Source organism: Ruixingdingia sedimenti (genome assembly GCF_031432425.1).
Classification (GTDB): Bacteria; Pseudomonadota; Alphaproteobacteria; order Rhodobacterales; family Rhodobacteraceae; genus Ruixingdingia; species Ruixingdingia sedimenti.
The window spans coordinates 1-52,101 of sequence record NZ_JAVKPH010000023.1; the positions used below are offsets into that span (position 1 = coordinate 1).

Genomic DNA, 52,101 nt, shown 5'->3' on the forward strand with positions numbered 1-52,101 from the left:
ACGGACGCAGGTCTTCGGGTGGGACAACGAGTCACGCGGCCATCTTGGCGCAGCCGAAGCCGTTGATCAGACGTTCCTTAGAAGCAGGCAGCATCGGACGCACGCATGAGTGAAAAGCTACAGCCAGTCATTCCGGGTTTCAACAAGTCGCTGCGGGTTGAAAGTCGCGCGGATCGTTTGACCGGGGCCCCGGGGGCGGTGCTGCCGCAGGAGGTGCTTGAACGAAGCGGCGTCGTCTCTTGGATGACGTTGCGTCTCAGCGACCCGCGCAGCAAGGTCGTCGTGACCCATGATCTCGCCTCACTCATCCGGACCTCGGTGCTTTTGGAGGCACAGGGCTGGCGCGACCACGACGATGCCGATGCTCTGCGCCATGATCCGGCTTTCCGTCTGGTCACCAGTTCGGCAGCCGGACTGTCACAATCGGAGGGGCCCGGTCGTGTCGCGAATGCTGTGGAAATTCCCTAGGGTCCAGACTCATTGAATTTCACAGCCAGAACAAGACGGTTGCGGCGAGCATGATCGCGGAGAAGAAGGTTTCCGGGCAGCGGTCGTATCGGGTGGCGACGCGCCGCCAATCCTTCAGACGGCCGAACATGATCTCGATGCGGTTGCGCCGTTTGTAGCGCCGCTTGTCTTATTTGACGGCCTTCCTGCGGGACTTTCGACCGGGGATGCAGACCTTTATCCCCCTGTCTTTCAATGCTTCTCTGAACCAATCAGCGTCGTAGCCCCTGTCAGCCAGCAGCCAACCCGCCTTCGGCAGACTGCCCAGAAGAGCCGCGGCGCCTGTGTAGTCGCTGACCTGGCCGGCCGACATGAAGAACCCGATCGGCCGCCCCGTGGCATCGGCGACGGCGTGCAGCTTGGTGTTCATACCGCCCTTGGTTCGGCCGATCAGACGGCCCCTTTGGTCGCCGGGTCCCCCTTTTTCGACCGCAGGCTGGTCGCCGTGCGGTGCGCCTTCAGGTAGGTCGCGTCGATCATCACCGTCTTCGGAGCGGTGGCCTCGGAGGCCAGTCCGTCCATCATCCGCGCAAAGATGCCCTTGTCGCTCCACCGTTTCCAACGGTTGTAGAGGGTCTTCGGCGGACCATATGCCCTGGGTGCATCACGCCAACGCAAGCCATTACGATTGATAAAGATTATCCCGCTCAGCACCCGTCGGTCATCAACGCGCGGCTTGCCGTGGCTCTTGGGGAAGAAGGGCTGGAGCCGCGCCATCTGCGCGTCTGTCAGCCAGAAAAGGTTGCTCATTCATCGGTCTCCTCGCGGAGCCTGAATCACGCCGCGAGCGGATGATCAATGGGTCCTGACCCTACGGATAAGGTCGGCTTGGGAAAGCTCCAGACCTGTCGAGTTCAGGCTCTCGAAGATACGCTGCGGGTTATCCTTGCCGCGCTCCAGCGCGATGTCGACGAAGATCAGCTTCGTCAGCCCCTTTTGCACGATGTCGAAATTGGCTTCGTCGATGTGACTCTCGAAGAAGCGAAAGTTCTCAACCAGGCGTGAGTATCCACTGACCTTCACGGCCTCGTTCGGATCCATGATCTGAGCGAGCGCAACTTTGTTGTTGTCCGTTGGCTTGAGCTTCAGCTTCTCGGCATCCTCGGCGAACTCGTTGATCAGGAACGTCTTGTAGATTCGCTGGGCCTGCTGCTCCCGTCCGGCAGCGATGGCATGACGATACAGGGCGATGAAGATCAGGGTCAGCGTGGTCAGCCGCTGCTGCCCGTCGATGATTGTCAGCTCACGAAGCCCTGAGACGGTGTAAACATCGTCATGCACGTAAACGATGCTGCCTATGAAGTGCCCAGACAGGCCTTCGTCCGCGCCGACGGGGAGGATGTCATTGAACAGCTGCTGACACTGAACCCGCGTCCAGTCATAGTTGCGCTGGTACACAGGGATGGCGAACGCCGTCTCGCTGCTGGCCAGAAAGCGGTCGACGCGGGTCTCGGCAGCCTTCATGCAAGTTCTCCGAATTGCTCATGATTATCCGTAACTACGCCAGACAAACGGTCATGTCATCAGACTTGACCTTCTGCGCGCACTAACTGCGGCGCCGATGCAGGCCGCAAGATCTTACGGCGGGGCACCCGTCATCCTCACATCGCTTGATCGGTCGGCGCTACCGGACCTCGAACCAGCGCATGGCAGTTTGCAGGAGATGGTCGTAATCGCCCGCCGTGGCTTCAGTCATGAATTTCGCGATTTCTTCCTCCGAATGCCCGGCTTCGCGCGCGGCTTGGCAGCAACGACCAAGAACCACGAACGCGTTGCCGTCGTGGCCGGAAATTATGACAATAACGTCTGGATGCTTAGGAATCATTCTTCACGGCTCCTCGGGGTGTTCAACGTGACAACAGGCGTGGCTTGCAGGCACAGTCCAGTTACTTGTCAGTGGGTTGTGTGGAGTGAGCGCGTTGGACGAGCGAACCAAGAGGGCATCTCGACCGACCGGCGGGCCTCTCAATAGTCGGTCTCGATGTACGCCCCCGCACAGTCGTAAGCGACGGCGGCGGCGGTCGCGCCTGTGTTGAGAAACAGCCGCGGTGACAGGAACTGCGTAGCGGCTGGCAGGTCGGCAGTGATCTCCTGTTCGAAGACGGCGCCGGAGACTTCGTCTACGACGCGCACCCATACGGATGATCCATTCGGCGGCGCGGCAATGAACAGGGTCAGCACGCCGCCCGTGGCGATGGGGAAACTCGTCCCCATGTCGGTCAGAGTCGGCGAGCCGGTGCCGTCGTTCGCGACAAGCTGCCAGCGGGTGTGCGTGCCGCGCTGGAAGCCGTTACCCTACCTGCACCGGGAAAGCGAAGATTTCAGGTGGTGACCGGCCAAGGATCACCAAACCACGACGCCGAACGAGGGCCTGATGCAAGGTGCACAACTGTGCCCATCGCGGCCTGGGACGGACACGGCCTTGACGTGCCATCATGCCAGCGCAGCGAATCCCCTGCGGCTCTTTGACCTTGTGAATCCGTGACCCGGGCCGGGTGCTGCCCTGCGGTCGAGGCGTCTGGCGCTTCCCGCGGGGATACTTCCCGGCCCGGCTTTCACCAGGACGCCCGCGCCTGGTCGCGTAGGACGGCATAGTCGCCGAGCATGCGGACCAGCATCGCCCCTTCCGGCAACGCTTCCACCTCCCTGGCCGCGCGGTGCTGTTCGGCGGCGGTATAATCGACCACCGGCGGACATGCCCCCGACCCACCCCGGTCAGAACCGCCCGCCGCGCAACCGGTCAGCCAGAGCATCGCGATCAGCGGGGCGACGGCTGGCGGCTTCCAGCATCCGGCGGTGGATGACATCACTTTTCTCCCGTGTTTCCAAGCGCTCAGCGGCGCGGCCGGCCTTCTCCCCGGCCCGTCGCAGGCTCAGCATGAACAAGAGGATCGCAGCAGCGACGAGGAGGATCCCCGCAGCCCTCCGCCCCCATGCCGATCCGGCCAGTGCGGCACCCAGCGCGGCGATCACCGCCGCCCCCGCTTCCAGTCATCGATGCGGGCATGGATGGTGACGGCGACGCCGGCGAGGGCCACGGCGATCAGCAGCCACCGCAGGGTGTCGAGATAGGGCACCAGCGGCAGGATGGCCCCCTGCGCCTCGGCGAGCACCTCCTGTGCGACCTCGACGCCGGCAGCCCCCAGCGTTGCCACCCCGGCAGCGCCACTCCCCTTCAGGGTGCGGCTGTCGGCCAGCGCCTCGCGCGCGGGCGGGGCTTCCGCAGCAAAGGCGGTCGCCCGCAGCGGGAAGGGCTCGCCCCAGACCCGCGCCGGCCCGAGGTCGATATGCATGAAGCCCGAGCGGGGGTAGTACCCGAAGCCGAGGAATCCCACTGCCCGCGCCGCCGCCTCGAAGGCCGCAGGATCGTGGTTTGCCATGGCGATATCAAACGCCGTGCCCTGCATGTGCTTCGAGGCCTTTGCCCCGCCGACGGCGCGGTTGTGCTCGGGGCTGCGGTAGGCCGAGCGGACGATCAGCGGCTTGCCGAGGCGGTCGCGGAGCGCCTGCAGCCTGTCCATGGCCTCGGGGACGAGCTTCAGCTGTCCGGTGCCGCGACAGGCGATCTCGGCGGGGGAGAAGTTCGGCCAGCGCCAGAGCTGCGGCGGCAGGTCGCGGAAGTGGCGATAATTGCGGATCGGGTCGGACATCGGGAAGCTCCTTTGACAGGGATGAACGGGGGGTGGAGAAACGGGGACAACCCGCAGCGGCCTGGCTGCAGGCCCGGGTGGTCTCGGGGGGATCAATCGGTCGGATCGAGCGAAGGTCAGGCCGCCCCTGCCGGCCGGTGCGGCTCAGCCGCCGTTGCCGAAGATCCTGAGCTTCAGGGCAATGCCGGCGAGCAGCGCGAGGATGACGCCGGTGGTGATCAGATGGACGGTGGTCTGCACGGCGGTGCGGCGGATGAAGCGGATGCAGTCGAGCAGCGCGCGCAGATCGCGGACATCCATCGCGGCCTCCCGGCCGTCGAGCCCGACATCGGCAAGGGCACGCTTTGCGCCAGCCTCGGCAGCCCGCGCGAGCAGGTCCTCGAACTCGGCATCGGGCATGCGGACATGGCCGCCTTCGGTTGACGCATGCTCGGATCGGCGCGGGCTCATGCCGAGAGGATCCCGACTTCGGTGGGCAGCGTGGCCGAGGTCCAGACACTGTCGTCGACCGGGTTCAGCTCCCATGTGGAATAGACGGCCGTCGGCGCGAGGCTGGGCACGGTCACCGGGGTGGCATCATGATCGACCCCACCGATGCGCAGGAAGCCGGCCGTGGCGTCAGGCCCGTCGGTGCCCGCCTGTGCGACCTGCTTCACATGCAGGCCGGCGATGGCCGAGACCGAGGTTGGACCGGTGGGCCCGGTCAGCGAGAAGGAGAGCCGCTGGCCTGCCGCATCGCTCGAGACCCGGGTGGAGATGTCACCATCCTTCAGCGCATCCAGGCTGCCGGCCATCTGGCTGTAGCTGGCGAGGACATGCGGCGTGCGGCGCACGAAGCGCCGGCCGATGGTCGAGACGCCATCGAGCACCGCGAGATGGGCATAATACCAGGTGCGGGAGGCGCTGGTGCCATGCAGGCCGGTATTGGCGAAGACGATCTGCACCGGCTTGCCCTTGCCCGCGGTATTGGCCGCAGTGGCGGTGCTCTGCAGCACGCCATCGACATGGAAATCGATGGTGATGGACGCGCCGACCGCCACGCGCACGTCGATCCACTGCGGCTGACCGTTGGCGGCAATGTAGCTGGAAGCACCCTGCACGCTGGTGTCGCCGCGGGCCACGGCATGATAGCGATCGGTGCTGGCCACCGGCTGGATCTGGGCGATGCGCGAGAGGCTGGCATCGTAGACATCGAGGAAGTTGGCGCCGGCCTCGGAGATGCTCTCGCTGTCGGCATTGGGCGGCACATAGCGGAACCCCAGCCAGAGATCGCCCGCGGGGGCCGGGAAGGCGATCGAGAACGGGGCGACCAGTGTGCGCGATCCGCTGAAGCGGATGCCGTTGACGTCGAGGTTCGGATCGAAGCCGGCGGCGACGGTGCTGATCATTCCGGTGATGCCGGAGACGTCGGTCGGCTGATGGCCGAGATGCAGGATATGGCTCATGGCAGCTCCAGTTCGATGTAGAGGGTGGATTGTGCGGCGGTGAGGCCTGCGCCGCCGCCGTGATCGAGCCAGGCCTCGGCCTCCCCGAGGCTGAGCCCCCTGTCCCAGCCGATCTCGAGCCAGGCCGAGACCTCGAAGAGGCGCAGATCGGGGTGCTCGTAGCCCAGAGGCAACACGCCGGGGGGCACGGGATAGCTGAACTGCGAGGGGAGAGACCGCAGCGTGCCACCGTCACCGGAGTTGCGGCCCTGGATCTGCGGATGGAAGCCGGGGCTTGCGGCGGCGGTCCAGGTGGCGGGGCCGCTGACCGGATCGTCGCGCCAGATGCCGTTCCGGCCGATCCAGAGGCGGGCGGTGGCGGGATCGAGCACGAACATCAGCACATCGCCCGCGCCGAAGCCGGGCAGGCCGGTCAGTTGCTGGGTGGCGGTGGCATTGTTGGAGGACCAGAGGGTGCCATTGCCGCGCCAGCCGATCGAGCCGAGCGTGATCGGGTTGAGGCCGGCATTGTAATCCTCGCGCTGTGCGGCGGAGACGATGCCGATATAGCCATCGAAACTGGCCGCCCCACCGGGAGCGCAGAGGACTTCCCAATAGCGCCGCCCGTCCGAGGGCAGGATGGCCTTCGCAGTCGGCACCCAGCGAAGGTAGTTGGCGCCGCCCGAGGTGTTGAGGGCGGTCTGATTGCCCTCCGACAGCGTGTAGCCCGCGGGGCAGCGGGTCACGTCGAGCTGCCAGGCGGTGCCGATGTCCACCGGCGGCGCGGCAGAACCGCCCTGCGCCAGGATCGCGGCGCGCAGCATCAGGAGGCTCATGCGACGGCTCCTGCCAGTGCGCCCTGGATGACCCAGGCATCGGCGCCGCGCTTGACCAGCGCCACGCCGGACCAGGGACCGTCGAGGGCGACGGAGCCGGCGGTGATGCCATTGAGGGAGACCCCGGCGGCGGCCTCGACGGTGGCGATCCCGGTGCCGATCTGCGTGACGTTGATCAGCGTGCCGGTCTCGAAGGGCACGCTCGCCTCGTCGGGGATGGTCACGGTGACGGCGGAGGAACCGGTGGTCTCGAGGATGCAGCCCTGATCGACGGGTTCCAGCACATGGCTGGGGACGGTGAGGGTGCGGATGCGGACCACGCCGGGGCGCGGCACCTCGACCCATGATCCGGCCGTGAAGCGGACATGCCTTGCCTCGTCCTCGACCCAGACCTGCCAGCCTTCCTGCGGGGTCAGATGGACCCATGCCGCTGCCCCGGCCGGCGACTGGTCCCAGAGCGCCAGCGCATTGGCATTGGCTCCGGCCGCAGCGGGCACGATGGCGATCTGGCCCGCGCTGCCGGTGGCGGGCAGCGCGGCACTGCGGGAGGTGACGCGGGCCTGCACCAGCGCCGAGACCAGGCGCAGGTCCTCGCTGAGGCTCATGCCCCAATCGCGCTGGCCGGGATCGTAGAAGGCGCGCAGCCCCAGTCCCGGCATGATCCGTTCCGGCATGCTCGTCCTCGTTGGTGGTGGGTCAATTGATCCGGGCGCGACACCGCAAGGCGCCGGGGTCCGGGGTTCCAGTGATCATGTCGACACCGCGGAGGGCGCGGCTATCCGGCAGGCGGGGCTCAGCTGCCCCAGAGGAAACCCCAGCCGCGATCCCAGCCGGCGGCGAAGGGGGCGGTGAGGCGGAACCGGCGGGCATCAAAGTCGGTGATCCAGCTGCCCTCGACGAGGCGGCGAGACCGGACGGCGAGGTCGATCTCGGCGGTGCGCTCCGGGGCGCCGAGTTCGGGGATGTCCTCGGGCGCCAGCAGCCAGCCGGTGCCGGAGCCGGCGTCGATCACGAGGCCGGGCGGCAGGACAGGCACGTCGGTATCGGGATCGATCCAGCGGATCTCGATCGCATAGCCGACGCCCGGCTCCGGCCCGATCGAGGCCGCGGTGTGATCGGCGATCACCGGGCTGGTCTGGGTCAGCCGGTCGCGATGGGTCCAGCTCAGGGCGAGAGGGCCGGTGACCAGCGCATCGACATCGGGGCTGTAGCTGCCATTGCCTTGCACGCGCCCCGGCGGCAGGGGGCGGAGGGCGCGGCGGTCGAGGGTGACGCTATCCTCAGGGGACAAGGAGAAGATCAGGGTACCCTGGCCAGTCTGGGGAAGGAGTCGGACGGCCAGTGTCTCGCCCGCCGCCCAAGCATCTTCGGTCAGCCGGGCAGATTCGTCAAAGAAGATCACCGGCGTCCCGGAGGGGTGGGCGCGCGGGACGGTGTCGAGACAGCCGCGGCCGAGAGTGATCGTCGTCGGCGTGATCCCGTCCACCCGCACCAACTCGCCGCCGATGCCGGCCAGGGTGCCGATCGCCACCTCGCCGATGTCGCGCCAGCCGGTGACGGCAACCGTCCGCGCCTCGGGATGGTCCGACAGCTCTGCAGCCAGCAGCACTGTCGGCGCGAAGGCCACCGCCCCCTCCTGGACCGGGCCGGTGCCGGGATCGATCCAGAGCTCCGCCGCCAGCGCATCGGCACTCGGCCGCTCGCCGGTGGCGATGAGGGCACCCGCGTCCGGGTCCTCGGCGAGACGCCGGTCGGCCTCGCTGTGGCCCAGCTCGCGGACGAGCAGCCAGTAGGGGGCCTCCGCGACCATGCGGCGCGAAAGCGCGCGCGGCGGGGCGGCGATGCCGGTGCCGGTCGGCATGCGGCCGCCGGCGATGGCGGTGGCGCCCAAGGCAAAGACATCCTCGGCGAGCTTGAGGCGGATGCCGTTGTCGCGGCCATCGCCCTGACCGATCTCGGAGATCCGCATCACCACGTCCTCGAGGCCGAGCCGGGCCGAGCGCAGCCGGATCACATCGCCCGGTCCGAGACCGGCGCCCGCGCGGGTGACCACGATCTCGCCGGTCAGGAGCGGCGCCGACAAGGCACGCAGATCGCGTTCGGCGACGCGCAGGGCGAGGCCCTGATAGCGAATCCCCGGATAGTCGAGCGTGGTGGCCAGCACCTCGCCCATGGCCTGGACCCGGGCGGTGTCGGTGACAGAGACCGCGCCGGTGTCGTCGGTCCAGGCATCGGTGAAGCGGATTGTGACGCTGTTGACGAGGTCCGACGGCGCGCGGCGGCCCAGCCGGCCCCAATCCACGACATTGGTCTCGTCGAAGAGGGGTAGGCTGGCCACCACGTAATCGGCGCGGATCAGCTTCAGCTCCCACAGGCCGGTGCGGCGGTCGATGAAGAGCGTGGCATCGACATGGTCGAGCACGCTGGCGATGAACTCCTCGATGGACGAGTCCTGCTGCCAGATCAGCGACAGGCCGAAGCCTTCCGCATGGAGGGTATCGGCAGCGGCGGTGAAGCTGGCGCCGATCTCGACGCTGGAATAGCCAAGGCCCCAGTCGCGGTTGGTGAGGCAGTCGCGGATGATATGGGCCGGGTTCATGTCCGGGCCGTTGCCGAAGGCGCCGCGCAGCGAGGCGACCAGTGCCTCGGGGTTGCCGGGCGGGATGACCGGCACGCCGTCCACGGGGGTGTTGTCGATCCGCGCGGTATGGCTGGTGTCGGCCAGCGCGATGTTGAAGCCGAAGATGTCGCAGGGCGGCAGGCTGCGGATGATCGCCAGCGCCGCATCGACGGAAGCTGCCGGCGAGGGTTCGCCGTCGGTGACGAAGATGACGATGCGGCGCTTCGTCCCGCTGCCGGCGAAGAAGGCGCCGGCCCCGCTGAAGGCGGCATCAAAACTCGTGCCGCCCGAGGTGGTGTTGGAGAGCCCGAGCATCCAGGTCTCGAGGGCGGCGTAATCCTCCGGCCCCATGTCGCGCCGTTCGATCGAGCCTGCCACGCCTGCATTCCAGAGCTGGATGCGGATGTCGTTCGGCCGGTCGGGATCGGTGCCGGCGGCGATCTCGCGGATGAGTGCTGTCACGCCGGCCTTTTGCGCCGCCATACGGGTTCCCGACATCGAGCCCGAGACATCGAGGGTGATATGGATGGCGGCATCGGAGATATTGGCCTCGGGCGTGATGGCGGCCTTCACGGGATACCATTGCGGGGCGCCCGCCTCGCCGGTCAGCACCCGGGTGACGCGCACCGCCCATGGCTTCAGATAGGGATTGACGCCGAGATAGACCTGCCGCAGCACCAGGCTGCAGAGCCCGCGAAAGCCGGGAACGTCACCGCCCATGCGGGCCGCCAGATAGTCGTTCGGCCCCTGGTCTGGTCCGCCCATCAGCACATCGACATCGCCGCGGATGCCGCCTTCGCGGCTTTCGCCGCCGAAGAGGTCGGGTTTGTCGATGCGGATGCGGCCACCGCCGGCGCCCATGTTGCTGGCGCCGGTCGTGGCCTCGACCACCTCGACCGATTGGGCGGCGAAGCTCAGGGCTTCGGGCAGGACGGTCCAGCGGGTGATGTTGGTCGCAGCATCATGGGTGACCGCCCGCAACGTGATGGTCTGGCTCGTGCCATCGGCCAGCACCAGTCGGTAGTCCTGCCCGAGGCGCACCCCCGCCCGGGTGCCGGGAAAGGTGATCGTGGCGCCGGCATCGCCTGCCAGGGCCGCGGTGGCGGCCATGCCCGCGACCGTGCCGATGCGGGTCTCGACGGCTGCGCCGCCGCCCGAGGTCGCGCCGCCGGTGGTGACCGACCAGGCGGTGCGGCGGTCGACGAGGATCTCGCGGATCGCATCCACGGGGCCGTGGCAAAGGGCGAGATGCATCCCCAGCGAATAGCGATAGCCGACGGTTTGCGCCTTGCTGCTACCGCCCATCGCTGGTCTCCATGCTCGGCATTGCCTGTGCGGTCACCTGTGCTTCCGCCTCCCGCGTCCTGGCCTGCGTCGTCTCCCGCGCCTCGGCCTGCGTGATCACCGGCTCCACCAGCGCATCGCCGGTGGCGCGCAAGGCGTCCGCGTCGATGCCCCGGTCGAGGAAGTCCTGCCAGTCGAGCCCGTGGCGGCGGAACCATGGCCGCACGCCGGCAAGGCAGTAGCGCGCGGCGCGCAGGTCCTGGATGGTGACGCGGGTCACTTCTTGCCGCCTTTCTTCCTGATCGGGTCCACCTTGAGATCACCGGCCCAGACCACATTGGGCCCGGTGATCAGCACCGTGCCGAAGACGACCGGGATCGGTCGTCCCTCTTCCGCCGTCGGCAGCGAGAAGTCGTCGAGGCCTGCGGCCTGGGGCTTCTCGACCCTGGGCCGCGGGCTCAGCGCATAGGAGATCGCCGAGAGCACCAGCCCGAGAACGAGCCGGGCGATGAAGGGCCAGACCATGGGGTGTCCTTCGAGGGTTGCGATTGTGATCGGGGTGGTCGGACGGCGTCTTGCGTGCTGCGTGCTTCGCTCAGACGATGGAGGAGCCGCCGAAGGGATTGCGGCCGGGGATCTCGGGAAAGCCGCCGAAGTTTGCGAGTTTGGCGAACTTGGCCGCACAGGTGGCGGCGCGCAGATCGCAGCCGGGGGCGATGTCGGCAAGGACGGGCAGTGGGTCACCGGTCTCGGGATCGAGCTCGGGGTTGGCGAGAGCGGCCGCCAGCTCCGGCATCGGCCGGGACAGGGTCAGGGTCGATCCGACATGGCCGGTGATGAAGCCGAGCTGCGCATCGAGGCGCAGCACGCCGCCGCGGAACCAGCCGTCGGGGTGTCCTGCCGCCTCCGGGATGGTCAGGGCATTGCCCGAGACGGCCGTCACCGTGCCGGTCTGCCAGTGATGGGCGATCTCGAGGCCGCAGCCGCGACCGTAGAGCGCATGGCGGCAGAGGCGCTGATACTTCGCCCTGACCCCGGCCCGGCGCAGGGTGCTGAAGACCGACTCACAGGTGAGAAGGATCCGCACCCCCTCGACCTCGGCCCCGACGACGCGGCCCTTCCAATGCGCCACGGTCTCGCCCAGCACCTGTTCATGGCCACGGAAGATGGTCAGGGTCACGGGCGTATTGCCCATGGGCGCGAGGAAGCGCCGCGCGAAGGGATGCGACAGCGGCCAGGTCAGTTCCAGCCGCCCGCGTTCGATCTCGCTGGTCTGCACCACATCGCCATGCGCCACCGCCGCAGCCTCCCAGGCGATCGGCTCGCCGCCGCTGCCCGCGCTCAGCCAATCCGTGGCCCGGCTGGTGAAGCGCCAGAGCTGATCGCCCTCGATGAACTGGTAGAGGTAATACGGGCGGCCTTCGCCGGGGGAGGATTCGATGTCGGCGTAGGTCATGAGAGGATGCCCGGTGGTCAGGAGGGGATGGGTGAGTGCCCGGTGGAGGCGAGGAAGCCCGCGACAGCAACGCGGCCGGGTGCCTGGTGGGCTTGCACGAAACTGTCTCGCTGCAGCCTGTGCAGGTTCTTGCCTGCGGACATAATTTCTCCCGACTTTCGTTCCATTTGGTACCCGACAGATTCTTCCGGAGCTTGCCGATGAGCGTTCTTGGGCCAGACAACGCCTTCTGGATTGATGGAGAATGGCTGAGCTGGGACAGCATTCCACACGAAGACGACGAAAGCTTCGAATGCAACCATCTGGCCAGGCTTGAGCACGAGGCTGAATTGCGCTGGCGGTATCCGAAAGCCGACATCGCGCTGGTTCCGGTGTTTCGCGACTTGCTTGAGCTTGCCGAGCGATACCATCGCGGAACCAGGAGGCACCTTCAGGTCTACGGCGATATCGGCGAACTGTTCGGTGCGATCGCCTTCGGCATCCGGCTGCATCAGAACTACGCCAAGGGCTCGGACGGGCGTCTTGGCAGCGACTTCGTCGAGGTCAAGACGATCACGCCGTTCAAGAAGAACGACACGGTTACGCTGCGGCTCGACAGGCACTTCAGCAAGGTCCTGCTCGTGAAGATCTCCGAGGAATTCGCCGTCTCCGGGCGTCTGATCGATCGAAAGGATCTGACAAGGCGAAATGAAGGCGTTCTGCGCGTGACCTGGAACCAGGTGAGCGAGCTGGGGCTCGGCTGGACCGATCACCCCGGCCGACACAGCTGACGCCCACCCCGACCCATAAAGCCTGCTTCACCCCACCACCTCCACCACCGGCAGGGTGACTTCGCTCGCGACAGCGCCATGCCGGATCTCGATCCGGTCGGCATCCGAGCGCACCAGCACCAGGAAATGCACCTTCGTCCCGATGGCCACCGGCTCGCCGAGGCTGGACGACAGCGTCAGCCGATGATCGGCACCCTCCGCGACGGCGGCGGTGATGGTGCGGAAGCGCAGCGCGGTCGGCATCTCCATGAGGATCGCGCGTCCGACATAGGCGGCCAGTTCCGCGACAGGTGCCACCCGCATCAGCGTGGATCCCGAGGTCATGGCGGCGCGCAGCTGCAGTTCGCGGCCCCAGCTTGGCAGCCAGAAGCTGGCCTGGCGACCGCGCAACGACCACAGCCAGCGCCGCAAGGCCCAGCGTTCGGCAGCGCCTTGCGCCTTCAGCGTGATCGCCTCGCCCCGCTCGAAGATGTCCCGCAGCGGCTCGACCATCACGGGGCCGTAGCCATTGTCGACATATTCGACGGCGCGGCGCAGGGTCGCGGTGATCGGGGCCCGGATGAGGCCCGGATCGGTCTGCACCGGGCGGCCGAGATAGGACGGCAACGCGGGCGCGGGCAGCTCCGGCGCATCGCGCAAGAGGAAGCTCGCGGTGACGATGCCGTCGTCCTGGCGGCGGCGGCTGATCTCGACCGGCGAGATCAGCACGGCCTGCCGCATGGGCGCGAGGGCGATCCGCGCCGCCGCGACCATGGCTGCGGGCAGTTGCGGCCCCAGCGGTTCCGCCAGCACCAGCCGATCTGGCTGCACACTGGCGATCTCGGCCAGGGAGACCTCGCCGCCATCCACCGCGATACCCACGGCCGCCTCCGCCCGGAAGTCCGACAGGGCGGTGTCGACGATGATCTCCACCGCTCCCTGCGCCACATCCGCATCCGGTTGCACCGCCATGTGCCAGAGCGGCACCCGCCAGTCTCCCACGAAGACCGCCCGCACCAGTTCCGCCGCCCGCGCCAGCCCGAGCGCATCGAGCCGATGCTGGAAGGTCACGATCTCGCGCGGGCGGGACCGGAGCGCAATGCGCTGTTCGGCACCGCGGGCCTGCAACACATCGGTGCGCCATTCCAGCACTTCGGTGATCTCCTGCGCGGCCGGGAACGGCCAGAGCGGTGACGGGCCTCCCACTTCAGGCATTGATCGCCCCCCGGTTGCGACGGATCACGTTCAGGATCGCCCGTTCACCCGAAGGCGTGGCGAGATAATCGCCGACCACCGAAGGGTCGAGGACATTGATGATGCGGGTCGACATCGAGGCTGCCGGAGATGCGCCATCGCCATTCATCTCCACCCCGAGCCTGCCGCCCCTGCCACGGCGCAGGGGCAGGATCGCCTCGGGCCCGGCCTCGCCCATCAGCCCGATGCCGCGCGCAAACGGAAACACCGTCGGCCGATTGACCACACCGCCACGGGCGAAGGCGGTCAGTTCCTGGCCACCGGCAAAGACACCGCCCCTGGCAAAGCCGAAGAGGCTGGCAAGGAAGCCACCCCCGCCGGCGCCGCCGCCGGAGAAGGCATTGATCAGCGCATTCTCGATCGGCTTGAAGGCCAGATCGATCAGCCGGGTGGCGAGGTTCTGGGCGATCCGCGAGATGGCGCTGGCGAAGCTCTCCCAGGTGAACTCGCCCGAGGTCAGCGCCTCCTTGATCGGGCCGGTGATGTCCTGCGCCAGACCTTCGGCCATCTCGCGGGCCTTCTCCTGTGCCTTGCGCACCGCCTCGGCCGCCTCTTCCCAGGCGGACTTCGCACTGTCGGCGCCCTCGCGCAGCGCCTTGCCCGCGCCACGACCGGCGCCGCCAGCCGCGTCTGCCGCATCCGCCGTCCCGTCGAGCGCGGTGCGGGTGCCGGTGAGCGCGGCCTCCGCCTCGGCACCGGATCCGGCAACTGCCGCCTGCAGGGCGGCCAGCGAGTGCAGCGGTGCGGTGGCCGCCGTCGCCACCTCGCCCATCATGTCGCGCAGGCTTGCCGCCTCGGCGCGGCCGGCCTCCGCCGCGGCGGTGAGGCCGAGATCGGGGACGGCGATCGGATCGCTGGAGAAGGCAGCATCAAAAGCGGCGCGCGCCTCGGCGCCGGCATTGGCGGCCGAGCCGGCAAAGGGGTTGTCGATCCGGCCGAGTTCGAGCGTGCCGATCAGCGAGATGCGCTTCTCTATGCCGAGCGCCTCGAGCCCGGCATTGATCCCTCCGAGGAAGGTGTCGATCCGGGCGGCCACGCCGTTCAGCATCGCCTCGACGCCGCCGATCAGCGCATTCGCCGCATCGTAGGTGAACTCACCAATCGCCGAGGGCAGCGCGGCCCAGAGCACCTTGATCGCCTCGAAGGCGCCCTGGAAGGTGTTGAGCGCGGCATTGCCAAAGCCCACCAACGCCTCGAGCCCGGTCTGCAGCGCGGAAGCAATCCCGGCGCTGATCTCGGCCCAGCCGGCGAGGATCGTGAGGCCAAGGGCCACCATGCCGAGCTTCATCCGCTCCCAGACCTCGCGGGCGAGATCGCCAAGGAGGCCGAGCGCGGCACCGACGCCACCTGCGCCCTTCACCAGCTGTCCGAACCGGTAGATCAGCTCGCCCGCGCCGACGATCAGCGCTCCGATGCCGGTGCGGATGAGGGCGCCGCGCAGCACGGTGAGCGCGCCGGAAAGCGTCAGCGTGGCGACACGGGCGGCGACGAAGGCAGCCACACAGCGGCCTGCCATGAAGCCCGCGAAGGCGATGCCGATGGCGGCAAGGCGTTCCAGGTTGTCACCCACGGCAATGAGGGCCGTCGCCACCAGGGAGGAGGCACCCATCATCTGGTCCCAGGTCCCGACCAGCTGCAGGGCGGCATTGCCGAGGAGCGTGAAGGCATCGCCAATGGTGGCCGGCATGCTGTCGGCCTCCTCGCGCAGGAGCTCGAGATTGCCGATCAGCGCCGTGCGGATGACATCGCCGGTGATCAGGCCCTCCTGCCCAAGTTTGCGCAGGCCGGAGACGGTGGTACCAAGCTCCGCCGCCAGCAGTTCGGCCAACCGCCCGCCGCTCTGGATCACGGTGTTGAGGTTGTCGCCCGAGAGCTTGCCAAGCGCCATGGCCTTGGAGAGCGCATTCGAAACCGAGGCCGCACGTTCGGCCCGCGCGCCGGAGACCACCATGGCATTGTTCAGCGCCTCGGTAAAATCGAGGCTTTCCGCCGTCGTCAGCCCCAGTTCGCGCAGCGCCGTGGCATTGGCAAGCCAGGATTCCGTGGTCTGGCCGAGGCTGGAATAGGTCCGCCGCGCCATCGAGGCCAGCCGCTCCATGACCGCCGCGCCGGCTTCCTGGCTGCCGGTGGCGAGATCGACGCGGCTGCGCAGGTCGGTCCACTGGTCGGCATAGGCCACGATCTGGCGCACCGAGAGGGCCCCGGCCAGGATGCCGGCAAGGCGGCGCAGCACCACGCCGGTCACATCCGCCTGCCTCTCGATGCGCCGGAAGCTCGCTTCGCCCGCCTCGCCGATGCCCTGGAACTCGGCCTTCACCTGCCGACCACCCTCGGCAACAAGGCGGACAGAGACGCGTTTCTCGGACATGGGTCATCGTTCCCGAAAGGGTGGCAGTGTCCGTCTTGAACTACGGCATCGAACGAGGGAGGTTCTGGACATGTCCGAGACCGCCATCCTGTCCCCGAAGTTCCAGATCGCGATTCCCGCGAAGACCCGGGCTGCGCGGGGATGGCAGGCCGGTCAGGTCTTTGCCCTCATCCCGAAGGGGGCCGGCGTCCTGTTGATGCCGGTACCGGAACGGGACGAACTTGCCGGCATCGCGAAGGGCGCGTCGACGGCAGGCTACCGGGACAGGGTGAATCGCATCTGATCCTCCGGCCGCGATGGTCACCGGTCGCCGGCCATCTGCTCGTTGATCTTCCTGACCATCACCGCCTCGATCTCGGGCAGGCATTCGGCGGCGATCCGCGGATCGACCCCGAGGGCACGCGCCATGGCAAGCGCCGCCGCCATGTCCCAGCCGAGCACCATGGCGCCGCCCGCGGGAGAGACCATCCGCAGCTGTCCGCCGAGCCGCAGCACCAGATCCCAGACCTGCCAACCCTCCGGCGTCAGAGGCCGGTTCAGCCGGGCCGGGCAGTCCGGGCACGGGCCCTGGCAGGCCGCGCAGTAGCTGCCGCCCCCGCCGAAATGCCAGTCGGCAAGGGCGGTGAGGCGTTTTTTTCCTGCTCCAGCATCAGATGCGGTGCAAGGCAGCGGGTCTGGAACGCCTCGAACACCGGCCAGATGTCCAGAAGCGCGTCGATCCCCTCCGGGCTGACGGCGACGGGCTTGCCATCGGCATCACCGACCCCCTCCCAGCCGGTGACCACGCGGCGCGCGACGGCTTTCGCCATGGCCAGCGCCGTCTCTTCCTTGCTCGCCCCTTCGGGCAGCGCCTCGACGGCGGGATCGTTGCGGGCGGCGACCATGACCGCGGTGGTGACGGGCAGAACGGCCAGCCGCAGGCCGGACCCGAGATCGAGCCATTGCGGCGCGCTGGAAAGGTCGAGACGGATCATGGTCAGTATTCCTCGATGTCGTTGACGAGAACGGCGGTGCACATCCGCCCGAGCGTGGCATCGCGGGCGGCCTGCCAGTCGAAGCTGGCCTGGATGCCCTGCGGCCCGCCGATCTCGATGCGCGGGCGCGGCAGATGGACGGCATGGGCGGTGAAGGTAAAGCTCGGACCCGAAGGCAGGCTGTAGGAGAACTCCAGCGTGCAGGGATCGCCGGCGAGGGCCTGGTTGACCAGCAGCTGATCGGCAAAGCGCACCTCGATCTTGCCGGTCAGCGCCGCAAGGCCGGGGTCCGCCCCGTCGATCATGCCGTCCGAGCGGATGGTCTCCACCCGGTCGAGGCTGTTGGCATAGGTGATCTCGGCCGAGATGACATTGCCGAGGGCCACTCCATTCCGCGTGATCGCCCCGTTGAAATGGCCGAAGCGGATCAGGTCCAGCTCCGCCGGTGTACCTGCGCCGCTGGTCGTGGCCACGGCCTCGCCCTGCGCCACCAGGCTTGCCGTCGCGGTCAGCAGCCCCGAGCGCTGCATCTGCCAGGAGAGCGTGTCGAGCACGCAGCCCGAGTACATGGCGTAGCGCGGCACCTCGGGCATCGCGGTCTCGATCGACATCGACGGCAGGGTCCAGGACCCGGACTGGAAGGTATGGGTATATGGGCCCGGTGCGGTGCCGGTGGTGACAGGCGCGCCGAACGCCGCCTTCAGCCAGACGCCGAACGCCGCAGCGTCGATCGGCATCACGATATCGCCGTCGGCCGTCACCGCATCCTTGATCGGGGCCAGCGGATCGCGGCCGTACCCCAGCAGTTCCGAGTTCAAGAGCGGCTGCTCGGAGCCGAGCGTGGTGCTGGCAAACGGCATCCGCGTGTAGCCGCTGCCGGGCGGTGTGCCATAGGTCGTCTCGAACGCAAGCGCCATCCGCGCCCGCGCCCCTTGCGCGCGTGCCATGTTCGGTCATCCTTTCTGAAGGTTCTGCCGGCGCGGACCTTGTCCTGCCGCATGCTCTTCGGCCATTATCTACCGGTGATTGCTCGTGTTTCTCGGCGCAGCGCGCTCTTCGTCCTCATCCTTGCCGGGCTTTCTGCCCTGCAGCCCGCGCCTGCTGCCGAGGCCCGTCAGGCGACGGTGCTCGAGGCCAGGGTCTCGAAGATCCTCGATGGCGACACCTTCACCCTCAGCGGCGTGTCGCGCCGGATCCGGGTCTGGGGGCTCGATGCCCCGGAAAGGAACCATCCGGGCGGCAGCGCGGCCACGGCCACCCTGCGCAAGCTGATCTCCGGCAAGGTGCTGCGCTGCCAGCTGCGCGACATGGACCGCTATGGCCGCCATGTCGCCCAGTGCGTCCTGCCCGATGGCCGCGACATCGCCGCCGAGATGATCCGTGCAGGCGTTGCCACGGAATACTGCCGGTATTCGCGCGGGTATTACGGCACCTGCTGATCGCAGCGGGCCGGACGTCAGGCCAACGGGTCGGCCGCGGAATAGTGCAGGACGACCGGAATGACGGCCGCCTTCAGGCTGGCCGCGCCGTCCACCGGCAGATCGACCGGCTGCGGGGCCTCCGCCTCGACCCAGTCGCACAAGCCACCCAGCGTGCGGTCAGCGGCAAGCGCCGCGCCGATGCTGGCGCAGAGCGTGTCGAAGGCTGCGTCACGACTGGCACCCTGTACGACCGCCTCGATCTCGGCGCGGTGCTGGTAGTGGTAGCGCAGGGGCGACAGCGTCACTTCCGGCTCGCCGGGTTCGCCGTCGCGCAGGATCAGCAGCCCAGCTGTGGGCACACGCTCCGGCAGCACCTCGCCGCGGAGCGCGGTGGCGGGCAGAGCGACAAGCCGCGCATGCAGCGCGGCGAGGATGGTTTCGCGGGGGGTGGGCATTTCACGGGCCTTGGCTCAATTGTGACTTCTGCGACGGAGGTCGATATGCTAAGGGTAATACCTGTTAATACTCATCCGGAGTTGCCCCGATGAACGCCGTCCGCCCCATCGCCGTAAAACTCGATCAGGACACCCGCGACCGCCTCAAGCGGCTGGCGGATGCGAAGGACCGCTCCACACATTGGATGCTGCGCGAGGCTGTGGCGCAATTCGTCGAGCGCGAAGAGAAGCGCGAGGCGTTCCGGCAGGCCGGGTTGCAGGCGTGGGCGGAATTTCAAGTGACCGGCAAGCACGTCACCCATGACGAGGCCGATGCTTGGCTTGCGAGGCTGGAAGCAGGCGAAGATGCGGTCGCTCCTGAATGCCACAACTGATCTGGTCGCCTGCAGCGCTGCGGGATGTCGAAAGGCTTTACCGCTTCCTTGCCGGGAAGAACCCCGATGCCGCGCGCCGTGCAGCCAAATCCATCCGCGAGGGCATGAACATCCTGCGCGACCAGCCGGGTGTCGGGCGTCCGGTCGAGGAAATGGAACCGGAGTTTCGCGAATGGCTTATCCCGTTTGGCGACAGTGGCTATGTGTCGCTCTACCGGTTTGATGGCGAGACGGCGGTAGTACTGGCCGTGCGCCATCAGCGCGAGGCTGGCTACTGACGGGAAGGGTCGATCACATCTTTCTCTCCCCCCACCCCGCCACGATCAGCCCCGGCACCGCATCGCGCGCCCGTTCGGCATCTCGCGCCAGATCCAGCCGCTTGCGCAACCTGACCTGCGGCACCAGCAGGAAGATCGGCACCGAGGCAAGGCCCCGGCCGGTCCTCGACCGTGATGCCACCGCGCGGCCCTTCGTGTTCAGCCGCCCCTCGGCCACGAGCAGGCTCGGGCCGGCGCGGCGGTAGACGAAGCGCAGGCGCAAACCCGTCCGGCGTTCCCATTCTCCGGGGGTGATCTTGCCGCCGCGCGTGGATTTGCCCGCCGCCGCCGTGGGGATCGCCAGCCAGAAGCCGGTTTTCGAGCGGATCAGCGGGCCGGTGTCATGGGCGCCGACGATCACCGGCGCCTTGGACCACACCAGCGCCGCAGCGTTGAGGCTGGCGTGCCCCTTGGGATAGCTCTCCGACCGGATGCTACGCGCGAGCCGCGCCCCGAGCCCCGCGCCGGTGATCTGGCCGCGCCAGGCGGTCTTGAGCCCCATCCCGGCCTCGCGGATCGCGGCCGAGACCGCGCGTTCGCCCGCCGCGATCTCGGCCGCCATCATCGCTGCGATGTCGGGATCGAAGTCGAGCTTCAGTTTCACGAGGGCCTCAGATCTACGGTCCAGACCAGCCGCTCACGGTCGCGGACAGGTTCGCCCTGAATGAGGAAGACGTCGCCGTCGATCTCGATCCTGTCGCCCGGGCGCGGGGCCGGCACCTCGGCCACCCGCAGGTCAACGCGTGTGGTCTCGGACCAGAGCCGGGCATCGCCGAAGTCGGTGACGACATCGGCACGCCGGGCGACGATGCGCACCAGCACAGGCGCGCCGCCGTTGGCGACATAGACCGCATCCCGCGCGATGTTCAGATCTGCGAAGAGTGTGGCCAGCGCGGCAGAGAGGGCGTCTGACATGTTTCTCTTTCCTCAGAAAGGAAGTGATACTATGTTTGCATCAGACAGGAGGAAGCCATGACCCTTTCTCATCAGATCGCCCGGAGTCCCGCGGCTGGTGCCGTGCTGACCAAGGCCGCGCTGCGGGCGGCAGACCGACTTGGCCTGTCGGGCCGACAACTGGCCGACATCGTTGGCGTCTCCGAGGCGACCGTGTCGCGCTGGAAACGGGGCGAAAGCCTGCTTGAGCCGGGGTCGAAGCCCTTCGAGCTTGCGGCCCTGCTTGTGCGGACCTTCCGGTCGCTCGACGCGATCACCGGGGGTGACGAGGCGGTGGCGCGACGCTGGCTGGCCGCGCCCAACACGGCGCTCGCGGCACGCCCCGTGGAGCGGATGGCGCAGGTGCAGGGGCTTGTCGATGTCACGGCCTATCTGGACGCAAGACGCGCTCCGCTCTGAAGCGCGGCCCTACGCGGGCTCTGCCTGGCGGTTCGTCGAGGCCCAGCATCGGGTCTCGACCCTGAAGCTCGTCGACAACCTCGCCGAACAGGCCACACTCGAGGAGATCCTCGAGGCGACCAAGCCCCCTTTGCCCGAGGAATGCCGTGCGCTCGACTACCTTCTGGCCACGCCCTTCCGCTATCGACCCTATCCGGCGGGATCGCGGTTCCGCAGGCCGGGGCTGACGCCCGGGGTCTGGTATGGCGCCGAGGCGCCCGAGACGGCGGCGGCCGAGATGGTCTTCTACCGCTTCCTGTTCTACGCCGAGAGCCCCGATACGCCCTTTCCCGACGATGCTGCCGAATACACCGCCTTCTCGGCAGAAGTCGCAACGCCCGTGGCGCTGGACCTGATGGTCGGGGGTCTCGATGTCGACCGTCAGGTCTGGACCCACCTCACCGACTACGGCCCCTGTCAGGCGCTGGCCGAAGACGCGCGTGCGATCGATGCCGGGATCATCCGCTACCTGTCCGTTCGCGATCCTGCCGGAGGCGCGAACCTCGCGGTGCTGACCTGCCACGCCTTCGCGTCCCCGCAGCCGGTCGAGCGTCAGACCTGGCGCATCCGGATCGGGCCAACCGGCGCGCAAGCCCTGCGGGAACATCCGCGCCTCGGGCTCGAGTTCCCGACCGACAGCTTCGCCCCGGACCCGCGTCTTGACGACATGATCTGGAACCGCCCCCGCGCGCGGTGAAGCAACGCGATCACGTCCGCCGTGCGCTGCGCAGCACCTGCGGGCGGGTGCAGACCGGCAGCGGATTGCTTTCGATCTCGAGGCGCACCCATTCGTCGCGGTCCCGGTCGGGGATCATGCGCGCATAAAGCGGCAGGCCGAGCGTGTTGACCGTCTCGAAGGTGTCGGCGGGGGCATAACAGATCTCGAAGAGGCCCTCGACGCCCTCCGGATAGAAGTAGGCTTTGTCGGTCGGTACGCCGAAGCCGAGGCCACCCCGGTAGCGGCGGAAGCTGATGCCGCCGAAGCTCACTTCCTCGCCCACGCGGCCGCGCAGATCTGCCGCGGCGGCGGTGTTGAGATAGGTCTCGCGCACCTCCTTGTGGGCCACGAGATCGGCGAAGAAGGCCGAGCCGCATTCGGCGCGCAGCTGGACCTGACCGGCGGCCAGCCCGCCAAGGCTGTCCTCGACGCTCTCGATCAGCGCCTGGCAGCGTTTCCTGAGTGCGCCCGAGGCCGGGGTGGCGTTGTCGAGGTCGAAGTCGACTTCCGTGGCCGGCGTGATGCCGAATTCGGTGTGGTAGTTGATCACCGTGGCCCCGTCCTTCGGGTCCTTCACCACGCCCTGGATGCCGTTGAAGAGGTGGAACTCGAAGGTGGCTTCGGCGTCGTTGCGCAGGCGGCCGAGTTTGCGCGCCACCTCGGTCTGCACCTGCTGGACCGCCGTCTCCGAACCGAAGTCGCGGATGCCCTGGATTTCCGAGGCCCAGAGCACGTCCTGTTTCTTGAACTGGCGCACGACGAAGGCGCGCATGTCGCGGCGCTCGGGGATCTGGCTCTCATAGGCCGAACCGCGTTCGGAGAACGGGATCAGCGAGAGCGTGCCGTCGCGGCTCTCGATCATCACGGTGCGCGACCGCACGCCGCGCGCCCCGAAGAGCCCCGACCCGGACAGGATTGCCGGCTTGAAGGGGATGTTTTCGAGCGCGCGGGTGAGCTCGATGATGCTGAAGGCATCGCCTTCGAAGATGTCCATGCTGGCCATGGGGCTGCCTCCTTGCGGATATCGGATGGGGACGGCTGCGCGGGATCAGCGCAGCAGGATGCCGAGGGTGGAAAGGGCGGTGGTGGCGGCGGTGATCTGCGCCTCGGTCGCGCCATCCGGCCAGATGACCTCGTGGCGGTTGACGATGGCCGGGCCGCGCAGGACGACGACGCCCGGGGCATCGGCATCGGTTGCGTCCACCGCACCCCAGAGGATCCCGGCTGCGGTCTGGCTACCGTTCGTTGCGGCGGGGGCGAGCTGGGTGAACTTGCCGCCCGTGGTGATCTTGCCGAGCACGGTGCCGGGAGCGAGGTTTCCGGCGCCGGACGCCAGCGTGACGGTATCGCGGCTATAGTCGCGGAAGGCTTCCCAGACGAGAAAGCCGCCCGCGTGTCTGCCTTCGGTGAGCGTGGCCATGGGGGATCATCCTTTCGGGGTGAAGGTGCGGGCGATGACATCGCCCCAGGGGCGGGCGCTGCTGCTGCGCCCGGGTTGCGGGTGGTGCGGGGCGATCTGCGGCGCGGCCTCGGCCCTTGTGGCGAGAAGGCTGGCCCTGACCGCATCGAGACTGGCGTCCTGTTCGAGAAAGCGCCCCGCCATCTGCGGCTGGCCTGCGAGGTGACAGAGGTCGATCACGGCGCGGGCATGGGCGATGGCTTCAGCGCGGACGGCGATGGGGTCGATGGCAAACGGCACAGGGTCGGGGCTTGGTGGCGTCACCGGTTCCGGTTCGGGATCGCCTGTGCGAGCGGTAGCGGCGTCTCCGATGTTGTCTTCGGCCCCCTCAAGCCCGTTCGGACCTGCCTCGGGAACCGGATCAGCGATGGCTTGCGCCAGCACAGGCGGCGCATTGCGGAACCGGGCGATGTCGAAGCTGGCCGCGATCCGCACCGGCGCGATCATGCGGGTGGCGAGGCCCGCCTCCAGCGCATCCCCTGCATCAAACCAGGTCTCGGCTGCCATCAGGGCCGCGATCTCCTCTTCGGTGCGTCCGGACCGCGCGGCATAGCCGCGGATCATGCTGCCCGCGATCTTGTCCATGGTGTCGGCCATCTCGCGCATCTCGGCAGCGGTGCCCATGACCAGCCCCGCGGGGTCGTGGATCATCAGGAAGGCGTTCTCCGGCATGACGATCTCGTCGCCCGCCATGGCGATGTAGCTTGCGGCCGAGGCTGCGATGCCGTCGATCCAGACGGTGATCGTGCCTGCGTGTCGCTGCAGCGCGTTGTAGATCGCCACCGCGTCGAAGACCGAGCCGCCGGGGCTGTTGAGGCGCAGGTCGATCGGCACCCCGTCGGGCAGTGCGCCGAGTTCGGCAAGGAACCCCTTGGCGCTGACGCCATAAGCGCCGATTTCGTCATAGATCAGCACTTCCGCCCCGGAGGCCCGGGCGCGGATCCTGTACCAGCTGTTCATCCTGTCACTCCTGTTCGGGTTGCGCGCCCGCGCCGGACCCATCGGTTTCCGGGTCGGGCAGCCTTGCGGGCGTGGCCCGCGCGCCTTGCGTCTCGCCGGGGCTGGTCCGGTAGCGGAGGCCGAGTTCGGCCGCGCGCTTTGCGTCGGCGGCGTTCTCGCGGTCAACCTCCTCGACGTCGTAGCCGGTGGCTTCGACCACCTTGCGCCGCGAGGTGATGCCCGCCTCCATCGCCAGCACCTGCGCCTGGATGTCCTTCAGGGGATCGACCCAGTCCCAACGCGGCGGGATCCATTGCGCGGCGCGGAACCGGCCGGGTGCGCCCGTGTAGCCCGGCAGGTCGAGCACCCCCGCCAGCACTGCGGTGTCCAGCCAGCGCGCCCAGACGGGGCGGCAGAACTGGTGCACGATCACGCCATGCTGCAGCTGGCCGATGCGGCGGCGGAACTCGACCAGTTCGGCCCGCAGGCTCGAATAGTTCGCCTGCCGCACATCGCCGGTGACCAGATGATAGGGCAGTCCCAATGATGCCGAGACGGCGAGCAGCGTGCGGTACTGGAACGCCTCGTACCCCCCGCCCACATCGGCCGGGCTCGAGAACTTCACGTCCTCGCCCGGGAGCAGCACCTGCATGGTGCCGGGCTCGAGGCTGGCAATTGCGGCACCCTCGGGGTCGGCGGCGCCTTCGCCCATCATCGGCTCCTCGGGCGCGGTCTTGGTGATGAAGCCCGCGAACATCGCCGCGGTCTTCTTGCGGTCAAGTTCCGCGTCATCGTACTGGTCGAGCAGGAACAGCCGCACCATCGCAGGCGCCACATGCGGCAGGCCCCGGATCTGGCCGGCATCGATGGGGCGGTAGATGTGCAGCACCTCTTCGGCTGGGACGCGCACCGTGTCGGGCACGGCCACGCGCTGGTCGGTGCTGTCACCGGGATGGCGACGGCGGAAGTGATAGGCCACCCGCCGCCCGATTGCGTCGAATTCGATCCCGCAGCGGATGCGGTTGCCGTTCGGCGCGGTTTCCGTCTTCTCGAAGGGCAGCATCTCGGATTGCAGCAACTGCAGCTGCAAGGGCACCAGCAGCCCGTCTTCCGCCCGGCGCGGGCGCAGGCGCACGAAGCACTCGCCCGCCACGAACATCTCGCGCGCCACCATGGCCTGCAGGCCATAGAAATCGGTCAGCGCGTCGGCATCGGCCTCGTCCGTCCAGGCGAGCCAGAGCTTCTGGACCCGGTCACGAACACCCGCATCCTCGATCAGCGACGACGGCTTGATCCCGTCGCCGACGAGGTTCGCCGCAAAAGCCTCGCAGGCATTCGCCGCATAGCCGTTGGTGACCACCAGCTCGCGGGCGCGTGCCAGGAGCCTTGGGCCGCCCGATGCGACGAGCGCATTGATGTTCTCGAGCGGCGGGTTCCAGCCCCGCAACCGGCGCCTGGCCATCGCCCCTTCGAGGCGGGCGCGCACGGCTTCAGGGCCGCCCGGTGTCGGGCGGCGGAAGAGGTCGAACAGACCCATCTTGTCAGAGCCCCTTGTCTGTCGTCACCCGGATCTGGCGCACGATCCGCCGCCCCTCGGCCGCGGCGATCTCGCGGTCCAGCGCCTCGATCGCCCGGTCGATCTCCGCCACGCTGCGATAATCCACGGTCTTGCCGTCATAGCTGACCCGCGCCACGCCCGAGGCGCGCTGCGCGGCCAGCGCCTCGCGGCGCGCGCGAAGGTCGGTGATTGTCGCCATGACGGCCTGCCTCTATCCTGCCCACGACCCGTCCCGACCAGGCCCGCCATGACCGACCGGATTGCCCGCCTTCGCATCGAACTTCTGCATCTCGAGCCCTGCATCTGGCGTGAGCTTGAGGTCAGCCTGACCACCAACCTGCGCGCCCTGCACGAGGTCATCCAGGCGGTGATGCCCTGGGAGAACTATCACCTCTATGACTTCCGGGTTGGCGACCGCGTCTATGGCGAACCCGATCCCGAGGACGCGGTCTGGGGCCGCAAGATCTATCAGGCCAAGGGCATGCGCCTTGGCACGCTGATCGATCGCGGCATTACCGAGTTCCTCTACACCTATGATTTCGGGGACGACTGGCAGCACCGCGTCCTTGTCGAACACGTCGGCGCGGCCGATCCCGATACCGACTATCCGGTGTTCGTCGCGGGCGAACGCACCGCCCCGCCCGAGGACGTGGGCGGCCCGTCAGGCTTCATGGACTTCTTCGAAGCCCTCGCAAACCGTCGTCATCCGCAGCACAAGGATATGGTCCGCTGGTATGGCGGCCCGTTCAACGCTGTGGATTTTGGCGCGCCCGAGATTGCCACCCGCGTTCGCGCGATTGCCATGAAGCGCAAGACTGCTCTGGACGCCTTCCGGCGTAGCCGTCAGACGCCCGGGCCGTGACCGTGGCCGGACTTCTCGTCGCCGACGCCGGATCACACGGTCCGACGACCACGCTGTCCGCGCACAATTGGACCCCATGCACAACCCGCGACACGCGCGGGAGCGGCCGCGTCAGATCTTCGCGTGCGTGCCGTCGCAGAGCGGGGCCTTGTCGGTGTGCTTGCAGCCGCAGAAGTAGGCCCGGCCGGTCTTGTCCGCCGTGTACTTGAGAGGCGTGAAGTCTGTCCCCTTGTGGCTGCCATCACAGAAAGGCTGCTTGCTGCTCTTTCCGCAGGCACACCAGAAGTAGGTCTTGCCCTCCTCGACATCCATCGCGAACGGGGCCTTCTGTGCGATCGTGGGCTCCGACATGCGGCGCTCTCCCTGATTGTGTTCGTCGTCACGCTAGTGGATGAGGCCTCCGCTGCGCAACATCTGTTGCGGCGCTCCGAGAGGAAACGGCAGCGTTACCCCATGTAGCTCGAGCGCACCGTCCTCCGTCGCGCCGATGGTCGTGCCGGCGGTTTCCCCGATAGACCGCCCGCGACCTTTGGGGCAGCAACAGCCAGTTGCTGCTCCAGGTCCTGCCAGCGGGCGTCCGGCCAACGGTCCGCCCCTGCGATCCAGGCGGCGGCGCGGGCGTAGACCCGGCAGTCCAGCGCCTCGTTGCGTTCGCGCAGCTTCTGCCATTCCAGCTTGGTGAAGCCGCGCTTGCCTTTCACGGTGACCAGCTGCTCGGCCGTCAGCTGCCTCAGCCATTCCCCATCCGCCCAGCCCGGCAGATGCACCGTTCCCGCCGGGAACGCGGCACCGGACGCGATCTCCTCCGGCGTTGGCCGCTCCTGGCGCAGGAAGCGATAGGTCTCGGCCTTGAAGGTCGAGGTTGCCACCGACCAGAGCCGTGCGCCGCGGCGCAGCCGTTTGCCGCCGATCGTGGCATCGACATAGGTTGGCCCCGTCACCGGGCTCGCGCGGTTGAATCCCTCGAGCCCCTTGACCGGGGCGACCTGTGCAAAGCCGACCTGACGCGCCCAGGCATAGACCGCGCTGGTCTCGTAGCCGGCGTCAATGGCCAGCCGCGCGATGGTCAGGTGCTGGCCGCTCGCATGTACCCAGACCTTGCCCAGAAGAGCCGTCAGCTTCTGCCAGCAGCCCGGATCGCCGGGACCGCCGTCGATGACGATATGGTCCACCAGCCAGCTTTCCAGGCCGCGTCCCCAGGCCCAGACATCGACCTCGATCCGGTCCTTCTGAACGTCGGCCCCGGCGGTCAGGAACAGCCCGCCCGCAGGCACCGTACCCGGCGTCCACGCTTCCCGCCGCTCCGCCAGCCGCTGCCAGTCGGGGGCTTCGCCGGTCTCGAACCAGGTCTCGCCGAGGATCGTGTTCCGGAACGCCCGCATCGCCTCGTCGCTGCCCTGTGCCGCCTCCCAGGACCGCGCGATGCCCGCCCAGGCCAGCCAGCCGATCGGCGAATAGAGCGCCGAGAGGTGATAGCCCACCGTCAGCGGGTCCGTCCCCGTCGCGGTCGCGCGCCATTCGCCTGCCGCCAGCATCGCGGTCTTGTGATGTTCGGCGATCGGGGCCTCGCAGCCCTCGCAGTGGTACTCTGCCGTTTCCGGGCGACCCTTGTCCCAGCGCAGGCGCTCGAACCGCAGCCATTGCATCGCGCCACACTGCGGACACGGCACGAAGAACCGCCGCTGGTCGCTGGCCTCGAACTCGCGCTCGATCCGGCTCAGCCCCCGGATCGTGGGGGTCGAGACCAGAAACACCTTGCGCCGGTGCGCGAAGGTCAGCGACCGGGCTTCGGCGAGCGTCACCGGATCGCCTTCCTCGTCGGCCGAGGCCGGATAGGCATCGACCTCGTCGAGGAAGATGTAGCGCGCCGGGGTCGAGCGCAGGCCCACGGCCGAATTCGCCCCGGTCATGATCAGGATGCCGCCCGCGAACTCCTTCGAGAGCATCGTGTTGCCCGCGTCGCGCGACCGCGCCGGTTTCACCTTCTCCCGCAGGTCGGGGCTTTCCTCGATCAGCGGATCGATCCGTTGGCGCGAGTTGCGCTTGGCCAGCTCCACCGTCGGCTGCACCGCCAGCATCGGGCCGGGCGCATGATGCATCACGAAGCCGATCCAGTTGTTGCCGGTTTCCGTGGCGCCGACCTGCGCGGCCTTCATGACCACGATCCGCTGCACGGCGCTGCCGGGCGAGAGGTGATCCATGATCTCGCGCATGTAGGGCGTGCGGGCCGTGCGGTACCGCCCCGGTTCGGCCGAGGCACGCGAACTGAGCCAGCGATGCCGGTCGGCCCAGTCCGAGACCGTCAGGTCCGGATCGGGGCGGATGCCCTGCGCCCAGTGCCGCAAGAGGTCGCTGGCGCCGTCAAAGGCCAGGATCCGGTCATCCAGCGCCAGTGCGTACCTCGGCAAGGCTGTCGAGTTGGGCGCGGACATGGGTTTCGAGAGCTTTCTGCATCACCGCCGCCTCCAGCCGGGTCCCGGGCCCAAGGCCAGCCGCCAATTCGGACGCCATCAGCGCCGCCACCCGCGCAGGCCAGGTCACCCAGGCATCGCGCTCCTCGCGCGCCAGGCGGAACATCAGCATCTCCGCGCGGTTCCGGTCGATCAGCTCGCCCTTCAGCTTCGCGAGCTTCAGCTTGCGTTCCTGCGCCTTCAGCACCTCGTTGGCGGTCTTGGCCTGCAGATAGGTCGTGCCACCACCCGCGACCGGCGCCGTCAGACCATTCTCCCGCAAGGTATCGCCAACGGCCGCGACGGCGGCCTCGGGCACAGGCTTCAGCTTCGGCGCGGGCGGCTTGCGGGTCTTGGACGGATCGGTCGTTTCTGCGCGACGCACGTCGCTGGCGGCCGCGTTGATGCTGCCGTCCGCGAACAGGACCAGCCGTCCGGCCTCCTTGGCTTTCTGGACCCCGCCCCGCGACAGCCCGACATGCGCGGCGTACTGGCGCTCGCTCATGCCCTGCATCGATGGCTCCGATTATCGTTCAGATTCATGTGCCTGTCTTGTTGATAAGCGCCGCGGACAGAGGGAACGTGTTTCCAGCGAAGCGATGCAACTCACCCGAGGAACACACCATGCCCCGCCTCAAGACCGACAATTCCAAGGCCCTCGACGCCTTCATCGCCGCCAAGGCCGAGATCGACACCATGCTGGAACGCCTCGCCGCCTTCAGCGCCGACCATTTCGAGACCAGCCCCGACGAGATCGATTGGGGGCATGTCGGGACGCTGAAGCACTACGCGAGCCTGCTGCGCCAGATCACCGACAGCGCGTTCAGGGAAGGCGAACGCGCGGATTGACCTCCAGCAAAGCCGAAACGCTCGCCGCGCGCCCGCGCGGCTCGGGGTCGTAGGAGGGCTGCGACGGTCGCGGCCCCGAGCACGGAGACGACCCCATGACCCAGATCCAGCTGACCGATACCCAAGCCGTCATCCTTTCCGCGGCCTGCGCGCGCGACGATGGCGCGATCTTTCCCGTCACCGCCAAGCTGAAGGGCGGCGCTGTCGGAAATGTCTGCAAGAGCCTTCTGAAGCTCAGGCTGATCGAGGAAATCCCCGCCACCGACCTCAACACCGTCTGGCGGCACGACGAGGCGCGCGGCCCGATCACCCTGCGCGCGACGCCGCTGGCACAGCGCACGCTCGGGATCACGGAGGCCGATGCCACCAAGAAACCATCCGAAACCGTCATCGCACCGATCCAGCGCCGCAAAGGCACCAAGCAGGATGCGCTGATCGAGATGCTGCGCACACCGGGCGGCGCCACCATCGAAGAGATCGTCGCCGAGCTTCACTGGCAGGCTCACACTGCGAGGGGTGCCCTGTCCGGGGCGTTGAAGAAGAAGCTCGGGCTGACGATTACCTCCGAAAAGGTCAATGGACGCGGGCGGGTCTATCGGATCATTTGATCGAGGCGAATCCTGTGCCGCTGCCCTTTCCGGGCGGCGGTGCGTCGCTCATGACACCGTGCCTTGCTGCGGCGCTGACGCATTGTTTTTTTCGCAGCACCTGCAACCGGATTTCCCGATGCCCGTGGCCAGTTGTCCGAGATCAAGGACCTGACGGCGCCTTTGCGGTAGAAAGTCAGAAATATGCGGCATGAAGCTTGGCCGGAGTACCTGACTTGCCGGAACCGGGAGCGTGCCGCCAGCCAGAGGAGATTGGACATGCCTCCACATTGCGACACCATGGACGGGCCCGTCGTCACCGCCGCCCGAAAGGCGCTGGAAACGAATGACGTAACCATCGCATTGGCTTATGTCCCGCAGAGCGGCGAAGGTGAAGTTCGAGCGGCGTTCGACAGGGTTCAGAAGGCCCGCAAGGCAGCACCGGAGGCGCGCGAGGTGGCCGATCTCTACTTCTACGAAACCGTTGTGCGCGTGCATCGCGCCGGTGAAGGGGCCGCATATACTGGACTGAAACCGGCCGGGCTGGACGAAGGGCCGGTGATCCCTGTCGCAGAGAAAGCGATCGAGACCGGTTCACCGGACGCGCTGATCAGGATGCTGACCGAGACGTTGCGTGAACAGATCGAGCATCGTTTCACGCACATGATGAGACTGCGTGACCACGACCCACGCGACGTCGCGAAGGCCCGGGCCTATGTCGAGGCGATGCTTGGCCTGCAGGTCTATTCGCACAAGCTCTACGGCGCGATGAAGGCGGACGCCCACGAGGGTCATTCCGGCCACAAGCACGGGTAGTTCCCGGACAATGCGACCTGCTCACCTCGGCGTCTCGGAATCCCGACCGTACAGTTCAAACAGCCGCCCGAGCAGCTAACCACGCACCGGGCGGCGCCACCATCGAGGAGATCGTTGCAGCCCTCGAGTGGAGACCGCACCCGCTGAGGGGTGCCATCGCCGGGCCACTGAAAAAGAGGCTCGGGCTGACGATTACCTCCGAAAAGATCGCAGACCGGGGGCGTTGCTGCAAGATCGAAACAGTCACCAGCCTGTGACTTCCGGGTGACGCCTTGCGCCGCATGTCTCTGCGCGTGTTGCAGAATCATCCGCCAGCATGAGGCTGTCCCGCGAGGTCTTGCTTGCGCGAGACCTCGACTGCTCGAAGTGGCTCTGCCTGTGCCACTTTGTCTGCCTCGACTCGGGCCAGCCCTTGCGCTGGCCCATTTTTCTGCGGCCACCAGTGTTCGAACAACCGCCGCAGCACATAGCCCCGCGCCAGCGACACGACCGCGAACACCAGCCCGATCGCCAGATGCGCCGGCAGCCCGGCCTCGATCCCGAACAGGGGAAAAATCAGGATCTGCGTGGCGATGGCCAGAACGTAGCCGACGACAACGTTGGCCGCGGCCTCGACGAGCGACATGATCCGGGATTGCCTCATCGCAGCGCCTCCGGCAGGGATTCCAGAAAGGCCGTCACGAACTCCGCCGCGAGCGGCGGCACAATCGCATTGCCGTAGCCCCTGAGCAGCCCCATGCGGCCGGGTATCCCATCAGCCAGCGGGAATGTTCCGGGCTCAACCGGTCGCCAGCGTTCGTCCCGGCAAAGGAGCCAGTCCGGATCTCGCCAGACGCCGTCCGTCGCGCCGGTCCCCGTGGGATTGACGAGGGGTCCGTCCTGACCAGCAGCGCCACCGTCCTGCGGCTGGCATCGGTATTGCCGGCCGCATTGTACCTGTCCGTGGCCGGAGACCCGGCCATCGGCGTCGGCCATCCCGCCAGCCAGACCTGGCGGCCCAGCAGCGCGTTGATCGGCACGCCCGGGCATTCCGCGCCATCCTTGTAATCGCGCGCCGAGGCGGTGGCCCAGCCCGCCATGGTTTGACCCAAGGGCGACGGCGCCGAAGAACAGCCGCTGCCGGATATGCGGGGCGCCGATGCCCGCAGCCGGCAGATCGGCCGCCGCGACGGCGTAAGATGCCGCCTCCAGGTCAGCCGCCACAGCGTCGAACCACGCCCAGCCAGCCGCACTTTCAGCCTGTGGTCCAGCCGTTCGGCCAGATGGTCCGAGCACTGCCGCACTGGCGACCTGCTCGCCGAAGACGAGGCCGGGACGACAGGCGGCGACGAGGCGCAGGAAAGCGGGGGCGAGATGGCGGTCATCGTCCTGTCCCTTGCGTTGCCCGGCCTGACTGAAGGGCTGGCAGGGCGGCGAGCCGGTCCAGATCGGCCGGTCCTCGGCCACGCCGGCAAGGCGCAGCGCATGGGGCCAGCCGCCGATTCCGGCGAAGAAATGGCATTGTGTGAAGTCGCGAAGGTCGCCGGGCTCCACCTCGAGGATCGACCGCTCGTCCACCACGCCGTCCGGCAGGTGACCAGCGGCGATCAACTCCCGCAGCCAGGCGCAGGCCGCCGGATCGGCATCGTTGTAATAGACGGCCATCAGGCGGCAGCGTCGGCATCTGAGGCGACGGTCTCGCCCAGCCGTTTGGCTTTCACCTGCGCGAAGGTCCGGCCATCGCCATCGAGGATCGCGTCACGCCCGGTCTCGGCCTGCCAGCGCTCCACGGCGACATCGACATAGGCCGGGCTGATTTCCATCGCGAAGACGCGGCGGCCATTGGCCTCGCCCGCCATGATCTGCGAGCCGGAGCCCGAGAACGGCTCATAGCAAAGCCCACCCCGCACCACATGCTGGCGCATCGGGATCCCGAAGGCGTCGAGCGGTTTCGGCGTCGGGTGGTCGGGCCGATCGTCCTTGGCGAAGCTGGGCAGCGCCCATGTGGACGGCAGGGTTTCCTCGGCCACTTTCGGCGGTCGGTTGGGGCGGCGCCAGCCCATGAAACAGGGCTCATGCTTCCAGAGGTAGTGAGACCGGGTCAGCACGCCGCGGTCCTTTACCCAGATGATCTGCTGATGGACGAAGGCCCCCGCCTTTTCCCAGCAGGCTTCCAGCATCGCCTGGCGGCGGGAGGCGTGCCAGCAGTACCAGGCCGCATCCTCGGTGATTGCCTCGGCCACAGCGGCGGCAATGAACCCGTCATAGAGTTCGGCCCCCTGCGAACTGTCGTCCCAGGTGACGCCATAGGACTGCGACCAGTCTTTATTCCGTGTCGGGTGGTTCGAGCCGTCGTAGTCCACCAGATACGGCGGGTCGGTCGCGAACAGGATCGCGCGCTCGCCGTTCATCAGGCGGCGCACGTCATCGTGGTTCGTGCTGTCGCCGCAGAGCAGGCGATGGTCGCCGAGGATCCACAGATCGCCCGTGCGCGAGGCCGGATTGCGCGGCGGCTCGGGGATGGTCACCGGCGGCATAGAGCCCCCGGCGCCACCTTCTTCTTCCCCGCCCCCCTCCGGCACGAAGGCCAAGAGCTTGTCCAACTCACCGTCGGAGAAGCCGACCAGCGACAAGTCGAAATCCTCGGCCAGCAGGTCGTTCAACTCGGCCGACAGCAGCGCCTCGTCCCACGGCGATTCCGCGAGCCGGTTATCCGCAATCCGGTAAGCCCGGCGCTGCGCCTCGGTCAGGTGTCCGAGCACGATCACCGGCGCTTCCGTCAGCCCGAGCTGTGTCGCGGCCAGCACCCGGCCGTGGCCCGCGATCAGCTCGCCGTCCTCGCCAACGAGGCAGGGCACGGTCCAGCCGAACTCGGCCATGCTGGCGGCGATCTTCGCGACCTGGTCCGCACCATGCAGCTTGGCGTTCTTCGCGTAGGGCTGCAGGCGCGCAAGCGGCCAGGACTCGATCCGCTCGGGGGCGAAGGCGAGGGTCATGAGCATGATCTCTTTCGATAGGTTTCTGTCGTCTGCGGTGGATCCCAGGGCGCGGAATCCAGCGGCTTCCGAACTGGACTCCGGAGTCCAGCAGGTATCCACCTGCGGGGTCCAGCTAGACGTTTGATTTTACGAAGGTTTCAGACGTTTTTGGGTGGACTCTGACCGGGGTGGACTCCCAAAAAAACGGCCCTGACGCTAGCGAAGTTCCGGGCTTCGCCCGCCAGCATACGATTATTGCCAGGAAGGAACCGCCAACTCGCCGGGGCTGGACCCCGACCGGACTCTCGCTGGATACCGGAAGCCAGTGGCCCCCTGCCCCGCGCGCTCCTCTCCCGAGCATATCAACTTTCTAGCCCGGGAGAGGGCTTTCTGTCCCTTCGAAAACTGTCCGGCGGACAATTTTCTATCTGGCGCGAGCGGTTACGCGCCACTGGCCAGCGCGATCACCCGCTGCTTCGACAGGTTGCGGTTGAACCGCCGCTTGTTGAGGGTGAGCGCGATCACGGCGAGGCCGAATTGCCAGTGCTGATGCGCGGCCGACCGGTGCAGCCCTGCGGACCAGCAGATCTCCTTCCATCGCTCGCCATGGGCTTTCATCCAGACGATGCGACCGTCCACTGGCTCGAGGCAGGCAGTCCAGGTCAGCGTTTCCTCCATGCGGCTGATCGCCTGCGGCGAGGGAAGCACGCGCATCGGTTTGGGTTCCTGCCCGACCTTGTCACCAAAGCTGTGCAAGACCGCAGGCCAGGTGCTGAAGTAACCCTGCCTGCGGGGCTCGGGCAGACGCCTCAGGACGAAGGCGGCTTCGGCCAGGCGTTCCTCGACCAGCGCGGGGGTCCACACGGTCATCGCTGCACCTCCCGCCCGCTGGTGGCCGGGCCATAAAGCTTCTCGCCAAGCTGGCGCACCAGTTCCCGTTCGGGCCAAGTCAGGCGGTGATCGTCGAGGGCGACGGCCAACACGCGCTGTTCGCGCCAGCCATCACGCTTGACCTCATCGGGGTTCCGACGACGGCCGCCATAGCCTTTCGGCATGAAACGCATCCCGGTCATCGCAGGCCCCCCTTGGTCTCGAGTGCCCAGAACAGGATCGCGATGGCATCAGCCTCGTTGTCATCGGCGGGACTGAAGCCCCTTGCCCGGGCGGCGGCAATCATCGCCGCCTTGTCGGCGTTGCCCTTGCCGGTGGCGTGGCGCTTGATCGTGCCGACCGGGACACCCTCGTAGGGCACGCTGCGCAGTTCCGCCCATGCGGTCAGCGTGGCCATCAGCCCGCCATAGACATGGGCGGCGTCGGTTGCGGCGTGGCGACGGACCTCTTCGAACCAGATGGATGCGATGGGCCCGGACAGACGATCCAGCTCGCCCAGCCAGTTGGTGAACCGCAGATAGCGCATGCCACCGCCATCGAAGCGACCGGGAAGGAAGGAGACGGTGCCACTGGTGATCAGCCCATCAAGGCCATGCAGCGCCCACCCCGTCGTGGTGCCGAGGTCGAGGGCCAACAGGGTGCGGCCGAACCGGACGGCGGTCGGCAGATCGGGGATGGCCACATGGGGTTGGGTGGCGAAGGTCAGGTCAGCCATGGGGGGTCTCCTCTTCTGGTTGGCTGCTCGGTGGAAGGCGACGTCAGATTGGGAACTCGGCGTGATCGGGTCGGGGACAGGCCACGCGCGCGAACCCCCTGGGGGTGGGCGAGGGAGAACCCGCCTGCGGCGTTCTCCCCCACCCCCGTAGGGGGTGGTTTCACCCCCGAAACTTGGAACCCGTGTCAAGACACTGACAGAAAACAGGAATTCCAGTTTCGGGAGGTCGTTTTCGGCTGAACCTGCCGAAACTGGTTGCAGCGTAGCCGTTGCGGCGTCCGCGCAATCCTGCAGGGGCAGTTTCGGAAGCGGGCCCAAACTGGTCACAACTGGACCCTGCGTGGTCCTGCGTGAGGATGGCGAGGCAGTTTTGGCGGCGGGGCCAATCTGGTTCAAACTGGTCCCTGCGCATTGCCACGCAAAGCATTCGTCGGGGGCGATCATGGCCGTTCCCCCTCCGGATAGACCCAGACATGCGGGTTTTCGACCTCGAGGAGCGCACCGGTCTGCGGCGATTTGTAATGGGTCGGCAGCACAGCAACGCGGACAGGCGTGACTTCGCCGGTCTCCGGATCGACCTCCTCGCCGCCCGTGGGCATGACCATGCCCTCGACACAGAGGTAGCCGAAGCGCGAGCGGGAGGGCCCAAGGCCATAGTGGGCAGCGTTGCGAACAAACTTGACGGTGCCCTTGGTGGCCTGCACGCCGATCCGGTCCCGGATGGCATCCTTGCCGCCCAGACCACCCTTGTTCTCGAAGACCTCGGCAAACTGATTGGCGGTATAAAGTCGCCCCTCGGCCGCCTCCTCGAGCAGGATGGAGAGGATCACCTCCTGCTTGCGGACGCGCTCGGCGTCGTATTTCGCGCCAACCTCGGCGCGGACCAGGCGCTCGTTCATCGGGTTGATCTCGACCCACTGGCCGCCAACCTTGTCGATCAGCTTCGAGGGCAGCGCGGGGCCATTCCGGAGCTCGATCTCGAGTTTCCGCTCCGGTGCCTCCTCGTCCGGCCGGTGCAGGATCAGGCCGGAAGTGTAGAAGCCCCGGAGCGCGCTGGCGCCCGAGAGCGCAAGAAACGGGTCCTCCTTTACCTGGTGCTTCGAGAGCTTCTTGGTGTGGTGGACGAGGATCACGCCGCAGTCCGGGTTGACGTGGTCGCGCAGAACCTCGACCCGGTCCTTGAGGAAGAACATCATCGCGGCGTTGTCGTTTTCGCCGCCGCCGTCCGGGCCGCCATCGAAAAGGTTGCGGATCGGGTCGATGCAGATGATGTCCGGGCCCGCATCCGGGAAGGCCGCCCGGATGGCGCGCGCCACGCGCATGCTGCCCTCGGCATCGAGCAGCAGCTTCAGCTTCGGCGTCGCCACGAAGGTCTCGCGCGCGGCGGCCAGAACCCTGGCGGGCAGCGCGATCTGGCTCAGCCGTTCGCGCAGGTAGTGATACTGGATTTCGGCCTGCAGGTAGAACACCCGCAGCGGGCGTGGCGGGGTGAAGCCAAGGAAGGGCTGACCAGCGGCCATGTGAACGAGCCAGCTGATCGTCAGATCGCTCTTGCCGACCTTTGGTGCACCGCCCAGCACCAAAAGTCCGCCCGGCGTCAGCACACGGGGCGCGATGATGTCCTCGGGCATCGGGCTGGTATCATCCAGCAGCGCGCCGAGCGTGAAGGTGGGCATTTCACTGGGTGCGGGGGCTGCGCTGTCGAGGCGGACCAGCGGCGGCCCGTTCTTCTGGACATGCAGATCCCAGAGCCGCTCGGCGTCGCGCTGCAGGCGCTCGATCGGCCAGGAGGGACGCAGCATGGCGGCGTTGTAGCCGCAGATCGCCTCCCAGCCTTCGTCCTTCGACATCCGGCCTTCGTGAACCAAACGGATGAAATGCCCGATCGCGGCCGATGCACCCTCGAAGCGGGACCAGTCGTCCTGCCCACCCTCGCGCACCGGGGTCACGAGCACATCGTCGACGCGGGGCTTGTCCGGCGTGGCGAAATCCGGTGCCAGACTGATACCGGGTGCAGGAGGCATGTCGGCCACAGCCTCGATGAACTCTCCCAGATCCCGCTCGAGGCCCGCGTTCAGTTCGACGATCCGGACCTGCGTCTTGAGGTTGTTCTTGTAATAGACAGACCCCGCCACCCGGATCGGCTGGTGGGCCGAGCGGAAATGCATGTCGCCCCCGACCTTGGCGGCAATGTCGCCGCGCAGACGCGTGACGCGGGCGATGTCGCTGCCCTCGGCGGGCTCGGTGAGTTTCCACCAGACATGGGCCTTGCGCTGCCCCTCGGCCGTGACACCGCCGCTTTCCACGACCATGGTCGGCGACCCGAGGTGGCGTTCGAGATGGGCGCGCTTGGCGGCGATGTCGCCGCTGTCGATATCCACGACCACGGTCTGCATCTGCAGGATTTCCGCCGCCTTGGCCTGGCCGACTGCGGCGACCGTGCCGGGAATGACATAGACCGCAGCCCCCTCGCGCGACGCCCATGTGGCGAAGGTGGCCATCTTCCCTGCCGCAGCGGCATTGGCATCCAGCCAGATGTTGTGCGGACGGCCGTCGATGCCCTGCCCCTTGTCGATGAAACTGCGCACCGGGATCAGCCCGTCGCAGTAGCCGAAGACCACCTCCATGAACTGCGTGATCTGCTCGGGGTCGGGCTCATCGCCGAAGACGTCGGTCATCGGAGCCGCGTCGTTGAAATCGCGCCAGGGGTTGAAATGGACAAGATTGCCCGTCGATGCGTCGGGCGGGGCGGAGCGGTCTTCGTGATCGGCGGTCATGGACGCATCCTCAAGTGTCTGGGGTGGATCGGGCGGCTCGACGGGCGCGTTGCTCATCCGGGCAGCCCCCAGCAACGCGCGGCCCATGGGCAGAAGCGGCATTCGAAGAAGTCACGATTGGTGGCGAGGCGGGGAAGCAGCTCGCCCGCATCGGTCGCCTGCAGAATCCGGACGCCCCGGTCCGACATGCGCTGCGCGAGCCCTGCGTCGAAGGGCACAAGCTCGTGGTGCAGTTCGGCCGTGTCCTTGTTGATCGCCGTGAACAGCGCCGGATTGGCCGAAATGCCGGGGACCGTCCCTTCCATGTAGGCCTGATAGAGCGCGATCTGCGCGGCATAGACCAGCTTGGCGACAGCAACCCCGTCCTTGACGCAGGCCCGCCAGTTCTTGGCGTTCATGGTCTTGCATTCCCAGAGCGCGGGAACGCCGATGCCAAGCGGCGCAGGTGCCGACGCGATGATCCCGTCGACATGGCCCCGGATGCGGCCGCCCGCGACGGAAAAGCCGAACTGCTCGCCATCGGGCCGATTGCCCTTGCGGGTGTAGAGGTCGAGCCCGACCGCACGCAGCCAGCGGATCGCCAGATCCTCGAGCTGGTGGCCGATCGCGAAGATCCGCAGCGTCTGGCCGCCGAACTCCGCGCCTTCGTCCTTGGGCGCGCCCGCGAATTCGAACTGCAAGGCCCGCTCGCAAGCATGACCCAGCCGGGATGCGCCGAGATAGGTTCGGGGCGGCGTGGCCTCGCGCTCGGCGATCAGCGCGGCATCGATTGCGGCGTTGACGCGTTCGGCGATGCCGGGGCGGCGGTTATAGTCCAGCATGCGAACCCTCCCCATAGCTGCGGTGAGCGAGCCCGTGGCAGGTCGAGCAGAGCCATTCGACGGCAAGCGGCTTGGAATAGTCGTGATGATGTGCTTCGAGATCGGTCACGCAGTGGCAGCGCTGGCACCAGATCGGCACGATGATCCGGCATGACTTGACGGCACGCCCGACGATGCGGTGGGCGCGATCTTTCTCGGTGTGGCGCGCCCGATAGCGGCGCTGCGCCTCCCGGTGTTTTTCAGGATCCCTGAAATTCCGTGCGTAGGCGCGTTGGTATTCTCGACGGCAGTCGCGACACCAGCTTTGCAGGCCATCAGGGCTGCGGCGACGAAGGCCGAACTCGCATGCGTTGCGCGCGAAGCCGCACTTTGAACAGACCTTGGTCAAAACGGCACCTCCGCCGTTGCGGCGATGCGCGACATCTCGGCGCCGTAGCCTTCCAGCACCTCTTCGATCAGCGCCGTGACGTCGGCCGCCGTGAGATCGCGAAGCCGCTTGTCCCAGCCGATCCGGTCCATCGTCTGGCCCAGACGCTTCATCACCAGCGCGATGGCCGCGCGCTCTTCCTCGGTCATTCCCTGCATGGTCAGTCCTTTGCGATGGCTGGCCGCGAACCAAGCCTGGCAGGACATCGAGCAGAACCAGCGATGCTTGCGGGGGCGTGGTTTGGCCGGGTTGAAGAAGCCGAGGCCTTGCGCGGGACGCAGGCAGACGGCGCAGGGCTCGAAGCGTGGGTGCCAAAGGCGTGCACGGTCAGAATCCTGGTCGGGTGCAGATGCGATTTCCGCGACATGGGTCACGCCGCCCTCCCGATGTCCGGGCTGGCACGGCCAACGAGCTGGCGGATTTCGCGCTTGTTGAAACCGAAGGTCATCAGCGCCGAGGCGCGATAGCGGGTCAGGCCATAGTCCTGCCGGAACTCGGGCGGCAGATATTGCAGCTGCTTCTCGGTGGCCGCCTGCTTCAGCCAGCCCTTCGATTTGAAGGCACTCTCGTCGGTCTCGTATTCGTTCAGCCAGTCATCGGCCTGTGCGAGACAGACCGTCCGCTCCCCCAAGCCCAAAAGCCGGGGCGCGCGGCCCTTCGCACCGCCCACCGCGTGCCAGCGGCCACCCAGAAAGAAGATCCCGCCCCAGGCGTTGAAGCCGTTGGCCATCAGCGCGGCATCATCACCGAAGAGATCGACCCATGCGAAGCTTGACCGCTTCAGAAGGTCGATCTCGGACATGATGAAACCCGAGAGCGGGACGCCATCCTGGCCTTCGCCGGGCTCCTCGACGTCGTGCGAGAACACCTCGCCGCAAAGCGGGCATTCCATGGCGGCCAGCGGGATTTCAGCCTCGCAGGCCGGACAGGTCTTCGTCGGCGCCTCACCTGTCTCGGTCTTGCCGTCCAGATCAACATCTTGTTCCAGCGTGCCGTGGATCAGGCTCGACGTGCCGAAGTCCAGCACGATGCAGTCGGTCTTGACGACACCGGGGTGTTCCTCGGGGACGACAGTGCGCAGGCCCCGCCCGACCATCTGGATCATCGTGGACTTGTAGGAGCTCGGTCGCAGCAGCACGACGCAGGAGGTGGGCGGATGGTCCCAGCCCTCGGTCAGCACGGCCACGTTGACGATGACGCGGATTTCGCCTGAGGCATAGGCAGCGAGGATGCCGCGACGCGTGCCGGCATCAAGATCGCCATGGATGACGGCCGCCGAAACCCCTGCGCCGTTGAAGGTGGCGGCGACGTTTTCGGCATGGGCGACGGTGGAACAGAAGACCACGGTGGGCCGCTCGCTCGCCTTTTCCTGCCAATGCCGGACGACCTCGTCCGTCACCGGCGCGCGGTTCATGATCTGCGCGACCTCGGTCATGTCGTAGTCGGCGGCGCTCTTGCGCACGGCGCGCAGCTGGTCCTGCACGCCGACATCGATGACGTAGGTGCGGGGCGGAACGAGGTGGCCCGAGGCGATCAGTTCGCCGAGCCGCACCTGGTCGCCGACATTGTCGAAGATCTCGCGCAGCCCCTTGCGGTCGCCCCGGTTGGGTGTCGCCGTGACGCCGAAGATCCGACAGGCAGAATTGGCGCCCCGGACATGATCGATGATCCGGCGATAGCTGTCGGCCACTGCGTGATGCGCCTCGTCGATGACCAGAAGGTCGATCGCGGGCATCGCCGCCAGATTGGCGGGTCGCGAGAGGGTCGGCACCATGGCGAAGGTCGCACGCCCGGCCCAGCTCTTGGCCTCGGCATCGACGACGGAGGTGGTGATGTCAGGTGCGACCCGGGCGAACTTCGCCCGGTTCTGCGCGGTCAACTCGTCGCGATGCGCGAGGATGCAGGCCTTTGCATCGCTGCCCTCGAGGGACTTCGCGACGACCGCCGACAGGGCGATGGTCTTGCCGAAGCCCGTCGAGGCGATGCTGAGGGTGTTGCCGTGATCGCAGAGCGCAGCGAGGCTGCGCTCCACGAAGAGGCTCTGACGGGGGCGAAGGCGCATGGGTCAGGCCCTCACTGCGCCCAGGAGGGCCGACCCGGCACCGGTGACGCGGGCTGCGCCTGGACCGGCTGCTGCGGCGCGGGTTGCGCGGGCGGGTGGTAGCCGGGCTGCGCGGACAACCCCATATGTTGGGCGTAATCCCGATGGTCCGGCGTCACCGCGCTGCGGATTTCGTTCTTGTCATCACCGCTGGCATCGGTGCCGACATCGATCCGGGCGAGGAACTCAATCCCATCCAGATCCCCGAGCCCGTTGATCCGGCGCGCCGCCTGCGCTTGCGGGGACTGGTCCTTGTCCGAAATCCCGCGCGCCGAGTTCAGCATGCCGCGGATCATGCTGCGGCCCATGTTCGCCCAATCCGGTCCCTTCGGGCTGTAAAGCCCGATCAGCGTGAAGATCTTGCGCCGGGCGTACTGGCCCTCGGTCACCGTGAACTCGCCGTTCAGGTATACGGCGCCGGTCGAGCCACGGGTGGCATAGCCACCTGTCCAGCCCTGCGACGGGTCGTCGAAACCGCCGGGGCGGATCGTCAGCCGCACCTTGGCCAGCGTGCCCTTGGGGATGAGGTTGGTGTTGGACTGCGCGTCGTTGAAGTCGTTCCAGGAACCCATGGGGTGTGTCCTTTGCGGATCAGGATTGCGGATTGGGGTGATCGGCCGCGCCCTCAGCGGGCGGCGTGAAGGTCAGGCGCCTTGGCGCGGGCGTGCCGGGCGCGCGGATCTTGTCCATCAGACGGCCGAGATGCGGCTCTTCCACAGGACCAAGGCGACCCGATCGGTCCTTGGCCGGAAAGCCCCAGGGGTTGATGGTGTGGCAGACGAAGGCACGGTAGGGATCGCCGCCCTCCGCCTTGAGCTCGGCCATGGTGATCACCTCGTCGACGATCCCCGGCAGCTCGAGCCCGGTCTTCGAGCCGTCGATCTGCGGCTGGAAAATGCGCCGGTTGAAGTCGTCGAACTTCTCGTCGAGGATCCCCACGAACCAGACGTTCCGGCCCCGGGTGTGCTGGAGGTGGGTCAGCCAGGCGATCATCTCGCGCCCGTGCAACCCGTAGGCCCCGCGCACATCCGGCTTGCCGGTCTTTTCCGACACCGCCTCGGGTTGGCCCTTGCACCATTGGAAGCAGAGCCGCCCCGCCACGGTGATCGAGTCGACGAAGATGGTGTCGTAGCGATCGAGCGCGGCCGGATCGCCGAACTTCTGGCAGACGGCGGCATGATGCGCGGGGCTGTAGGGCTGTTCGTCGCGCAGCGCCGGATTGGGCCCGCCGATGAAGACCGCGAAATCCCGACACTCCGCCCATGTGCGCGGCCGGATGCTGTCACCCGGCCAGCCCTCGATGGCTAGATCGCCCGCCTCGAGGTCGATGAACAACGTGCGGGCCGGGTCGAGCGTCCAGAGGAGGCTGGTCTTGCCGATGCCGGACTTTCCGAAGATGCAGCCCTTGATGCCGCGCGGCTCGGCCAACCGCTGATCGGCGGTGATGATCGGCAGGCTCACGCGCGATCCTCCTGGGGCAGCAGGTCGATCTTCAGCGTGCCGGTCTTGACGGTGCGGGCGGGCTCGAAGCCCTGGCGGATCGCCTCGGGCCAGGCGACATAGGCACGTTCGGGCACCTTGAAGCTGATCTCGACATATTCGGCCGGATCCTCACCTGCGGCGCGGATGCGCTCGACCATCGCCGCGAGCTTGGCCTGGTCCCATTCGACGCGCTTCGGCAGGTCGGCGACCACCGTGAAATCGCCATCGACGAGGCGGACGGTGCCGGTGTCCTTGCCGCAGGCGCGGCGTGCCTCGGCGGCGCGGGCGGCGTAGCGGACCTCGAGTGCCGTGGAAAACCGCGCGGTGACAGCCTTCATCTGTTTGGCGGCAGCAGCAATCTCGCGCTGCAGAGCGGCCAGAAGCTCGACGGGAAGCTGGGCGATCTCGCCCGCGGGCAGGTTGATCAGCTGATCGATGCTGGGGGTGTTCAGTGGGAACGTCATGGGGGTCTCCGTGATGGGGGATAGGGTCAGGCGGCCTCGAGAAGGCGCATGGAAAGGGCGGGACCGGCCTGGCGGGGTCTGGCCCGGGCGATGGCGATGTAGGCGAACTGGTCGGGGCCGATCCGGGCCTGCACGAGGTGGACAAGACCCTGCTCGGCGGCACGCAGGGCGGCCGATGCCACCAGGCGCAGGGCGCGCTGCTGTTCAGCGGGCAGCTTCGAGATGACGGAGGTCGCGTCGACCGCGAGAAAGCCGCGATGGTAGACCAGCGTCTCGCCGGGTGCGGCCTGCGCGATCCAGGCCGAAAGCCCGACCTCGTCGAGCGCAGGTCCAACCGCGCCGAAGATCGACACGACGCCGGTGGCGCGGAGGATGGAATGGCGGGCCATCATGCCGCGCCCCGATCCGCAGTGCTGCGCCGCTGGCGGGCCTGCTCATAGGCCAGCACATCCTCGAGCCGGTAGACCACGCGGCCGCCGATCTTCAGGAAGGCCGGGCCCTCGCCGGTCCAGCGCCAGCGTTCAAGAGTGCGCGCCGAAATGCTCCAGCGTGCGGCAAGTTCGGTCTGGTTCAGGCAGGTTCTGGTCTGCATCGTCCTCTCCCGGTGTGTCGTTGGGAGGAAGATGCACGGCGCGATGCGGGGATGTCGTCGGGATCAGAGTGGGATACGGCGGGGGATCAGCCGGACCGTTTCAATCATGGGGCGAATCGTGTGTCGGTGGGATCGCCATCCCCCTTCATCCCCCGGCGCATCCCTCAGCAGCGCGACGGGAAGAAGGCACTGAGCGTCCGACTCAGAGTCCCGCGAGCCGATAGGCCCCGCGACCGTTCGACTCGATCAGCAGCGGCCAGTCCTTCTTGGACTTGAAGACGTCGGCCATCTTGAGGCTGCGCGACCCGGCCCGTGAGAGCACCGCCTTGCCGCTTTGCCACGGATCGCCCCGCTTTGCCGCCGCATGCAGGATCTGCACGACCTGAGCCTGGATCGGACCGAGCCGGAATTCGTGGCCATTGCAGCGGACGCTGTGGTAGTCGGAAGATGCGTGGAACCCGCCAGCAGGCTTCAGGCCGGAGGCACCGCCAAACCCTGTCGCCGCCTCGAAACGGTCGCGTTCTTCGCGCCTTAGAACAAGATCGGGCTTGCGGATCGTCAGGCTCTCGCGCGCGCCATAGAAGCAGGCATAGTCCGCCTTCGCTGTCCGGAACCGGGTGATGCTGACCTCGCCAAGGCGGAAGAGCTGGAAGACGTCCTGGACGTGCAAGTCCAGGAGCCCGTTGAACGAGGACCGCGCGGTGGGGATCGAGAAGCGCTGGCCATCGTCGGTCTCCTCGAAGTCGCCGAACTCGATAGGCAGATTGAGGATGCGGACTGACATCCGCAGCTGGTCGTTCTCGGCCAGATAGACCAGGTCGACCTCGGGCATCGACCAGCGGGCGAGGACTTCCGGTAGGGTAAAATACGCCTTCTCGATCTCCATCCGGGCCCCCGATTCCAGTGCAATCTGTTTGGCTTTTGTTCTAGTCGCTTGACGATCCCAATTCAATCCTGTCATATCCCATCTTATCCACAATCCGTTGGGGACAACATGATCGAGACCCATACCCTGGCCGACCGCCTGCGAGCCCGCGCCGACCAACTGGGCCTGGCACCGGCCCATGTTGCAGAGATGGCCGGGGTCAACCGCTCCTTCGTCTATGACATCCTGCGCGGACGGTCCTCGCGCCCCAGCATCGACCGGCTGGCCGATGTGGCCCGTGTGCTGAAGGTGGACCGCGAGTGGCTGATCCATGGCATCGGCGAGATCGAGGGCCCCTCCCCGTTCACCGAGAACCCCGATGATACCTTCGTGGCGATCGCGCATGCCACACCCCGCCCTGCGATGGGTGGCGGCGCAGTTGTGACCGAGGATGGCGACACGCCCGGCCGCGCCTACCACTTCCGCCAGTCGTGGATCCGCCACAAGCTGAAGGCCAGCCCGTCACAACTCCGGATCATGCATGTCGAAGGCGACAGCATGGTCCCCACGCTGCAGGACGGTGATGCCGTGCTGGTCGATATGACCCGCCAGCTTCCCAATCCACCCGGCATCTTCGTTCTCGACGACGGCATGGGCCTGGTGGCCAAGCGCCTCGAGCACATCCCCAACAGCGACCCGCCCGCTGTCCGCGTGATCTCTGACAACTCCCTCTACCCGGCCTACGAGCGCACGGCCGACGAGATCCGCATCATCGGCCGCATCCGCTGGTTCGCGCGGGAGATATGAGGATGGGTGGTGCCGTTCCCGCCCGGGGCCACGAACGAAAAAGCGCCCGCGAGATTTCTCTCCGGGCGCACCTCTGCGATGTTTGAAGCTTGCGTCAAGGGGGGCAGGTTTGTCAACGCATTTTTCACCTCTCTTTCAATGCCTTGCATGAGACGTTCGCTCCTCATGCCTGCATCCAATACGCAAAGAGAACCGGACCGTAGCTTCAGACGCATGCAGCCTCTGAACCCTGCCGGATTTTCCGGCGGCACTAAAGTCTGAGTAGGATCGCGCCGCTAGCTGCTAGGCCGCACCGGACACACGTGGGCTTGCCCAAGCGCGGGAATTCGATGGCTGAGTCGCTTGGAACTCTGCAATACTTTGGAGACCAGTAACTTTCCGGATATCCGATGCGCATACTTCACACCGCTGACTGGCACATTGGCCAGACCCTGAATGGCTGGTCTCGCGACCATGAACACCGGGCGTTTCTGGATCGTTTGCATGATGTGATACTGGCGGAAGACGTGGACGCGCTGCTTGTAGCAGGTGATGTCTTCGACGGGATCAATCCTTCCGGCGAAGCGCAACGCCTTCTTTACGGGGCCATCGCACGCATGGTTCGGTCGCAACCGCATCTGCAGATCATCCTGACCGCGGGCAACCATGATCCTGCACAGCGCCTGGAAGCGCCCGAGGCGGTGTTGAATGAACTGGGCGTTCATGTCCTTGGCACCTTGCGGCGTGACGCTGGTGGGGTCGATCTTGACCGGCATTTGATCCCGCTACGGGATCGCCATGGGGCAATACGCGCTCATGTGCTGGCGGTTCCTTTCCTTCGCCAGGCCGATCTGCCGGGCCTGCACCTCGGTGCGGAGCAAGGTGACGAACCCGCCATCACGGTCGCCGTGCGCGCCCTGCACCGTGAGATGAGCGAGGCCGCTGTTGCCCGTGCCGGTGGATTGCCGCTTCTTGCGATGGGCCACCTCACCTGTTCAGGCGGACTCGCCTCGGAAGGGGCAGAGCGCCGCATCCTGATCGGCGGTGAACATGCGGTGCCGCCGGATGTTTTCCCGGCCGAGCTTGGCTATGTCGCACTTGGCCATCTGCACAGGCCGCAATCGCTGGATGGTGGGCGCGTGCGCTATTCAGGTTCAGCTTTTCCGCTGTCCGCCTCGGAAATTGCCTACGATCATGGCGTGACATTGATCGACCTGACAGACGGCATCGCGCATCGGCATGTGCCCATAGACCGCCCCGTCCAGATGTTTCGTCTCCCACCTTCGGGGCACGGAAAGCTGGAAGATGTGCTGGCAGGGCTCGTCAAGCTTGCCTTGGACCCAGACACCCCGCGTGACGAGCAACCCTTCGTATACTTGTCTCTGACGGCTGATCGTCCCGCAACGATGCTCGCTGCCGAAATCGAGACCCTGATGGAGCGGACGCCGGCCCGGCTCGCCGGTCTTTCGATCATTCGCAACGATCAACCAGCAGGAGAACGTCCGCCCGCGACGCTGGCAGAAACGTCACCCGAAGATCTGTTCCTGTCGGCCTTCGCCGAAGTGCATGGAACGCCCCCGGATCCACATCACCTTGCGGCCTTCCGCGATGCCCTGTCGGAGGCCTGATTCATGCGTATCCTGTCGATTTCCGGTCAGAACATCGCAAGCCTGTCGGACCGTTTCGAGATTGATTTCACTGCGGCCCCCCTGAATGGCGCAGGGCTTTTTGCCATCACGGGCGAGACTGGGGCGGGGAAATCCTCGATCCTCGATGCCATGTGCCTTGCACTTTATGGCGATGCGCCGCGCCTTGCCACGGGTGCGTCCAGCGACGAGGTGCCCGATCCTTCGGGCGATGCCATCAAGGCCAAGGATGCACGCGCCATCCTGCGGCGTGGCGCGGTTCAGGGTTGGGCAGAGGTGCGCTTCACCGCGCAGGACGGGAATGACTATATCGCCCGCTGGCAGTCCCGTCGCGCCCGCGACAAGGCGGACGGCAAATTGCAGAACGTCGCACGCTCTCTAGCTCGGGCATCAGATCAACAGGTGCTGGCCGGCCAGACCACGGCCGTGAATGAGCAGATCATCGCCCTGACCGGCCTGACCTATGAGGAGTTCCGGCGCACCGTTCTGCTAGCACAGGGGGATTTCGATGCCTTCCTGCGCGCCGACACCAATGAACGAGCAGGGCTTCTGGAAAAGGTCACCGGCACCAGCCTCTATCGTGCCGTTTCGACGCGCGTTTTTGAACGGACCGAGGCGGCTCGTCAGGCCCATGATGCGCTGGCCTTGCGTCGGGGAGAGCATCGGCTGCTGTCGGATGAAGAACAGGCCGCGCTGGCCGAAGAAAATGCGCCCCTAGGTGTTCAGTCCCGGCATCTGGTGGATCGGATCGACGATGAATCTGTCCGGCTCTGAAGTCCAGACTTTGCAGATGTATTCGTAGGGCGTGAGACCGCTGAGCGTCTTCAGCCTGCGAGCGAAGTTGTAGGCAGCCATGAAGTCCATGAGATGTGTGCGGAGTTGGTCGTGGGTGTCGTAGTGGAAGCGTTTGACGGTAGCCTCCTTGATCGTTCGGTTCATCCGCTCGACCTGGCCATTGGTCCAAGGATGGTTGGGCTTGGTAAGCCTGTGCTCGATCCCGTTGGCTTCGCAAATCATGTCGAAGCGCATCGGCCGGGAGTAGGCAGTGTTTCGGTTCCTGGGCTGCTCGGCAAACTGGATGCCGTTGTCCGTCAGGATCGTGTGGATGCGATAGGGCACGGCTTCCAGTAGATGCTCCAGGAACTCCCAAGCGGTCTTCCTGTCAGCCTTTTCGACGAGTTGGGTGACCGCGAACTTGCTCGTTCGGTCGATGGCCACGAAGAGATAGAGCTTGCCCTTGGCCGTCTGCACTTCGGCGATATCCATGTGAAAGAAACCGATGGGATAGCGCTTGAACCGCTGACGCTTCGGCTTGTCGCCGCCGATCTCAGGCAGGCGCGAGATGCCGTGCCGCTGAAGGCACCGATGCAGCGCTGACCGTGTCAGGTGAGGGATCGAAGGCTGTAGGGCATAGAGACAGTCGTCCAGCGGCAAGAGCGTGTGACGCCGAAAGGCAACGACCATTGCTTCCTCAGCCTCGCTGAGCACGGAGGATCGGGGCTCCTTCGGCCCAGTCTTCAAATCCTCGACCGTCTCGCGCTTACGCCATTTCGCCACGGTCTTCGGATTGATCCCAAACTCCTGGCTCAGTGCCGCGATCGAAGCTTGCGATCGCTGTATTGCTGCTCGGATGGCGTGCGTGGTCGTGGCGCAGCCGTGACGAACTTGTCCCATAGTGCTTCCTTCCATTCCGACGAATGGATCGCACCATCAAACCGTGGGATCAAACACCTAGGCGAAGCGATGGATGCTGCCTTCTACGCGCTTGATGCCGTCACCATCGCCGATCTCGCCGGCACGGGGCCGGGAAACGGCTTCGCGTGCCTGGTCTGTGCCGTCCGGGGGAATCTTCGACCCTGCCACCGGACCTGGACGCGATACCCCTCTTATGAGAGGGCAGCACATCTTGCTTGATCCAAGAGTGCCCGTCGCGCTCCAGTCCTGGGCGGCAGTTCGTCGGGCGGACTACCACAGGCGGCGTGCCTCCTGTTGCGTCATGGGGGCGTAGGTCGCAACACCGGCCGAAGCCTAGGGCGCGGTCCACCGCATATACGGGGACAGGCCAAGAACGCAGAAAGCTCGTTGGCTCTATCCCTTTCGACCCGATCGCATGATCAGCCAGGCGGCGCCGAGCAGGTCGGGAATGCCAACCAGACCGCGCGCGAAGTTGGAGTATTTCGAGCGACCGCTTTTCCTTGGCCGGTGGGAGACGGCAACCGTTTGAACATCCCAGCCTTCGCGGAGCATCATCGCCGGCATGAAGCGATGGATATGGTCGAAGAACGGCAGATCGAGATAGGCATTGCGCCGGAACGCCTTCAGCCCGCAGCCGGAGTCGCGCACACCGTCCTTCAGCAGTGCCGACCGGACGCGATTGGCAAAGCGGGAAGCCAGCCGCTTCGCGAGACTGTCCTGTCGGGCTTCCCGCTGGCCCTGCACAAGACCCAGGCTGCCGGTCAGATCCGCCTCCAGGACCGCCAGCAGTCGCGGAATCTGGTCAGGTGGGTTCTGCCCGTCGCCGTCGAGGGTCACGATCAGGGGCGCACGGGCATGACGCACCCCGGTGCGGATCGCGGTGGATTGTCCCCGCGACTTGGGATGGTGCAGGCGACGCAGCCAGGGATGGCGGGCCTCCAGGGCCAGAAGTATCCGGTCGGTGCCATCCTGCGATCCATCATCGACCACGATCACCTCGAAGGTTGTTCCTACAAGCACCGCTGCGATCTCATCTACCAGTGGGCCGATGGCGGCAGCCTCGTCCCGCACAGGGACAACCACCGAAACAGAAGGTGTATCCACGTTCATTCGTCGCTCCTGAGGGGATTTGGGGCATCCGCGACGCGCCAGAGGCCAAGGTCGCGTCCGCGAAACGATATGGTTTCCTGCGGTGTCCATGAGGGTTCCACCGTTCCTCTCCTGCCGAGGACCAGGCCATCAGGATGATCGGCGATCCAGCGCGCCAGTTCCTCATTGTCCGCCGGAGTCGCCACGGGCTGGGTGAGGCGTGCGGCGAAGTTGAACTCTGCGTGATAGGTCGCCCCGACATAGGCGAGACCGTCCGGCCGCTCGCGGCTGATCGCCGCCGCAGTGGGGTGGGTGCTGTAGACCGTCGCGATGTCGGTCACGCCGATCAGGATGTTCGTCGCCAGAAGCCCACCGAGAGAAAGCAGCATGGCCCCGGGCAGGTGGGGCTTCAGCACCACCAACCAGCAGAGCGCGATGATCAGCAGCGCCCAGGCCAGCAGTGCGCTTCGCGGTGTGAACAACGGTGCCAGATCGCCCAAGGGCAAGGCTCCGATACCCGCTAGCGCCGCGATGGCGGCCAGCGCACCGAGCGCGAGAACGGCCGGCATAAAGTTCAACTGCGCCGCGGCCTGCGACCTGGCCGAGAGGGGTTCGAACAGCGGCGAGTCCCGCAGCAGCCGGGCGGCGATCAGGGCAAGGGCCGGCAGTTCGGGCACCAGGTAGTGGACCTGCTTGCCACTGGTCAGACTGAACAGCAAGAGCGCACTCCCGGTCCAGATCAGGCAGAGGCGCAGGCCGGGATCGGTCCGCCACCGGGCTTTTCCTGCCGCGCGCCAGAGCGTCGGGGTCCATGCCAGAGGGAAGGTCATCAACGGCAGGATCGCAAGAAAGAACCACCAAGGCCGGGCGTGAGCGAAGGATTCGGTCAGCCGGCCTGCGCTTTGATGCCAGAGGATCGCAGCACGATACTCCTCGCCGCCAGTGATGGCGGCGGGAACAAGCCAGAGCGCGACGAGCGCGAGGCCGGCGGCAAGGCCGAAACCGAGCCGAAGCGGCAGGCCCCGCCACGGCAAGCGATCCGCCGACCAGATCGGCAGCAGCAGCGCGGCCGGCAGAAGGTGGAACAGGATGACCGGCCCCTTGGTCAGGACGCCGAGGGCGAGCGCGGCCCCAAACCCTGCCCAAGGTCTAAAGCCGAACCGTCCAGCTTCGGCGTGTCTGGCAGCGGCGTGGAGGCAGATCAGCCCGGCGAGAACCGTCACTGCGAGAGGGGCGTCGAACATCGTCAGACTGCCCGCCACCACGAAGATCGACAACCCGGCCAGCGCCAGCGCCGCGCGACCGCCGACATCCCGGTCCTCCGGCCAGAGCCTGCTGGCGAGGATCGCGGTCAGCCACATCGCTGCCCCGCAAAACAGCGGGCCAACCATACGCGCGGCGAACTCGCTGACCCCCGTGACCAACCAGACCAGGTTGATCGCCCAGAACAGCAGTGGCGGCTTGTCGCTGTAGG

The 52,101-nt window shown here is 67.0% G+C and carries 65 protein-coding genes and 2 pseudogenes (1 of these 67 only partly in view); 16 read left to right on the forward strand and 51 right to left on the reverse strand.

Annotated elements, in window-relative coordinates; translation table 11 throughout:
• Window positions 1–105: 105 nt before the first annotated feature.
• Complete coding sequence (locus tag RGD00_RS16490; RefSeq protein WP_310458387.1) at window positions 106–468, forward strand: transposase; 363 nt, start codon at window positions 106–108, stop codon at window positions 466–468.
• Window positions 469–487: 19 nt separating this feature from the next.
• Here RGD00_RS16490 and RGD00_RS16495 read toward each other — a convergent pair.
• The 15 genes and pseudogenes from RGD00_RS16495 to RGD00_RS16565 form a co-directional block, all read right to left on the reverse strand.
• Window positions 488–1,257, reverse strand: a pseudogene (locus RGD00_RS16495) (IS5 family transposase).
• 45 nt (window positions 1,258–1,302) lie between these two features.
• Window positions 1,303–1,971, reverse strand: a complete 669-nt coding sequence (locus RGD00_RS16500; RefSeq protein ID WP_310458388.1) for a DUF262 domain-containing protein — start codon at window positions 1,969–1,971, stop codon at window positions 1,303–1,305.
• 160 nt (window positions 1,972–2,131) lie between these two features.
• Window positions 2,132–2,332, reverse strand: a complete 201-nt coding sequence (locus RGD00_RS16505) for a hypothetical protein (RefSeq protein WP_310458389.1) — start codon at window positions 2,330–2,332, stop codon at window positions 2,132–2,134.
• Window positions 2,333–2,472: 140 nt separating this feature from the next.
• Window positions 2,473–2,802 (reverse strand): annotated as a pseudogene (locus RGD00_RS16510) (DUF2793 domain-containing protein); the annotation flags it as partial.
• A gap of 260 nt (window positions 2,803–3,062) precedes the next feature.
• A complete protein-coding gene (locus RGD00_RS16515; protein ID WP_310458391.1) occupies window positions 3,063–3,194 on the reverse strand; it encodes a hypothetical protein in 132 nt (43 codons plus the stop codon).
• A gap of 28 nt (window positions 3,195–3,222) precedes the next feature.
• Window positions 3,223–3,480 (reverse strand): hypothetical protein, encoded by a 258-nt coding sequence (locus tag RGD00_RS16520; protein ID WP_310458392.1) that lies wholly within the window; start codon window positions 3,478–3,480, stop codon window positions 3,223–3,225.
• The gene (locus RGD00_RS16525; protein WP_310458393.1) at window positions 3,477–4,157 is read right to left on the reverse strand and encodes a YcbK family protein; all 681 of its coding nucleotides are present in this window, start codon (window positions 4,155–4,157) and stop codon (window positions 3,477–3,479) included. The genes RGD00_RS16520 and RGD00_RS16525 overlap by 4 nt, the downstream gene beginning before the upstream one ends.
• A gap of 144 nt (window positions 4,158–4,301) precedes the next feature.
• The gene (locus RGD00_RS16530; RefSeq protein ID WP_310458394.1) at window positions 4,302–4,556 is read right to left on the reverse strand and encodes a DUF6127 family protein; all 255 of its coding nucleotides are present in this window, start codon (window positions 4,554–4,556) and stop codon (window positions 4,302–4,304) included.
• Between the two features lie 47 nt (window positions 4,557–4,603).
• Complete coding sequence (locus RGD00_RS16535; protein WP_310458395.1) at window positions 4,604–5,602, reverse strand: FscB; 999 nt, start codon at window positions 5,600–5,602, stop codon at window positions 4,604–4,606.
• Entirely contained in the window at window positions 5,599–6,417 is an 819-nt protein-coding gene (locus RGD00_RS16540; RefSeq protein WP_310458396.1) for an SPRY domain-containing protein, read from the reverse strand. The genes RGD00_RS16535 and RGD00_RS16540 overlap by 4 nt, the downstream gene beginning before the upstream one ends.
• The gene (locus RGD00_RS16545; RefSeq protein WP_310458397.1) at window positions 6,414–7,076 is read right to left on the reverse strand and encodes a DUF2793 domain-containing protein; all 663 of its coding nucleotides are present in this window, start codon (window positions 7,074–7,076) and stop codon (window positions 6,414–6,416) included. The genes RGD00_RS16540 and RGD00_RS16545 overlap by 4 nt, the downstream gene beginning before the upstream one ends.
• Window positions 7,077–7,210: 134 nt before the next feature.
• Window positions 7,211–10,342, reverse strand: coding sequence for a phage tail protein (locus RGD00_RS16550; RefSeq protein WP_310458398.1), 3,132 nt, complete (start codon window positions 10,340–10,342; stop codon window positions 7,211–7,213).
• The gene (locus RGD00_RS16555; RefSeq protein WP_310458399.1) at window positions 10,332–10,601 is read right to left on the reverse strand and encodes a hypothetical protein; all 270 of its coding nucleotides are present in this window, start codon (window positions 10,599–10,601) and stop codon (window positions 10,332–10,334) included. The genes RGD00_RS16550 and RGD00_RS16555 overlap by 11 nt, the downstream gene beginning before the upstream one ends.
• Window positions 10,598–10,846 carry a hypothetical protein gene (locus RGD00_RS16560; RefSeq protein ID WP_310458400.1) on the reverse strand — a complete coding sequence of 83 codons (249 nt, stop codon included), beginning with the start codon at window positions 10,844–10,846 and terminating at the stop codon, window positions 10,598–10,600. The genes RGD00_RS16555 and RGD00_RS16560 overlap by 4 nt, the downstream gene beginning before the upstream one ends.
• Before the next feature lie 70 nt (window positions 10,847–10,916).
• Window positions 10,917–11,777: a phage BR0599 family protein gene (locus RGD00_RS16565; protein ID WP_310458401.1), complete on the reverse strand. Its 861-nt coding sequence runs from the start codon at window positions 11,775–11,777 to the stop codon at window positions 10,917–10,919.
• Between the two features lie 200 nt (window positions 11,778–11,977).
• Here RGD00_RS16565 and RGD00_RS16570 point away from each other — a divergent pair, with 200 nt between their 5' ends.
• Window positions 11,978–12,547, forward strand: coding sequence for a hypothetical protein (locus RGD00_RS16570; RefSeq protein WP_310458402.1), 570 nt, complete (start codon window positions 11,978–11,980; stop codon window positions 12,545–12,547).
• A 27-nt stretch (window positions 12,548–12,574) separates the two neighbouring features.
• On the opposite strand, the gene RGD00_RS16575 is transcribed toward RGD00_RS16570, so the two are convergent.
• Both RGD00_RS16575 and RGD00_RS16580 read right to left on the reverse strand, forming a co-directional pair.
• On the reverse strand, window positions 12,575–13,741 hold the full coding sequence (locus RGD00_RS16575; RefSeq protein WP_310458403.1) for a hypothetical protein: 1,167 nt from the start codon (window positions 13,739–13,741) through the stop codon (window positions 12,575–12,577).
• Window positions 13,734–16,148, reverse strand: a complete 2,415-nt coding sequence (locus RGD00_RS16580) for a tape measure protein (RefSeq protein ID WP_425603427.1) — start codon at window positions 16,146–16,148, stop codon at window positions 13,734–13,736. Before RGD00_RS16580 ends, RGD00_RS16575 begins: the two co-directional genes overlap by 8 nt.
• A 70-nt stretch (window positions 16,149–16,218) precedes the next feature.
• On the opposite strand from RGD00_RS16580, the gene RGD00_RS16585 reads away from it, so the two are divergent.
• A complete protein-coding gene (locus RGD00_RS16585; protein WP_310458405.1) occupies window positions 16,219–16,431 on the forward strand; it encodes an AbrB/MazE/SpoVT family DNA-binding domain-containing protein in 213 nt (70 codons plus the stop codon).
• A gap of 17 nt (window positions 16,432–16,448) precedes the next feature.
• On the opposite strand, the gene RGD00_RS16590 is transcribed toward RGD00_RS16585, so the two are convergent.
• The 3 genes from RGD00_RS16590 to RGD00_RS16600 form a co-directional block, all read right to left on the reverse strand.
• On the reverse strand, window positions 16,449–16,616 hold the full coding sequence (locus RGD00_RS16590) for a DUF7697 family protein (RefSeq protein ID WP_310458406.1): 168 nt from the start codon (window positions 16,614–16,616) through the stop codon (window positions 16,449–16,451).
• A 68-nt stretch (window positions 16,617–16,684) separates the two neighbouring features.
• Window positions 16,685–17,122, reverse strand: coding sequence for a hypothetical protein (locus tag RGD00_RS16595; protein ID WP_310458407.1), 438 nt, complete (start codon window positions 17,120–17,122; stop codon window positions 16,685–16,687).
• Between the two features lie 2 nt (window positions 17,123–17,124).
• Window positions 17,125–18,069 (reverse strand): phage tail tube protein, encoded by a 945-nt coding sequence (locus RGD00_RS16600; protein WP_310458408.1) that lies wholly within the window; start codon window positions 18,067–18,069, stop codon window positions 17,125–17,127.
• Between the two features lie 51 nt (window positions 18,070–18,120).
• Here RGD00_RS16600 and RGD00_RS16605 point away from each other — a divergent pair, with 51 nt between their 5' ends.
• The gene (locus RGD00_RS16605) at window positions 18,121–18,561 is read left to right on the forward strand and encodes a thermonuclease family protein (RefSeq protein WP_310458409.1); all 441 of its coding nucleotides are present in this window, start codon (window positions 18,121–18,123) and stop codon (window positions 18,559–18,561) included.
• A gap of 17 nt (window positions 18,562–18,578) precedes the next feature.
• On the opposite strand, the gene RGD00_RS16610 is transcribed toward RGD00_RS16605, so the two are convergent.
• On the reverse strand, window positions 18,579–18,998 hold the full coding sequence (locus RGD00_RS16610; RefSeq protein ID WP_310458410.1) for an acyl-CoA transferase: 420 nt from the start codon (window positions 18,996–18,998) through the stop codon (window positions 18,579–18,581).
• A gap of 89 nt (window positions 18,999–19,087) precedes the next feature.
• Here RGD00_RS16610 and RGD00_RS16615 point away from each other — a divergent pair, with 89 nt between their 5' ends.
• Window positions 19,088–19,372, forward strand: coding sequence for a CopG family ribbon-helix-helix protein (locus tag RGD00_RS16615; RefSeq protein ID WP_310458411.1), 285 nt, complete (start codon window positions 19,088–19,090; stop codon window positions 19,370–19,372).
• Window positions 19,360–19,650: a type II toxin-antitoxin system RelE/ParE family toxin gene (locus tag RGD00_RS16620; RefSeq protein WP_310458412.1), complete on the forward strand. Its 291-nt coding sequence runs from the start codon at window positions 19,360–19,362 to the stop codon at window positions 19,648–19,650. The genes RGD00_RS16615 and RGD00_RS16620 overlap by 13 nt, the downstream gene beginning before the upstream one ends.
• 13 nt (window positions 19,651–19,663) lie before the next feature.
• Here RGD00_RS16620 and RGD00_RS16625 read toward each other — a convergent pair whose 3' ends face one another.
• Both RGD00_RS16625 and RGD00_RS16630 read right to left on the reverse strand, forming a co-directional pair.
• Window positions 19,664–20,293: a DUF6441 family protein gene (locus RGD00_RS16625; RefSeq protein WP_310458413.1), complete on the reverse strand. Its 630-nt coding sequence runs from the start codon at window positions 20,291–20,293 to the stop codon at window positions 19,664–19,666.
• Window positions 20,290–20,604 (reverse strand): head-tail joining protein, encoded by a 315-nt coding sequence (locus tag RGD00_RS16630; protein WP_310458414.1) that lies wholly within the window; start codon window positions 20,602–20,604, stop codon window positions 20,290–20,292. Before RGD00_RS16630 ends, RGD00_RS16625 begins: the two co-directional genes overlap by 4 nt.
• A gap of 57 nt (window positions 20,605–20,661) precedes the next feature.
• Between RGD00_RS16630 and RGD00_RS16635 the strand changes: the two genes are divergently transcribed.
• Complete coding sequence (locus RGD00_RS16635; RefSeq protein ID WP_310458415.1) at window positions 20,662–21,042, forward strand: antitoxin Xre/MbcA/ParS toxin-binding domain-containing protein; 381 nt, start codon at window positions 20,662–20,664, stop codon at window positions 21,040–21,042.
• Entirely contained in the window at window positions 21,002–21,778 is a 777-nt protein-coding gene (locus RGD00_RS16640) for an RES family NAD+ phosphorylase (RefSeq protein WP_310458416.1), read from the forward strand. Before RGD00_RS16635 ends, RGD00_RS16640 begins: the two co-directional genes overlap by 41 nt.
• 10 nt (window positions 21,779–21,788) lie before the next feature.
• On the opposite strand, the gene RGD00_RS16645 is transcribed toward RGD00_RS16640, so the two are convergent.
• The 5 genes from RGD00_RS16645 to RGD00_RS16665 are packed head-to-tail and all read right to left on the reverse strand — an operon-like array spanning window position 21,789 to window position 25,954.
• Window positions 21,789–22,802 (reverse strand): major capsid protein, encoded by a 1,014-nt coding sequence (locus RGD00_RS16645; protein WP_310458417.1) that lies wholly within the window; start codon window positions 22,800–22,802, stop codon window positions 21,789–21,791.
• A 45-nt stretch (window positions 22,803–22,847) separates the two neighbouring features.
• Window positions 22,848–23,219, reverse strand: a complete 372-nt coding sequence (locus tag RGD00_RS16650) for a head decoration protein (protein ID WP_310458418.1) — start codon at window positions 23,217–23,219, stop codon at window positions 22,848–22,850.
• Between the two features lie 6 nt (window positions 23,220–23,225).
• Window positions 23,226–24,218: a head maturation protease, ClpP-related gene (locus RGD00_RS16655; protein ID WP_310458419.1), complete on the reverse strand. Its 993-nt coding sequence runs from the start codon at window positions 24,216–24,218 to the stop codon at window positions 23,226–23,228.
• A 4-nt stretch (window positions 24,219–24,222) separates the two neighbouring features.
• Window positions 24,223–25,734 carry a phage portal protein gene (locus RGD00_RS16660; protein ID WP_310458420.1) on the reverse strand — a complete coding sequence of 504 codons (1,512 nt, stop codon included), beginning with the start codon at window positions 25,732–25,734 and terminating at the stop codon, window positions 24,223–24,225.
• 4 nt (window positions 25,735–25,738) lie between these two features.
• Entirely contained in the window at window positions 25,739–25,954 is a 216-nt protein-coding gene (locus RGD00_RS16665) for a phage head-tail joining protein (RefSeq protein WP_310458421.1), read from the reverse strand.
• A 48-nt stretch (window positions 25,955–26,002) separates the two neighbouring features.
• Here RGD00_RS16665 and RGD00_RS16670 point away from each other — a divergent pair, with 48 nt between their 5' ends.
• Window positions 26,003–26,617: a plasmid pRiA4b ORF-3 family protein gene (locus tag RGD00_RS16670; protein ID WP_310458422.1), complete on the forward strand. Its 615-nt coding sequence runs from the start codon at window positions 26,003–26,005 to the stop codon at window positions 26,615–26,617.
• Between the two features lie 111 nt (window positions 26,618–26,728).
• Here RGD00_RS16670 and RGD00_RS16675 read toward each other — a convergent pair whose 3' ends face one another.
• From RGD00_RS16675 to RGD00_RS16685, 3 genes are all read right to left on the reverse strand, one after another.
• Window positions 26,729–26,968 carry a CDGSH iron-sulfur domain-containing protein gene (locus RGD00_RS16675; RefSeq protein WP_310458423.1) on the reverse strand — a complete coding sequence of 80 codons (240 nt, stop codon included), beginning with the start codon at window positions 26,966–26,968 and terminating at the stop codon, window positions 26,729–26,731.
• Between the two features lie 95 nt (window positions 26,969–27,063).
• Window positions 27,064–29,049, reverse strand: a complete 1,986-nt coding sequence (locus RGD00_RS16680) for a phage terminase large subunit family protein (protein WP_310458424.1) — start codon at window positions 29,047–29,049, stop codon at window positions 27,064–27,066.
• Window positions 28,997–29,581, reverse strand: a complete 585-nt coding sequence (locus tag RGD00_RS16685) for a hypothetical protein (RefSeq protein ID WP_310458425.1) — start codon at window positions 29,579–29,581, stop codon at window positions 28,997–28,999. Before RGD00_RS16685 ends, RGD00_RS16680 begins: the two co-directional genes overlap by 53 nt.
• A 110-nt stretch (window positions 29,582–29,691) precedes the next feature.
• On the opposite strand from RGD00_RS16685, the gene RGD00_RS16690 reads away from it, so the two are divergent.
• From RGD00_RS16690 to RGD00_RS16705, 4 genes are all read left to right on the forward strand, one after another.
• Window positions 29,692–29,916: a hypothetical protein gene (locus RGD00_RS16690; protein WP_310458426.1), complete on the forward strand. Its 225-nt coding sequence runs from the start codon at window positions 29,692–29,694 to the stop codon at window positions 29,914–29,916.
• Window positions 29,917–30,011: 95 nt separating this feature from the next.
• Window positions 30,012–30,524, forward strand: coding sequence for a DUF3489 domain-containing protein (locus RGD00_RS16695; protein ID WP_310458427.1), 513 nt, complete (start codon window positions 30,012–30,014; stop codon window positions 30,522–30,524).
• 279 nt (window positions 30,525–30,803) lie between these two features.
• Entirely contained in the window at window positions 30,804–31,319 is a 516-nt protein-coding gene (locus tag RGD00_RS16700) for a DUF6448 family protein (RefSeq protein WP_310458428.1), read from the forward strand.
• Between the two features lie 17 nt (window positions 31,320–31,336).
• Entirely contained in the window at window positions 31,337–31,576 is a 240-nt protein-coding gene (locus RGD00_RS16705) for a DUF3489 domain-containing protein (RefSeq protein ID WP_310458459.1), read from the forward strand.
• Window positions 31,577–31,623: 47 nt separating this feature from the next.
• Here RGD00_RS16705 and RGD00_RS16710 read toward each other — a convergent pair whose 3' ends face one another.
• The 17 genes from RGD00_RS16710 to RGD00_RS16790 form a co-directional block, all read right to left on the reverse strand.
• Window positions 31,624–31,962, reverse strand: a complete 339-nt coding sequence (locus RGD00_RS16710) for a DUF7220 family protein (RefSeq protein WP_425603428.1) — start codon at window positions 31,960–31,962, stop codon at window positions 31,624–31,626.
• Window positions 31,959–32,963 carry a DNA cytosine methyltransferase gene (locus tag RGD00_RS16715; protein ID WP_310458430.1) on the reverse strand — a complete coding sequence of 335 codons (1,005 nt, stop codon included), beginning with the start codon at window positions 32,961–32,963 and terminating at the stop codon, window positions 31,959–31,961. The genes RGD00_RS16710 and RGD00_RS16715 overlap by 4 nt, the downstream gene beginning before the upstream one ends.
• Complete coding sequence (locus RGD00_RS16720; protein ID WP_310458460.1) at window positions 32,963–34,294, reverse strand: site-specific DNA-methyltransferase; 1,332 nt, start codon at window positions 34,292–34,294, stop codon at window positions 32,963–32,965. The genes RGD00_RS16715 and RGD00_RS16720 overlap by 1 nt, the downstream gene beginning before the upstream one ends.
• 423 nt (window positions 34,295–34,717) lie before the next feature.
• Window positions 34,718–35,146, reverse strand: a complete 429-nt coding sequence (locus tag RGD00_RS16725) for a DUF6362 family protein (RefSeq protein WP_310458431.1) — start codon at window positions 35,144–35,146, stop codon at window positions 34,718–34,720.
• On the reverse strand, window positions 35,143–35,349 hold the full coding sequence (locus RGD00_RS16730) for a hypothetical protein (protein ID WP_081348927.1): 207 nt from the start codon (window positions 35,347–35,349) through the stop codon (window positions 35,143–35,145). Before RGD00_RS16730 ends, RGD00_RS16725 begins: the two co-directional genes overlap by 4 nt.
• On the reverse strand, window positions 35,346–35,882 hold the full coding sequence (locus tag RGD00_RS16735) for a hypothetical protein (protein WP_310458432.1): 537 nt from the start codon (window positions 35,880–35,882) through the stop codon (window positions 35,346–35,348). The genes RGD00_RS16730 and RGD00_RS16735 overlap by 4 nt, the downstream gene beginning before the upstream one ends.
• A 440-nt stretch (window positions 35,883–36,322) precedes the next feature.
• A complete protein-coding gene (locus RGD00_RS16740) occupies window positions 36,323–38,659 on the reverse strand; it encodes an AAA family ATPase (RefSeq protein ID WP_310458433.1) in 2,337 nt (778 codons plus the stop codon).
• Window positions 38,660–38,712: 53 nt separating this feature from the next.
• Window positions 38,713–39,480: a PD-(D/E)XK nuclease family protein gene (locus tag RGD00_RS16745; protein ID WP_310458434.1), complete on the reverse strand. Its 768-nt coding sequence runs from the start codon at window positions 39,478–39,480 to the stop codon at window positions 38,713–38,715.
• Window positions 39,467–39,868: a hypothetical protein gene (locus tag RGD00_RS16750; RefSeq protein WP_310458435.1), complete on the reverse strand. Its 402-nt coding sequence runs from the start codon at window positions 39,866–39,868 to the stop codon at window positions 39,467–39,469. Before RGD00_RS16750 ends, RGD00_RS16745 begins: the two co-directional genes overlap by 14 nt.
• The gene (locus RGD00_RS16755; RefSeq protein ID WP_310458436.1) at window positions 39,865–40,281 is read right to left on the reverse strand and encodes a DUF6511 domain-containing protein; all 417 of its coding nucleotides are present in this window, start codon (window positions 40,279–40,281) and stop codon (window positions 39,865–39,867) included. The genes RGD00_RS16750 and RGD00_RS16755 overlap by 4 nt, the downstream gene beginning before the upstream one ends.
• A complete protein-coding gene (locus RGD00_RS16760; protein WP_310458437.1) occupies window positions 40,278–41,969 on the reverse strand; it encodes a DEAD/DEAH box helicase in 1,692 nt (563 codons plus the stop codon). Before RGD00_RS16760 ends, RGD00_RS16755 begins: the two co-directional genes overlap by 4 nt.
• Window positions 41,970–41,980: 11 nt before the next feature.
• Window positions 41,981–42,580, reverse strand: a complete 600-nt coding sequence (locus RGD00_RS16765) for a hypothetical protein (protein ID WP_310458438.1) — start codon at window positions 42,578–42,580, stop codon at window positions 41,981–41,983.
• 19 nt (window positions 42,581–42,599) lie between these two features.
• The gene (locus RGD00_RS16770) at window positions 42,600–43,469 is read right to left on the reverse strand and encodes an ATP-binding protein (RefSeq protein ID WP_310458439.1); all 870 of its coding nucleotides are present in this window, start codon (window positions 43,467–43,469) and stop codon (window positions 42,600–42,602) included.
• Window positions 43,466–43,954: a hypothetical protein gene (locus RGD00_RS16775; RefSeq protein WP_310458440.1), complete on the reverse strand. Its 489-nt coding sequence runs from the start codon at window positions 43,952–43,954 to the stop codon at window positions 43,466–43,468. Before RGD00_RS16775 ends, RGD00_RS16770 begins: the two co-directional genes overlap by 4 nt.
• Window positions 43,955–43,980: 26 nt before the next feature.
• Window positions 43,981–44,346, reverse strand: coding sequence for a hypothetical protein (locus RGD00_RS16780; protein ID WP_310458441.1), 366 nt, complete (start codon window positions 44,344–44,346; stop codon window positions 43,981–43,983).
• The gene (locus RGD00_RS16785; protein WP_071166986.1) at window positions 44,343–44,546 is read right to left on the reverse strand and encodes a helix-turn-helix transcriptional regulator; all 204 of its coding nucleotides are present in this window, start codon (window positions 44,544–44,546) and stop codon (window positions 44,343–44,345) included. The genes RGD00_RS16780 and RGD00_RS16785 overlap by 4 nt, the downstream gene beginning before the upstream one ends.
• Before the next feature lie 202 nt (window positions 44,547–44,748).
• On the reverse strand, window positions 44,749–45,432 hold the full coding sequence (locus RGD00_RS16790) for a hypothetical protein (RefSeq protein WP_310458442.1): 684 nt from the start codon (window positions 45,430–45,432) through the stop codon (window positions 44,749–44,751).
• Between the two features lie 108 nt (window positions 45,433–45,540).
• Here RGD00_RS16790 and RGD00_RS16795 point away from each other — a divergent pair, with 108 nt between their 5' ends.
• The 3 genes from RGD00_RS16795 (at window position 45,541) to RGD00_RS16805 (ending at window position 48,617) form a co-directional block, all read left to right on the forward strand.
• A complete protein-coding gene (locus RGD00_RS16795; RefSeq protein WP_310458443.1) occupies window positions 45,541–46,218 on the forward strand; it encodes a LexA family transcriptional regulator in 678 nt (225 codons plus the stop codon).
• Window positions 46,219–46,607: 389 nt separating this feature from the next.
• Window positions 46,608–47,825, forward strand: coding sequence for an exonuclease SbcCD subunit D (locus RGD00_RS16800; protein ID WP_310458444.1), 1,218 nt, complete (start codon window positions 46,608–46,610; stop codon window positions 47,823–47,825).
• A 3-nt stretch (window positions 47,826–47,828) separates the two neighbouring features.
• Entirely contained in the window at window positions 47,829–48,617 is a 789-nt protein-coding gene (locus RGD00_RS16805; protein ID WP_310458445.1) for an AAA family ATPase, read from the forward strand.
• Here RGD00_RS16805 and RGD00_RS16810 read toward each other — a convergent pair.
• The 3 genes from RGD00_RS16810 to RGD00_RS16820 all read right to left on the reverse strand — a co-directional run.
• A complete protein-coding gene (locus RGD00_RS16810; protein ID WP_310458446.1) occupies window positions 48,558–49,517 on the reverse strand; it encodes an IS481 family transposase in 960 nt (319 codons plus the stop codon). The genes RGD00_RS16805 and RGD00_RS16810 overlap by 60 nt on opposite strands.
• Before the next feature lie 414 nt (window positions 49,518–49,931).
• Window positions 49,932–50,648 (reverse strand): glycosyltransferase family 2 protein, encoded by a 717-nt coding sequence (locus tag RGD00_RS16815; protein ID WP_310458447.1) that lies wholly within the window; start codon window positions 50,646–50,648, stop codon window positions 49,932–49,934.
• Window positions 50,645–52,101, reverse strand: the 3' portion of a protein-coding gene (locus RGD00_RS16820; protein WP_310458448.1) for an ArnT family glycosyltransferase. The gene runs 169 nt beyond the window's last position; 1,457 of the gene's 1,626 nt are visible here — the last part of the coding sequence; its start codon lies beyond the right edge, outside the window — the gene reads right to left on this strand; the stop codon is at window positions 50,645–50,647. The genes RGD00_RS16815 and RGD00_RS16820 overlap by 4 nt, the downstream gene beginning before the upstream one ends.

Excerpts from the sequence above, each read along its gene's own strand:
- RGD00_RS16490 (WP_310458387.1), top strand. The coding sequence starts at position 106 with ATGAGTGAAAAGCTACAGCCAGTCATTCCGGGTTTCAACAAGTCGCTG.
- RGD00_RS16500 (WP_310458388.1), bottom strand. The coding sequence starts at position 1,971 with ATGAAGGCTGCCGAGACCCGCGTCGACCGCTTTCTGGCCAGCAGCGAG.
- RGD00_RS16505 (WP_310458389.1), bottom strand. The coding sequence starts at position 2,332 with ATGATTCCTAAGCATCCAGACGTTATTGTCATAATTTCCGGCCACGAC.
- RGD00_RS16525 (WP_310458393.1), bottom strand. The coding sequence starts at position 4,157 with ATGTCCGACCCGATCCGCAATTATCGCCACTTCCGCGACCTGCCGCCG.
- RGD00_RS16530 (WP_310458394.1), bottom strand. The coding sequence starts at position 4,556 with ATGCCCGATGCCGAGTTCGAGGACCTGCTCGCGCGGGCTGCCGAGGCT.
- RGD00_RS16535 (WP_310458395.1), bottom strand. The coding sequence starts at position 5,602 with ATGAGCCATATCCTGCATCTCGGCCATCAGCCGACCGACGTCTCCGGC.
- RGD00_RS16540 (WP_310458396.1), bottom strand. The coding sequence starts at position 6,417 with ATGAGCCTCCTGATGCTGCGCGCCGCGATCCTGGCGCAGGGCGGTTCT.
- RGD00_RS16545 (WP_310458397.1), bottom strand. The coding sequence starts at position 7,076 with ATGCCGGGACTGGGGCTGCGCGCCTTCTACGATCCCGGCCAGCGCGAT.
- RGD00_RS16550 (WP_310458398.1), bottom strand. The coding sequence starts at position 10,342 with ATGGGCGGTAGCAGCAAGGCGCAAACCGTCGGCTATCGCTATTCGCTG.
- RGD00_RS16560 (WP_310458400.1), bottom strand. The coding sequence starts at position 10,846 with ATGGTCTGGCCCTTCATCGCCCGGCTCGTTCTCGGGCTGGTGCTCTCG.
- RGD00_RS16565 (WP_310458401.1), bottom strand. The coding sequence starts at position 11,777 with ATGACCTACGCCGACATCGAATCCTCCCCCGGCGAAGGCCGCCCGTAT.
- RGD00_RS16570 (WP_310458402.1), top strand. The coding sequence starts at position 11,978 with ATGAGCGTTCTTGGGCCAGACAACGCCTTCTGGATTGATGGAGAATGG.
- RGD00_RS16575 (WP_310458403.1), bottom strand. The coding sequence starts at position 13,741 with ATGCCTGAAGTGGGAGGCCCGTCACCGCTCTGGCCGTTCCCGGCCGCG.
- RGD00_RS16580 (WP_425603427.1), bottom strand. The coding sequence starts at position 16,148 with ATGTCCGAGAAACGCGTCTCTGTCCGCCTTGTTGCCGAGGGTGGTCGG.
- RGD00_RS16585 (WP_310458405.1), top strand. The coding sequence starts at position 16,219 with ATGTCCGAGACCGCCATCCTGTCCCCGAAGTTCCAGATCGCGATTCCC.
- RGD00_RS16590 (WP_310458406.1), bottom strand. The coding sequence starts at position 16,616 with ATGGTCTCTCCCGCGGGCGGCGCCATGGTGCTCGGCTGGGACATGGCG.
- RGD00_RS16595 (WP_310458407.1), bottom strand. The coding sequence starts at position 17,122 with ATGATCCGTCTCGACCTTTCCAGCGCGCCGCAATGGCTCGATCTCGGG.
- RGD00_RS16600 (WP_310458408.1), bottom strand. The coding sequence starts at position 18,069 with ATGGCACGCGCGCAAGGGGCGCGGGCGCGGATGGCGCTTGCGTTCGAG.
- RGD00_RS16605 (WP_310458409.1), top strand. The coding sequence starts at position 18,121 with ATGCTCTTCGGCCATTATCTACCGGTGATTGCTCGTGTTTCTCGGCGC.
- RGD00_RS16610 (WP_310458410.1), bottom strand. The coding sequence starts at position 18,998 with ATGCCCACCCCCCGCGAAACCATCCTCGCCGCGCTGCATGCGCGGCTT.
- RGD00_RS16615 (WP_310458411.1), top strand. The coding sequence starts at position 19,088 with ATGAACGCCGTCCGCCCCATCGCCGTAAAACTCGATCAGGACACCCGC.
- RGD00_RS16620 (WP_310458412.1), top strand. The coding sequence starts at position 19,360 with ATGCCACAACTGATCTGGTCGCCTGCAGCGCTGCGGGATGTCGAAAGG.
- RGD00_RS16630 (WP_310458414.1), bottom strand. The coding sequence starts at position 20,604 with ATGTCAGACGCCCTCTCTGCCGCGCTGGCCACACTCTTCGCAGATCTG.
- RGD00_RS16635 (WP_310458415.1), top strand. The coding sequence starts at position 20,662 with ATGACCCTTTCTCATCAGATCGCCCGGAGTCCCGCGGCTGGTGCCGTG.
- RGD00_RS16640 (WP_310458416.1), top strand. The coding sequence starts at position 21,002 with ATGTCACGGCCTATCTGGACGCAAGACGCGCTCCGCTCTGAAGCGCGG.
- RGD00_RS16645 (WP_310458417.1), bottom strand. The coding sequence starts at position 22,802 with ATGGCCAGCATGGACATCTTCGAAGGCGATGCCTTCAGCATCATCGAG.
- RGD00_RS16650 (WP_310458418.1), bottom strand. The coding sequence starts at position 23,219 with ATGGCCACGCTCACCGAAGGCAGACACGCGGGCGGCTTTCTCGTCTGG.
- RGD00_RS16655 (WP_310458419.1), bottom strand. The coding sequence starts at position 24,218 with ATGAACAGCTGGTACAGGATCCGCGCCCGGGCCTCCGGGGCGGAAGTG.
- RGD00_RS16660 (WP_310458420.1), bottom strand. The coding sequence starts at position 25,734 with ATGGGTCTGTTCGACCTCTTCCGCCGCCCGACACCGGGCGGCCCTGAA.
- RGD00_RS16665 (WP_310458421.1), bottom strand. The coding sequence starts at position 25,954 with ATGGCGACAATCACCGACCTTCGCGCGCGCCGCGAGGCGCTGGCCGCG.
- RGD00_RS16670 (WP_310458422.1), top strand. The coding sequence starts at position 26,003 with ATGACCGACCGGATTGCCCGCCTTCGCATCGAACTTCTGCATCTCGAG.
- RGD00_RS16675 (WP_310458423.1), bottom strand. The coding sequence starts at position 26,968 with ATGTCGGAGCCCACGATCGCACAGAAGGCCCCGTTCGCGATGGATGTC.
- RGD00_RS16680 (WP_310458424.1), bottom strand. The coding sequence starts at position 29,049 with ATGTCCGCGCCCAACTCGACAGCCTTGCCGAGGTACGCACTGGCGCTG.
- RGD00_RS16685 (WP_310458425.1), bottom strand. The coding sequence starts at position 29,581 with ATGCAGGGCATGAGCGAGCGCCAGTACGCCGCGCATGTCGGGCTGTCG.
- RGD00_RS16690 (WP_310458426.1), top strand. The coding sequence starts at position 29,692 with ATGCCCCGCCTCAAGACCGACAATTCCAAGGCCCTCGACGCCTTCATC.
- RGD00_RS16695 (WP_310458427.1), top strand. The coding sequence starts at position 30,012 with ATGACCCAGATCCAGCTGACCGATACCCAAGCCGTCATCCTTTCCGCG.
- RGD00_RS16700 (WP_310458428.1), top strand. The coding sequence starts at position 30,804 with ATGGACGGGCCCGTCGTCACCGCCGCCCGAAAGGCGCTGGAAACGAAT.
- RGD00_RS16710 (WP_425603428.1), bottom strand. The coding sequence starts at position 31,962 with ATGAGGCAATCCCGGATCATGTCGCTCGTCGAGGCCGCGGCCAACGTT.
- RGD00_RS16715 (WP_310458430.1), bottom strand. The coding sequence starts at position 32,963 with ATGGCCGTCTATTACAACGATGCCGATCCGGCGGCCTGCGCCTGGCTG.
- RGD00_RS16720 (WP_310458460.1), bottom strand. The coding sequence starts at position 34,294 with ATGACCCTCGCCTTCGCCCCCGAGCGGATCGAGTCCTGGCCGCTTGCG.
- RGD00_RS16725 (WP_310458431.1), bottom strand. The coding sequence starts at position 35,146 with ATGACCGTGTGGACCCCCGCGCTGGTCGAGGAACGCCTGGCCGAAGCC.
- RGD00_RS16730 (WP_081348927.1), bottom strand. The coding sequence starts at position 35,349 with ATGACCGGGATGCGTTTCATGCCGAAAGGCTATGGCGGCCGTCGTCGG.
- RGD00_RS16735 (WP_310458432.1), bottom strand. The coding sequence starts at position 35,882 with ATGGCTGACCTGACCTTCGCCACCCAACCCCATGTGGCCATCCCCGAT.
- RGD00_RS16740 (WP_310458433.1), bottom strand. The coding sequence starts at position 38,659 with ATGACCGCCGATCACGAAGACCGCTCCGCCCCGCCCGACGCATCGACG.
- RGD00_RS16745 (WP_310458434.1), bottom strand. The coding sequence starts at position 39,480 with ATGCTGGACTATAACCGCCGCCCCGGCATCGCCGAACGCGTCAACGCC.
- RGD00_RS16760 (WP_310458437.1), bottom strand. The coding sequence starts at position 41,969 with ATGCGCCTTCGCCCCCGTCAGAGCCTCTTCGTGGAGCGCAGCCTCGCT.
- RGD00_RS16765 (WP_310458438.1), bottom strand. The coding sequence starts at position 42,580 with ATGGGTTCCTGGAACGACTTCAACGACGCGCAGTCCAACACCAACCTC.
- RGD00_RS16775 (WP_310458440.1), bottom strand. The coding sequence starts at position 43,954 with ATGACGTTCCCACTGAACACCCCCAGCATCGATCAGCTGATCAACCTG.
- RGD00_RS16780 (WP_310458441.1), bottom strand. The coding sequence starts at position 44,346 with ATGATGGCCCGCCATTCCATCCTCCGCGCCACCGGCGTCGTGTCGATC.
- RGD00_RS16785 (WP_071166986.1), bottom strand. The coding sequence starts at position 44,546 with ATGCAGACCAGAACCTGCCTGAACCAGACCGAACTTGCCGCACGCTGG.
- RGD00_RS16790 (WP_310458442.1), bottom strand. The coding sequence starts at position 45,432 with ATGGAGATCGAGAAGGCGTATTTTACCCTACCGGAAGTCCTCGCCCGC.
- RGD00_RS16795 (WP_310458443.1), top strand. The coding sequence starts at position 45,541 with ATGATCGAGACCCATACCCTGGCCGACCGCCTGCGAGCCCGCGCCGAC.
- RGD00_RS16800 (WP_310458444.1), top strand. The coding sequence starts at position 46,608 with ATGCGCATACTTCACACCGCTGACTGGCACATTGGCCAGACCCTGAAT.
- RGD00_RS16805 (WP_310458445.1), top strand. The coding sequence starts at position 47,829 with ATGCGTATCCTGTCGATTTCCGGTCAGAACATCGCAAGCCTGTCGGAC.
- RGD00_RS16810 (WP_310458446.1), bottom strand. The coding sequence starts at position 49,517 with ATGGGACAAGTTCGTCACGGCTGCGCCACGACCACGCACGCCATCCGA.
- RGD00_RS16815 (WP_310458447.1), bottom strand. The coding sequence starts at position 50,648 with ATGAACGTGGATACACCTTCTGTTTCGGTGGTTGTCCCTGTGCGGGAC.